Below are 56,361 nucleotides of genomic sequence, written 5' to 3'. Positions count from 1 at the left end.
ACGGCGTTTTTCATCACTGCAATCCGCTTAAACGGTATGCAGATACCAGTTGTACTCGAGGTCGGAGATGGAGTGTTCGAACTCCTCCAGCTCGCTCTCTTTGCAGGCGACGAAGATATCGATGTATTTCGGATCGATGTACTTGGCCATCACCTCGCTGTCGTCCAGCTCGCGCAGGGCATCGCGCAAGTTGTTCGGCAGGCTTTGCTCGTTCTGCTCGTAAGAGTTGCCTTCGGTCGGGGCCGGCGGCTCGATCTTGTTGGTCAGGCCGTGATGCACACCCGCCAGCACCGAAGCCATCAGCAGGTACGGGTTGGCATCGGCGCCCGCCACGCGGTGCTCCAGACGTACCGCGTCGGCGGCGCCGGTTGGAACGCGCAGCGCCACAGTGCGGTTGTCCAGGCCCCAGCTCGGCGAGTTCGGCACGTAGAACTGTGCGCCGAAACGGCGGTAGGAGTTGACGTTCGGGCAGAGGAAAGCCATCTGCGCCGGCAGGGTCTCGAGCACACCGCCGATCGCGTGACGCAGCGCGGCGTTCTGCTCGGGATCCTCGCTGGCAAAAATGTTTTTGCCATCTTTGTCGAGTACCGAAATGTGAACGTGCAGACCGTTGCCCGCCTGGCCTGGGTAAGGCTTGGCCATGAAGGTGGTGTCCATTTCATGGTCGTAGGCGATGTTCTTGATCAGACGCTTGAGCAGGACCGCGTAGTCGCACGCCTTGATCGGGTCGGCGACGTGGTGCAGGTTCACTTCGAACTGCGCCGGGGCACTTTCCTTGACGATGGCGTCGGCCGGGATGCCTTGCTCTTTGGCACCTTCCAGGATGTCCTGGAGGCAATCGACGTATTCGTCGAGGTCATCGATCAGGTAGACCTGAGTAGAATGCGGGCGTTTGCCGGAGATCGGCGAGCGTGGCGGCTGCGGACGGCCGTTCACGTTTTCCTGGTCGATCAGGTAGAACTCCAGTTCGAACGCGGCGCAGATGGTCAGGCCGAGCTCGTCAAACTTTGCAACAACTTGACGGAGCACTTCGCGCGGATCGGCGAAGAAAGGGTCACCTTCGAGTTCGTGCATGGTCATCAACAGTTGCGCGGTCGGGCGCTTCTGCCATGGCTCGTTGCACAGGGTATCGGGGATTGGATAGCAGATACGATCGGCGTCGCCGATGTCCAGGCCCAGGCCGGTGCTTTCCACCGTGGAGCCGTTGATATCCAGAGCAAATAGAGAGGCCGGCAGGTTGATGCCTTTCTCGTAAACCTTGTGGAGGCTGGTGCGTTCGATGCGCTTGCCGCGCACCACACCATTCATATCCGCAATCAGAAGGTCAACGTACAGAACCTCAGGATGTTCCTTAAGGAACGCGTTCGCTTCGTTAAGCTGAACGGCACGCGGGGGTACCGACATGATGCAACACCTTTTTTGTTAAAAATATCAATCATTGATCTTTTCAGGTTTCAGTCAACCCGAACGGCCTGCCGAAGTCAAGCGAGGCCTTTTTTGCCCTAAAAAAGCGCCACGGGGGCATTAATGGGGCAATTTTTGGCATTTTTTTGTCCACGGGACTTACGCCACCCGCAGGCTTGAGCAGGCCGTGTTGTATTTTTTACGGGGGTGTTGTGTAAAAAAATGAACAAGGCTAAGCTCGGGTCAAACCCATAACAGCAATAATACCGGGGTGCTTCATGTATCGCCTGCCGATAATCGGCGTCACCGACTGCTCGCAACAGTCCGGCCTGCATGCTCATCACATCAGTGGCGACACGTCCGTCAATACCACAGCCCGCAAGACTCGCGGCCTGTCGAGTGGACGCCTGTCCATGGCGGGAAAAACGTCAGCGTCCGATATTCTGGACGCACGAGATGGCACCCTCTTTACTGCTTCTCCTTCCAATATAGATCGCTTTCATTCCTCCAGCCTGTGCCGTGCCGGACGTCGTGTCCAGTGCGTTGCTCACGATTCTGCACGCCCGGGATTTGCACAGGAAATGCAACGCCAGCGTAAAGGGCAGGTAAGCTCCCCCTTCATTGTCTATGCGCGGTGCCAGGCGTAAGCCGGCACTGCGCGCGAGCAAGCCCCCCTAACGCGACGCCCAGTGCGTCAAACATTGCCTGACACGCGTCAGGAGACTCAGCCCAGAGGCATTTATGAGCACCAACCTCGACCAGCTCACCGATTGGTTGAAAGACCGCAAGATCACAGAAGTCGAATGCATGATCAGCGACTTGACCGGCATTACCCGGGGCAAGATTTCGCCGACCAACAAGTTCATCGCCGAGAAAGGCATGCGCCTGCCGGAAAGCGTTCTGTTGCAGACTGTGACCGGCGACTACGTCGAAGACGACATCTATTACGAACTGCTCGACCCGGCCGACATCGACATGGTCTGCCGTCCCGACCAGAACGCGGTGTACCTGGTGCCGTGGGCCATCGAGCCGACCGCCCAGGTGATCCACGACACCTACGACAAGCAAGGCAACCCGATCGAGCTGTCGCCGCGCAACGTGCTCAAGAAAGTCCTGAAACTCTACGCCGACAAGGGCTGGCAGCCGATCGTGGCGCCGGAAATGGAGTTCTACCTGACCAAGCGCAGCGACGACCCCGACTATCCGCTGCAGCCGCCGATCGGCCGCTCCGGGCGTCCGGAAATCGGTCGTCAGTCGTTCTCCATCGAAGCGGCCAACGAATTCGACCCGCTGTTCGAAGACGTCTACGACTGGTGCGAATTGCAGGATCTGGATCTCGACACACTGATCCACGAGGACGGCACCGCGCAGATGGAAATCAACTTCCGTCACGGCGATGCGTTGTCCCTGGCTGACCAGATTCTGGTGTTCAAGCGCACCATGCGCGAAGCCGCGCTCAAGCATGACGTGGCCGCGACGTTCATGGCCAAGCCGATGACCGGCGAGCCGGGCAGTGCCATGCACCTGCACCAGAGCATCATCGACATCGAGACCGGCAAGAACATCTTCTCCAACGAAGACGGGACCATGAGTCAGTTGTTCCTGCACCACATCGGTGGCCTGCAGAAACTGATCCCCGAGGCGTTGCCGCTGTTTGCCCCGAACGTCAACTCGTTCCGCCGCTTCCTGCCGGACACCTCGGCGCCGGTGAACGTGGAGTGGGGCGAAGAAAACCGCACCGTGGGCCTGCGCGTACCGGATGCCGGGCCGCAGAACCGCCGGGTGGAAAACCGCCTGCCGGGCGCCGACGCCAACCCTTACCTGGCGATCGCCGCGAGCCTGCTCTGCGGCTACATCGGCATGGTCGAGGGCATCAACCCGAGCGCGCCCGTCGTTGGCCGTGGTTATGAGCGACGCAACCTGCGCCTGCCGCTGACCATCGAGGACGCCCTGGAGCGCATGGAAAAGAGCGCGACCATCGAGAAGTACCTGGGCAAGAACTTCATCACCGGCTACGTCGCGGTCAAGCGGGCCGAGCATGAGAACTTCAAGCGCGTCATCAGTTCGTGGGAGCGCGAATACCTGCTGTTCGCCGTCTGATGCGCCCGGCGCGGCCGTCACACGCCGCGCCTTCACCGATAACAAGGAGAATTGGCATGACCAGCAACAACCCGCAAACCCGTGAGTGGCAAGCGCTCAGCAGCGAGCACCACCTGGCCCCGTTCAGCGATTTCAAGCAGTTGAAGGAGAAGGGTCCACGGATCATCACCAATGCCAAGGGCGTGTACCTCTGGGACAGCGAAGGCAACAAGATCCTCGACGGCATGGCCGGCCTGTGGTGCGTGGCGATCGGTTACGGTCGCGATGAACTGGCCGACGCCGCCGCGAAACAGATGCGCGAGCTGCCTTATTACAACCTGTTCTTCCAGACCGCCCACCCGCCGGCGCTGGAACTGGCCAAGGCGATCGCCGACGTGGCGCCGCAAGGCATGAACCACGTGTTTTTCACCGGCTCCGGCTCCGAAGGCAACGACACCATGCTGCGCATGGTTCGCCACTATTGGGCGATCAAGGGCCAGCCGAACAAGAAAGTCATCATCAGCCGCAAGAACGGCTACCACGGCTCCACCGTGGCCGGCGCGAGCCTGGGCGGCATGACCTACATGCACGAGCAGGGCGACTTGCCGATTCCGGGCATCGTCCACATTGCCCAGCCGTACTGGTTCGCCGAGGGCGGCGACATGACCCCGGACGAGTTCGGGATCTGGGCGGCCAACCAGCTGGAAGAGAAGATTCTCGAAGTCGGCGTCGACAATGTCGGTGCGTTCATTGCCGAGCCGATCCAGGGCGCCGGCGGTGTGATCATTCCACCCGATACCTACTGGCCGCGCATCAAGGAAATCCTCGCCAAGTACGACATCCTGTTCGTCGCCGATGAAGTGATCTGCGGTTTCGGCCGTACCGGCGAGTGGTTCGGCAGCGATTTCTACGACCTCAAGCCGCACATGATGACCATCGCCAAGGGCCTGACCTCCGGCTACATCCCGATGGGTGGCCTGATCGTCCGTGACGAAGTGGTGGCGGTGCTCAACGAGGGCGGTGATTTCAACCACGGCTTCACCTACTCCGGGCATCCGGTGGCGGCGGCGGTGGGGCTGGAAAACATCCGCATCCTGCGTGAAGAAAAAGTTATCGAGCACGCTCACAACGAAACGGCACCGTATTTGCAGAAACGTCTGCGCGAACTCAACGATCACCCGTTGGTGGGGGAAGTGCGCGGCGTCGGTCTGCTGGGGGCCATCGAACTGGTGCAGGACAAGGCCACGCGCAAGCGTTACGAAGGCAAGGGTGTCGGCATGATCTGCCGTCAGTTCTGCTTCGACAACGGCCTGATCATGCGCGCCGTGGGCGACACCATGATCATTGCGCCGCCGCTGGTGATCAGCAAGGCGGAGATCGATGAGCTGGTTACAAAGGCACGCAAGTGTCTGGATCTGACCCTCAGTGCATTGCAAGGCTAAGTGCTAGGCTCTGAGCGACGGCGTTGTAGCGCTGTCGCTCAGAGCAGTCAGAAAGGTTGGCCTTTTGTTGAAAGACCGCCTCGGATCTTGCCAGACTAGCCGCGGTTCCAGTTGTCCGGGTTCGGCCGCTGAACAAAGTGGTTCAAAAAAGAAAAATTTGGAGCATGACGCATGAAGGCATTAGGTAAAAAACTTGCTGGCAAGACTCTTCTCGCCCTGTCCGTGGCGGGCATGATGGCGGGTGCGGTTCACGCGGACGACAAGGTATTGCACGTCTACAACTGGTCCGACTACATCGCTCCGGACACCATCGCGAACTTCGAGAAGGAGTCCGGGATCAAGGTTGTCTACGACGTATTCGACAGCAACGAAACCCTGGAAGCCAAACTGCTGGCAGGCAAGTCCGGCTATGACGTGGTCGTACCGTCGAACAACTTCCTGGCCAAGCAGATCAAGGCTGGTGTGTACCAGGAGCTGGACACCTCCAAGCTGCCTAACTGGAAAAACCTCAACCAGGACCTGCTCAAGGCCGTATCGGTCAGCGACCCGGGCAACAAGCACGCCTTCCCGTACATGTGGGGCTCGATCGGCATCGGCTACAACCCGGAGAAGGTCAAGGCTGCGCTGGGCGTCGACACCATCGACTCCTGGGACGTGCTGCTCAAGCCGGAAAACATCGCCAAGCTCAAGGGTTGCGGCGTGAGCTTCCTCGATTCGCCGACCGAAATGCTCCCGGTCGCCCTGCATTACCTGGGTCTGCCTACCGACAGCCAGAAGAAAGACGACATCAAGAAAGCCGAGGAACTGTTCCTCAAGATTCGTCCTTCGATCACCTACTTCCACTCCTCCAAGTACATCTCGGACCTGGCCAACGGCAACATCTGCGTAGCGGTCGGCTACTCGGGTGACGTGCAGCAGGCCAAGTCCCGTGCCGCCGAGGCCGGTGACAAGGTGAAAGTCAGCTACGCCATTCCGAAGGAAGGCGCGGGCAGCTTCTTTGACATGGTCGCCATTCCGAAGGATGCCGAGAACGTCGAAGGCGCCTACAAGTTCATGACCTTCCTGCAGAAGCCTGAAGTGATGGCCGGCATCACCAACGCCGTGCGTTTCCCGAACGGTAACGCCGCTGCAACGCCACTGGTGGAAAAAGACATCACCAGCGATCCAGGCATCTACCCGCCAGCCGACGTGCAGGCCAAGTTGTATGCCATCGCCGATCTGCCGGCGGCGACCCAGCGTGAGTTGACTCGCAGCTGGACCAAGATCAAATCCGGTAAATAAGCCGGTTTGAAGCAACAACCGCTGGCCATCGTCACCGCGAGGACGGCCAGCGGGACAATTAAATGACAGAAAGTTTTGCTGGAACGGTTTTTCGAGGGTAAGTTGCGCGCCGGTTTTGTTGCCGGGCAGCCATGGCTGTCATGCAGCGCGGGGCAACTTGGGCCCAACTAAATTAGAGGACCTCCACTTGCCTACTTTTTCTTCTTTGCGCAATGCCCTGCTGGCCGCTGCCGGCCTGACGTTCGCTGTCGGTGCCCAAGCCGCCGGTACTGTGCATATTTATAACTGGTCGGACTACATCGGCGAGACCACCCTGGCCGATTTCCAGAAAGAGACCGGCATCAAACCGGTCTACGACGTCTTCGACTCCAACGAAACCCTGGAAGGCAAGCTGCTGGCCGGGCGCACCGGCTACGACGTGGTCGTGCCGTCGAACCACTTCCTCGGCAAGCAGATCAAGGCCGGCGCGTTCCAGAAACTGGACAAGGCGCAGCTGACCAACTATTCGAATCTCGATCCGGTGCTGCTCAAGCGCCTGGAGCAGAACGACCCGGGCAACCTGTACGCCGTGCCGTATCTGTGGGGCACCAACGGCATCGGTTACAACGTCGACAAGGTCAAGGCGGTGCTGGGCATCGACAAGATCGACTCCTGGAGCGTGCTGTTCGAACCGGAGAACATCAAGAAGCTGCACAGCTGCGGCGTGGCGTTCCTCGATTCGGCCGATGAAATGATGCCGACCGTGCTCAACTACATGGGCCTGAACGCCAACAGCACCGATCCGAAGGACTACGCCAAAGCGACCGACAAGTTGCTGGCGGTGCGTCCCTACGTGACGTACTTCCACTCCTCCAAATACATCGGCGACCTGGCCAACGGTGATATTTGCGTGGCCATCGGTTTCTCTGGCGACATCTTCCAGGCCAAGCACCGCGCCGAGGAAGCCAAGAAAGGCGTGAACATCGCCTACTCGATCCCGAAAGAGGGCGGCGCGCTGTGGTTCGACATGCTGGCGATTCCGAAGGACTCGGCCAACGTCAAGGAAGCCCACGCGTTCATCAACTATTTGCTGAAACCTGAGGTGATCGCCCAGGTCAGTGATTATGTCGGTTACGCCAACCCTAACCCTGGGTCGGACAAGCTGATGGAACAGTCCATCCGCACCGACGAGGCGGTTTACCCACCGCAGGCCGTACTCGACAAGACCTATGTGTCGATCGAGTTGCCACCGAACATTCAGCGTTTGATGACCCGCAGCTGGACCAAGGTCAAGTCGGGCAAATAAGGCACAAACTATCCTGGGTTCGTCCGCGTAGGGCGAACTGCACTCTTTTTTTCTGGGAGTTTCGCAAATGGCAGTTGCCTCCGGCGCCTATAAGAAAGCCCTCGAGGGCGACCAGACACCTAAGCAGGTGCTGGTCAAAATCGACCGGGTCACGAAGAAGTTCGACGAGACGGTTGCCGTGGACGATGTGTCCCTGGAAATCAAGAAAGGCGAAATCTTCGCCCTGCTCGGCGGTTCGGGATCGGGCAAATCCACCCTGCTGCGTATGCTCGCCGGGTTCGAACGGCCCACGGAGGGGCGCATTTTCCTCGACGGCGTCGACATCACCGACATGCCGCCGTACGAGCGACCGATCAACATGATGTTCCAGTCCTACGCCTTGTTCCCGCACATGACCGTGGCGCAGAACATCGCCTTCGGCCTGCAACAGGACAAGATTCCCAAGGCCGAGATCGACGCCCGCGTGGCCGAGATGCTCAAGCTGGTGCAGATGAGCCAGTACGCCAAGCGCAAGCCGCATCAACTGTCCGGCGGCCAGCGTCAGCGTGTGGCGCTGGCCCGCTCGCTGGCCAAGCGGCCGAAGCTGTTGCTGCTCGACGAGCCGATGGGCGCACTGGACAAGAAACTGCGTTCGCAGATGCAGCTTGAGCTGGTGGAAATCATCGAACGCGTCGGCGTGACCTGCGTGATGGTGACCCACGACCAGGAAGAGGCCATGACCATGGCCGAGCGCATCGCGATCATGCACCTGGGCTGGATCGCCCAGATCGGCAGCCCGATCGATATCTACGAAACCCCGACCAGCCGCCTGGTCTGCGAATTCATCGGCAACGTGAACATCTTCGAAGGCGAAGTGATCGACGACGCCGAAGGTCATGCGACCATCACCTGCAAGGACCTCGACCGGCAGATCTACGTCGGCCACGGCATCAGCACTTCGGTGCAGGACAAGTCCGTGACTTACGCGATCCGTCCGGAAAAATTGCTGGTCACCGCCGACATGCCGACCTGCGAATACAACTGGTCGAGCGGCAAGGTGCATGACATCGCCTACCTCGGCGGCCATTCGGTGTTCTACGTCGAATTGCCGAGCGGCAAACTGGTGCAGTCCTTCGTGGCCAACGCCGAACGCCGTGGCGCACGCCCGACCTGGGGCGATCAGGTCTACGTGTGGTGGGAAGACGACAGCGGCGTGGTACTTCGCTCATGAACATGCGCAAATTCAAACGCCGCCTCAATCGAATAATTCCCGGTGGCCGCCAACTGGTCATCGGGGTTCCGTTCATCTGGCTGTTCCTGTTCTTCATGTTGCCGTTCTTCATCGTGTTGAAGATCAGCTTCGCCGAAGCCGATGTGGCCATCCCGCCGTACACCGAGATCTACAGCTACGCCGAGCAGAAGCTGCAACTGCTGCTGAACCTGGGCAACTACGCGATGCTCGGCGACGACGAGCTCTACATCGCCGCGTATCTCGGCTCGTTGAAGATGGCGTTGTTCAGCACCATCCTCTGCCTGCTGATCGGCTATCCGATGGCCTACGCCATCGCCAGCGCCCGCAAGGAAGTGCAGACGGTGCTGGTGCTGCTGATCATGATGCCGACCTGGACCGCGATCCTGATCCGCGTCTATGCGTGGATGGGCATCCTCAGCAACAACGGCCTGCTCAACGGTTTCCTGATGAGCATGGGCTTGATCGATGAGCCGCTGCAGATCCTCAACACCAACCTGGCGGTGTACATCGGCGTCGTCTATTCGTACCTGCCGTTCATGATCCTGCCGCTGTACGCCAACCTCGTTAAGCACGACCACAGTCTGCTGGAGGCGGCTTCGGACCTGGGTTCGAGTACCTTCAACAGCTTCTGGAAAATCACCATTCCGCTGTCCAAGAACGGCATCATCGCCGGCTGCATGCTGGTGTTCATTCCGGTGGTGGGCGAGTTCGTGATCCCGGAACTGCTCGGCGGCCCGGAAACCCTGATGATCGGTAAAGTGCTCTGGCAAGAGTTCTTCAACAACCGTGACTGGCCGGTGGCGTCCGCCCTGGCGGTGGTGATGCTGGCGATCCTGATCGTGCCGATCATCCTGTTCAACCGCAGTCAGGCCAAGGAAATGGAGGGTAAAGAATGAAGCGCTTCCGTTTCTCCAGCCTGATGCTGGTGCTCGGCCTGTTGTTCATCTACCTGCCGATGCTGATTCTGGTGATCTACTCGTTCAACGCCTCGAAACTGGTGACGGTGTGGGGCGGCTGGTCGGTGAAGTGGTACGTCGGCCTGCTCGACAACACGCAACTGATGGGCTCGGTGGTGCGTTCGCTGGAGATCGCCTGCTACACCGCCGTCGCGGCGGTGGCGCTGGGCACGCTGGCGGCGTTCGTGCTGACCCGCATCACCCGCTTCAAGGGCCGCACGCTGTTCGGTGGTCTGGTCACTGCGCCGCTGGTGATGCCGGAAGTGATCACCGGTCTGTCGCTGTTGCTGCTGTTCGTGGCGATGGCGCAGATGATCGGCTGGCCGCAGGAACGTGGCATCGTCACCATCTGGATCGCCCACACCACGTTCTGTGCCGCGTATGTGGCGGTGGTGGTGTCGGCTCGTCTGCGTGAGCTGGACCTGTCGATCGAAGAGGCGGCGATGGATCTGGGTGCGCGGCCGTGGAAGGTGTTCATCCTGATCACCATTCCGATGATCGCGCCGTCGCTGGCGGCGGGCGGCATGATGTCGTTCGCCCTGTCGCTGGACGACCTGGTGCTGGCGAGTTTCGTTTCCGGGCCGGGGTCGACGACCCTGCCGATGGAAGTGTTCTCGGCGGTGCGCCTGGGCGTGAAGCCTGAGATCAACGCCGTGGCCAGCCTGATTCTGCTGGCGGTGTCGCTGGTGACGTTCCTGGTCTGGTTCTTCAGCCGTCGCGCCGAAGAAGCCCGCCGCAAGGCGATCCAGCAGGCCATCGAAGAAAGCGCTGCCGACTCGTGGAAGCAACCGGACGTGCGCCGGGCGCCGACGCCGGAAGCGGCTTAAGCCTCCCGCTACAAAAAACCTCGCGACCGGTTACGGCCGCGAGGTTTTTTTATGCCCGATCAGGAAACCCACGGCGATTGGCGGATGACCTCGACGAAGTTCATCGGCTTGAATCCCGTCTCCTGATCTTTCAGCACATCGGTCTTCACATTGCCGAAGGTCGTCTGCGGGCGATGGCGCAAACCGTCGGCGAACGCGCAGATGATGCACTCCTTGAATCCCTCGCCCCGTGGATGCGCATGCACCACCGCTTCGCGCTGCACGGTGCTGAACGCCGCGTAATCCATGCCCAGCACATCCATCTCGACGCCCGCCGTCACCAGCGCCACGGTCGGACGCAAATGCTTTGGCACCCCTGGCGTGGTGTGCAGGGCAATCGACAGCCAGACCTGTTCGATGTCGTCATCGCTCAAGCCATAAGGCTTGAGAAACGCTGCCGCTGCGTTGGCGCCATCCACTTCGAAACGTTCGTCGGCGCTGCGGTGACCTTCGACCAGACCGAGGTCGTGGAACATCGCGCCGACGTACAGCAACTCCGGGTCGTAGGTCAGTTGCTGGCGTTCACCGCTCAGCGCACCAAACAGGAATACCCGGCGCGAGTGGTGGTAGAGCAGGTCGGACTCGATGTCGCGGATGTACTCGGTGGTGGCCCGGGCCAGCGCGCTGTCGGGGATTTTGATGCCGGCAATGGTGGTGCTCATGGGGGCTTTCCTCGTCGAAAGCGCCGTCGTGGCGCTGCTGGGGAAAGTCTGTTCCCGAGGGTTGAACCGGACAATCGGGCCATGGCTGCGATCCTTGCCAATCAGTCTGCAAATCGTGCCAGTTGGCTTCCGGCCGTGTGTTTCGCTAGGGTTGAGCGCCACAGGTGCCCAGGAGACCTTAACCGCCATGCACAGAACCGTCGCGATCGTGGTGTTTCCCGGCGTGCAATCGCTGGATGTCAGCGGCCCTCTGGATGTGTTCGCCGAGGCCAATCGCTTCCTCGCGCCAGAGGATCATTACCGGCTCGAAGTGATCGGGGTCGAACACGGGCCGATGCCTTGCTCCAACGGCTTGACGCTGAACGCCCATCGGCATTTCAGCGCAGCGCTGGAGGCCTATGACTTGCTGTTGGTGGCGGGCGGCCCGCAGTTGCCGTTCATGGACTTCGGTCAGGCGTTCAATCGTTGGCTGCGGGATGCCTGCACGGCGGCGCAACGCTTCGGGTCGATCTGCAACGGCGCCTTCATGCTCGCCCGCGCCGGGCTGCTGGACGGGCGCACGGTCACCACTCACTGGAACGATGCCGATGCGCTGGCGCAGTTGTGCCCGTCGAGCCGGGTCGATGCGGATCGCTTGTACGTCGAGGATGGCGCGCTCTACACCTCGGCGGGGGTGACGGCGGGGATCGATCTGTCGCTGTACCTGCTGGCCCGCGATCACGGCGCCGAAGTGGCGCTGAGCGTGGCCAAGCGGCTGGTGGTGTTCACTCAGCGTTCCGGCGGGCAGTCGCAATTCAGCCCCTTCCTCACACCCCATGCCGAACCCACCTCGGCGGTGGCGCTGGTGCAGTTGTACGTGCTGGCCAATCTCACGGGCGATCTGACCATTGCCGACCTGGCGAAAGCCGCCAACATGAGTGCGCGCAATTTCTCCCGGGTGTTCGCCCGCGAAGCGAAGGTCACCCCGGCGGAGTTCGTCGAGCGGGCGCGGGTGGACGCGGCACGGGTGATGCTGGAAAGCACCACGGCGCCGTTGAAGACCGTGGCGTATCAGTGCGGGTTTCGTGATGCGCAACATATGCGCAGTGTGTTCAACCGTCGGTTGGGGGTGACGCCGCAGCAGTTCCGGACGAATTTCGCGGCGATGGTTTGACCCTCACCCCGGCCCTCTCCCCGAGGGAGAGGGGGCCGATACGGGAGTATTGAAGAGATGCAGCGACCTGCACGGGCTTCATTGAATCCATAATCGACACAAACCTTTCAGGTCGACGTATGACGCAAGACAACTCGGTCGGCTCCCTCTCCCGCCGGGAGAGGGCTGGGGTGAGGGGGCTTTCAAGGCTCGGTCCGCTTTGGCAGTAATTTCAGGGTGCTGCGCGTATTCGCCGTCACCTCTTCATCGTTGAAGTGCGCCTGCACATACATCCCGTCCACATACGCTTCGGCCTGATCGTCATAGTGGCTGTCGAACGGCACGCCGCTCTGGCCGACCGGGTTGATGGTCAGACTGTGGGCGGGGTCGGCGAAGTCGATCAGGCGTCGGGTCGAGGGGCCATAAGTCACCGGCCACGGCGCCGGGCCGATCTTCGCCGAGAGGTTGTTCGGCACTTCATGGGAGCCGGGCGCCGCAAACGGGCCGACGTTGAAAATGCGATCCAGCGGCTTCTGCTGGCCCATCGGATGACCGTGGGTCAGGGTGTGCGCCTTGCCCCACTGCCAGCCGGAGACGTCGTCGCCGAGGGTCTGTTTCAGGTGCGCCATGCTCGCCTGCCACGCGGCACGCACCGTGTCGGAGCGGGTCTCTTTGGCCGGCGTGTTGCGGTTGTCCCACCACGGTGAGTCAGCGTTGGCGGCCAGGCGCGGCAGGGCCGCGTCGATCACTCGGGTCGACAGCAGCGTGTCGAAGAAATCATTGCCCAGCTCGTCGCGCATCGCGGCGTCGGCCAGGTCGTAGAGAAACTGGTTGAACAGCGTTGCGCTGACCGAATCCAGCGGATAGTCGCCTGGCCAGCGGGCCAGTTGTTCGACCAGTTTTTGCTCCGCCGGATTGCCGACGACCTCGCGCAGCACCGGCAGCAGCGGCGCCAGCAGACGCGGGCCGTAGGCGGTGCTGGTGCCCAATTGCAGCTTCTGGTTGGCCTCGTTGGTCCACTTCACGCTTTTGTCCGAGAGCTGGCGGTTGAGCTGCTGACCACGGTCGGCGAGGTTGTAGTAGCCGGGAATCTCCATGCCGGTCGGCGATACCGGCTGGAAGTTGGCCGAGACGATATAGCCGCGCGCCGGATTCTCCTCTTGCGGGTTGGCGCTGAACGGGAAGTAACCGTCCTTGTCCGCCTGATTGCCGCTGCCGTCGAGAATGAAACCCGGCTTCACTCCGGTCGGGCGTTTGGGCAGCAGCGCCGAAGCCCACCAGGCGATATCGCCCTTGGCGTTGGCGTAGACAATATTCAGCCCCGGTGCCTGCACCTTGGCCGCTGCGGCGCGGGCCTTGGCCAGGGTGTCGGCGCGGTTGAGCTGGTAGAAGCCGTCGAGGATCGGGTTCGGCGTCTCGAGGAACGCCCACCACATCGCAATCGGCGTTTTGCCGGCGGCGCTGCCGAGGGCATCGTTGACGATCGGCCCGTGGGGCGACTGACGCAGGGTGATGGTCACCGGCGCCTGGCCCTTCACCGCGATCTGCTGCTGGGTGCTGATCAGGTCGGTCCACTGGCCGCGATACCAGACCTGATTCGGGTTGTCCGGATTGACCTTCTCGGCGATCAGGTCCAGGTCATCGTTCTGGAACATTGTCAGGCTCCAGCCGAAATCCAGGTTGTGGCCAAGGAACGCGAACGGCACCAGCGCCTGATGATGGCCGTACAACTCGAATCCCGGCGCCGACAGCTGCGCCTCGTACCACACCGACGGCACCGAGAAGCGGATGTGCGGGTCACCGGCCAGCAGCGGTTTGCCGCTCTGGCTGCGGTTGCCGGCAATCACCCAGGCGTTGCTGCCTTCGAACTGCGGCAGGCCGTTTTCGATCAGCGTCTGTTCACTGAGGCGGGCGAGGGCGGTGAGGTCTTTCCAGTCGCTGGCGGCGAGCGCCAGCGTCGAGCTGTTCGATTTTTTCGCGAGCACGCCCTTGGGCTGCCAGTCGAGGTCGAAGACGTTGAGGTAATCGGCACCCAGTTGATCGCGCACATAGGTCAGCAGCGGCTCGGTACGGAACGCGGCGGCGAAGCTGTAGGCCATGTACCCGGCGACACTGATGCTGTCCTCGGCGGTGAACGGCCGCTTGGGGATGCCCAGCACGTCGAACTCCACGGGCGCGGGGTGACTGTCCTGATACTGGTTGATGCCGTCCAGATAGGCTTGCAGGGCCTTCCACGCGGGCGACTGCTTGTCGAGGCCGGCGACATAACTGGCGGCGCGCTCGCGGATGCGCAGGCTGCGGAACAGTTTGTCGGTGTCGAGCAGCTTCGGCCCGAGCACTTCGGCCAGTTCGCCACGGGCCAGACGGCGCATGGCTTCCATCTGGAACAGCCGATCCTGGGCATGCACATAGCCGAGGGCGCGATACAGATCGGCCTCATTCTCGGCGCGGATATGCGGCACCCCGCGCTCGTCATAGCGCACCGTCACCGAACCTTGCAGATTACGCAGCTCCACCTGGCCCTGACGCGTGGGTTGCTTGCTGTACATATACCCGCCGCCTGCGACGAGCAGGGCAACGATGAGCAAGGCCAGAACGGTGAACACGCGCTTCATGTTGACTCCTTGTACATGCGGGATGCCGCCCGTGCGGGCTGCAAACAATTAGCACAGACCCTGTGTGCCGCGCATCGCCGTCCTCGAAATGTCCGGAATGCCTTACTTCGTGTCCACGGGCCAAGGGCAATAGCAACCCACCGCCAGCGTATGCGTGGCATTCACCGGTCGATCCTCACTCAATGCATGCAGGATCGGTTCGATAAAACTGTTGCTGGAATTACAGGTCAGGCCCTCGCTGTAGGGGCCGAAGTACGCGAGTTTGCCGCTGCGGTCCCAGATTGCCACAGCGGGGCTGGCGGGGACTTGTTCGGCACCGGGCAGGATCGCGATGGTCTTGAGCGTGCCGAGGGTGGCGGGGAGTTGGCCGTGGCTGCCGGGTTTCTGTACGGCGAAGAACTCCACCCCTTTGGGGCCGAACTGCTCGACCATTTCGCTCAGGTGCTGTTGATTGCCGACGTTGCACGGACAGGCCGGGTCCCAGAAATGCACCAGACGGATGTTGCCGGGGCCGGCGAGGTCGTCGGGCAGGCGCAACGGATCGCCGGAAAACACCGCCGTGTGTTCGCTGAACGCCCGCAGATAACGGCCCTGGAACCAGTCGTATGCCGCCCACAGCACGCCGACGCACACGATGGCGAGCAGGCTGGCGAACAGCGCGGTGCGGTAGGGCGGACGCATGGTTTTCGATCCTCGAGAGCGCGCTAGCTTGCCATGCTTGCCGCGACAGATGAATATCGCAGGCCGATAAAGTCTGTTCACCGTTCTGGAAATGCCCATGTCCGCCACTTTCGATCCCGATCATTTACGCGCCAGCCTCAAGCCTTTGGCCGAGTGGCAGCCGTTGTCGGACGAGGCGAAGGCGTATCAGCGCTTTTACCAGACTGACTTTCCCGGCCGGGACATGTGGCGTGGCATGGGCCGTTTCGAGGTCGACGGTTATGAGCTGGTCAGCCACTGCTGGTGGCCGGAAACGGTCAAGGCGACGCTGTTTCTGTTGCATGGTTTCTATGACCACACCGGGCTCTATCGGCATGTGATCGAGTGGGCGCTGGATCAGGGGTTTGCGGTGATTGCCTGTGACTTGCCGGGGCATGGTCTGTCGAGTGGCGAGCGGGCAAGCATCCGCGACTTCTCCGAGTACCAGGACACCTTGCAGGCGCTGTTTGCCGAAGCGCGCTCGATTGCCCTGCCACAACCGTGGCACCTGTGTGGGCAAAGCACGGGCGGGGCGATCGTGGTCGATCATGTGCTCAACCATGGCGAGAACAGCCCGGCCCAGGGGCAACTGATCCTCTTCGCGCCACTGGTGCGTCCGCGCGCCTGGGGCTGGTCGCAGTTGAGCTATTACCTGCTGCGGCCCTTCGTCCGGGGCATCGCCCGGCGCTTCAGCGAAAACTCCAATGACCCGGACTTCCTGCCGTTCCTGCAGGCCGATCCGTTGCAGCCGCAGCGTTTGCCGACGCGCTGGGTCGGGGCGTTGAGTCGCTGGATCATCCGGGTGGAACATGCGAAAAAAAGTCCGCGACGGCCCCTGGTGATTCAGGGGCAGGCGGACATGACGGTGGACTGGCAGCACAACCTGCAGGTGTTGAAGTGGAAGTTCGACCGACCGCAAATCCTGTTGTTGGCGGACGCGCGGCATCATCTGGCGAATGAGACGGCGGATATGCGCCGGGAGTATTTCGAGTTTCTGACCAAGCGGATCAAAGGGCGGAATGTGTAGGGTTTGCGAGCCGGCCCAAGCCATTACTGGCTGAGGTTCGAGGTGCTTTGCCCCACCGCCAGTCCCGCCCGGATCGCCGCCAAGGCGGCTTGATAGTAGGCCTTGCCTTCGGTGGACTCGGCGAAGGTCGCGAACTCTTCCAGCTCTTCATCCGACAGATCGCGATAGACGTAAAGCAGTGTGTTGTTCAGGTCGGCGCCGATCTGATCCATCAGGCGCTGGCGTTGCCCATTCAACATGCCCTGGGCCTGACCGCCGCCGAGCAGGCCGGGGATCATCGAGCTCAGGCTGTCCGCCGCCACTCCGGCAATCGCCAGGCTGACCTCGGCGCCGGCTTCGCGGGCGGGCAGGGCCTGGGCGAGGTGACCGATAATCAGCAGGCGACTGTCGCTGGCCGGCATCTTCGGCAGGCCCTTGGCGTTTTTCGCCAGTTGATCGCGACGGGTCGCCAGCAATTCGGCGGCGACGATTTTCTTGCCCAGCGGGGTCTGGAAAAAGGACAGGGCCGGTTTCGGGTCGGCGAGGTTCTTGCGCAGTTGCGCTTCGGCGCGCTGGTCCATGGCCTGTGGGGCGAAGCGCTGGTTGCTGTTGCTCACCAGGGCCTGGAACACCGCTGGCGGCAGACTGCTCTGGTAGCGCTGCTGAGCGGCGGTCAGGGCGTCGTTGAAATGCGCGCGTTGTTCTGGCCAACCGGCGACCTTGTACAACTGGTCGTGGTTGTCCGCCCAGGCGGGCAAAACACAGAACATCAGCAGTGAAAAAAGCAAACGGCGCATAGGGACTCCTGTCAGCAGCGGACTATTCTCCGTGCGGTGCCAGGACTTGTCGAGAATTCGTATCAAGCCGCCGCGTGGCTCTGTCGGATTTCTTGCCGCAGGCATACTATGCGCGCCATGCAAATATCCTCAGATCACCCGCTGCTGTTACGTATCGTCGACGACCTGGCCGAGCGCGGCTGGTCGCAGCAGAACATTTTCCTGCCTGCGGATTTGACCCGCGCGCTGGCGGCCGAGTGCCGCAAACGTTCGGCCGAAGGCGGACTGGCACCGGCGGCGGTCGGGCGCGGGCCGGCCTCGGAGATTCGCGAGGGGATTCGGGGTGACCATATCCAGTGGATCGAACCGGGCGAATCCGCAGCCAGTGACCGCTACCTGGGCCTGATGGACGGCTTGCGCGAGGCCCTCAATCGCGGGTTGTTTCTCGGGCTGGAAGACTTCGAATGCCATTTCGCCCTGTACCCGCCGGGGGCGTTCTATCGGCGGCACGTCGACCGTTTCCGCGACGATGACCGGCGCATGGTGTCGGCGGTGATCTACCTCAACGACGGCTGGTTGCCGGAGGATGGCGGTCAGTTGCGCATGTACCTCGACGAGGATCGGGCCTATGACGTGCAGCCTACCGGGGGTTGTCTGGTGGTGTTCCTCTCCGGCGAAGTGCCTCACGAAGTCCTGCCGGCCAATCGTGAGCGCCTGTCGCTGACCGGCTGGTTCCGCCGTCGTGGCAACGAGCCGTTCTGAGATGGAAAAGATCCTCGTCAGCCGCTGCCTGCTGGGCCATCGCGTGCGTTACGACGGTGGCGCCAGCGGGCCGTTCGATCGGCTGGAACAGTGGATCAGCGAAGGCCGGGTAGTGCCGCTGTGTCCGGAGGTTGCCGGCGGCCTGCCGACGCCACGGGCGGCAGCAGAGATTCCCGGCGGGCAGGGCGGGGAAGTGCTTGATGGCCTGGCGTCGGTGATGACCACCGAGGGCGAAGATGTCAGTGCGCAGTTTCTGGACGGTGCGCGGCAGGCGCTGGCGCTGGTGCAAAAGCACGGGATTCGGGTGGCGGTGCTCAAGGCCAACAGCCCTTCGTGCGGGAATCTGTTGACCTATGACGGGACGTTCAGTGGGGTAAAGGTGAGTGGCGAGGGCGTTACCGCCGCGTTGCTCAAGCGCCATGGCGTGCAGGTTTTCAGCGAGCTTGAGTTGGCTGAGGCTGCGGTGGCTCTGGAAATGTTGCACTGATCCGGAATCTTCACCCTTACCCCAGCCCTCTCCCTCCGGGAGAGCGAGCGTCTAAGGTTTCAACCACTTCTTCGACAACGCCTCCAATCGCCCATCCGCCTTGATCCGCTGCAGCGCGTTCTCCAGGCTGGCGTGAAACGCCGGATTGCCCTTCTGGAACGGAATCGCCAGTTCCACCGGCGGCCCCTCCTTGGGTTTTTCTTCGGTCAGCGCCTGTACCAGCACCAGCGGCCGTGGCTGCTCATCCTTTTTTGCCAGCCATTGCGCATCGACGTGGCTGTAGGGCTCGCTGAAGTCGAAACGATCCTTGAGTTCCGGTGTCAGTGCTATGTGGTTGAGCGCGACGTCGTACTTGCCGCTTTCAACGCCCTGGAGCAGATCACTGGCGTCGGTGACGATAAAGTCGGCGCGCACATCCAGCTCCTGGGCCAACAGCTGACCCAGCTCGACCTCGAACCCCGTGAGCGTGTCGCCTTCCTTGAAATTGAAGGGCGGTGTATTAGCCTCAAGGGCTATGCGCAACTCGCCACGGTCGTTGACGTCATCAATCAGTTCGGCATGAGCCAGCGGGCTCAGAAGGGGAAGCAGGCAGATCAGGCCAGGCAGAAAACGCATGGTCACTCCTTTGAAATCATTGTCGCGGCCTGCTGTTCAGGCTCGCTTTGCTATGGTTGTCGAGTGCCTTCGACAACGAATGGTCATGAAGTTGTCATGACCGTGCGGATTTTACGGAAAAACTGGAGAAGAAAATGAAAAGCTTTATGTCACGTGCAGCGTTGGCTGGTGTGCTGATGGGTGTTTCGGTGCTGGCGAGTGCGGCAACCCCGGCGCCGAAAGGTGCAGAAGTGTTCATCGTTTCTCCCGAGGACGGGGCGACCGTTTCGCAGACGTTCACCGTCAAGTTCGGTGTCAAGGACATCGCGCTGGCCCCGGCCGGTGATGTCACCAAGAACACCGGTCACCATCACCTGCTGATCGATGCCAAGGACATCGTCCCGGCCGGCTCGGTCGTCCCGACCGACGCTAACCACATGCACTTCGGCAAGGCACAGACCCAGGCTGAGATCAAACTGGCCCCGGGCAAGCACACCCTGCAACTGGAACTGGGTGACAGCGGCCACATGGCGTTCGATCCGCCGATCGTTTCGAAGAAGATCACCGTCAACGTGGAATGACTTTTCCACAGGCATGAAAAAGGGAGCCCGAAGGCTCCCTTTTTTTGCAGCTCAGGACGCGATCAGAACAACACGCGGCTACGGATGGTGCCGTTGACGTGTTGCAGCTTCTCTTGCGCCAGCTCCGAGTATTCGGCGTCGACGTCGATCACGACGTAGCCGACTTTATCGTTGGTCTGCAGGAACTGACCGGAAATGTTGATGCCGTTTTCGGCGAAGACCTTGTTGATCTCGCTCATCACACCCGGGATGTTCTCGTGGATGTGCAACAGGCGGTGCTTGCCAGGGTGAGCCGGCAGGGCCACTTCGGGGAAGTTCACGGACGATACCGATGTACCGTTGTCGCTGTACTTGACCAGTTTTTCCGCCACTTCCAGACCGATGTTGGCTTGCGCTTCGGCGGTCGAGCCACCGATGTGCGGGGTCAGGATGACGTTGTCCAGGCCACGCAGCGGGCTTTCGAACTCTTCGTCGTTGGAGCGTGGCTCCACCGGGAACACGTCGATGGCGGCGCCGATCAGGTGCTTGTCCTTGATCGCGGCGGCCAGGTGATCCAGCTCGACCACGGTGCCGCGCGCGGCGTTGATCAGGATACCGCCCTTCTTGATGGCGCGGATTTCCTTCTCGCCGATCATCCACTGGGTCGCGGCGGTTTCAGGAACGTGCAGGGTGACGATGTCGGACATGCCCAGCAGTTCGTGCAGGTTGCCGACCTGGGTCGCGTTGCCCAGCGGCAGCTTGGTCACGGTGTCGTAGAAGAACACCTGCATGCCCAGGCCTTCGGCCAGGACCGACAGTTGGGTGCCGATCGAGCCGTAGCCGACGATGCCCAGCTTCTTGCCACGGATCTCGAAGGAGTTCGCCGCGCTCTTGATCCAGCCGCCACGGTGGCAGGAAGCGTTTTTCTCGGGGATGCCGCGCAGCAGCAGGATCGCTTCGGCCAGTACCAGCTCCGCCACGGAGCGGGTGTTGGAGTACGGCGCGTTGAACACGGCGATGCCGCGCTCGCGGGCCGCTTCCAGGTCAACCTGGTTGGTGCCGATGCAGAAACAGCCGACAGCTACCAGCTTCTTCGCGTGATCGAAGATCTCTTCGGTCAGTTGGGTGCGCGAACGAATGCCGATGAAGTGAGCGTCAGCGATCTTTTCCTTGAGCTGGGCTTCCGGCAGGGAACCTGTGAGGTACTCGATGCTGGTGTAGCCCGCCGCCTTGAGGACGTCGACAGCCGATTGGTGGACGCCTTCGAGAAGAAGGAACTTGATCTTGCTCTTATCGAGAGAAGTCTTGCTCATCTGCGTAAACCTGTATCCCGGAGAAAAATGGCAGGGAAGGGCGCAGCCCGGAGCTGACCCGCACGGCAGGAAAGCCGTCGCCGCAGATCAGGCCTTGGGCACTGTCCTGCGGGGTCGGTATGCTAGCATAGCCACCCCGCTAAACACTCATTCCTGCGACGTGAAGCGTCTTCAGGATGACCATGAATTGTTCGAGAGTTCTGTCGATGACCAGTCCTGCCCTGATTGATGAACTGAAGACCCTGGTTGAGCCTGGCAAAGTATTGACCGATGCCGACTCCCTGAATGCGTACGGCAAGGACTGGACCAAGCACTTCGCCCCGGCGCCGAGCGCCATCGTGTTCCCCAAGAGCATCGAGCAGGTGCAGGCTATTGTGCGCTGGGCCAACACGCACAAGGTCGCGCTGGTGCCGTCCGGCGGGCGCACCGGGTTGTCAGCCGCCGCGGTGGCGGCCAATGGTGAAGTGGTGGTGTCGTTCGACTACATGAACCAGATTCTCGACGTGAACCTCACCGACCGCACTGCCGTCTGTCAGCCGGGCGTGGTCACCGAACAATTGCAGAATGCCGCCGAAGAACATGACCTCTACTATCCGGTGGACTTCGCTTCGGCCGGCTCCAGTCAGATTGGCGGCAATATCGGCACCAATGCCGGCGGGATCAAGGTCATTCGCTACGGCATGACCCGCAACTGGGTCGCGGGCATGAAGGTCGTCACCGGCAAGGGTGATGTGCTGGAGCTGAACAAGGACCTGATCAAGAACGCCACCGGTTATGACCTGCGCCAGCTGTTCATCGGCGCCGAGGGCACCCTGGGTTTTGTGGTCGAGGCCACCATGCGCCTGGACCGTGCGCCGAAAAACCTTACGGCGATGGTGCTCGGCACCCAGGATTTCGACTCGATCATGCCGGTGCTGCACGCCTTCCAGGGCCGGCTCGACCTGACCGCTTTTGAATTCTTCTCCGACAAGGCCCTGGCCAAGGTGCTGGGTCGTGGTGACGTGCCGGCGCCATTCGAAACCGATTGCCCGTTCTACGCGTTGCTGGAGTTCGAAGCGACCACCGAAGAGGTGGCCAACAGCGCCCTCGAGACGTTCGAGCATTGTGTCGAACAGGGCTGGGTGCTGGACGGCGTGATGAGCCAGAGCGAAACCCAGTTGCAGAACCTGTGGAAGCTGCGCGAATACATCTCCGAAACCATCTCCCACTGGACGCCGTACAAGAACGACATTTCGGTCACCATCTCGAAAGTCCCGGCGTTCCTCCAGGAAATCGACGCGATCGTCGGCAAACACTACCCGGATTTCGAAATTGTCTGGTTCGGCCACATCGGCGACGGCAACCTGCACCTGAACATCCTCAAGCCGGACAACCTGAGCAAGGACGAGTTTTTCGCCAAGTGCGCCACCGTCAACAAGTGGGTGTTCGAAACCGTCGAGAAGTACAACGGTTCGATCTCCGCCGAACATGGCGTGGGCATGACCAAGCGCGATTACTTGACCTACAGCCGCTCGCCGGTGGAAATCGAGTACATGAAAGCCGTAAAGGCGGTGTTCGACCCGAACGGCATCATGAACCCGGGCAAAATCTTCGCGGTTTGATCTGCAATCCCTGATGAATCAATGAAGGCAGGAGTCGGTAAATGAGCTATCAGCACCAGTATGTCGACGGCACGCGAATTCACTTTCCGCTGGGGAAAGTGGTGTGCATCGGGCGCAATTACGCCGAACACGCGAAGGAACTGGACAACCCGGTCCCTACCGAGCCGCTGCTGTTCATCAAGCCCGGCAGTTGCGTGGTGCCGCTGGAAGGCGGTTTCAGCATTCCGACCGAGCGCGGTTCGGTGCATTACGAGGCGGAAATCGCCGTGTTGATCGGCAAGCCGCTGTCGACCAGGCCAAGCGTCGAAGAAGTGCTGGACGCCATCTCCGGTTTCGCCCCGGCGCTGGACCTGACCCTTCGCGACAAGCAGGCCGAGCTCAAGTCCAAGGGCTTGCCGTGGGAAATCGCCAAGTCCTTCGACGGCGCAGCGGTCATCGCACCGTTCGTGGCCGCCAGCACCTTTGCCGACCTGACTGACATCGGCATTCGCCTGACCATCAACGGCGAAGTGCGCCAGGACGGCAACAGCAGCGCGATGCTCAACCCGATCGTGCCGATGATCCAGCACATGGCCGGCTGCTTCTCGCTGCAGGCCGGCGACGTGATCCTCACCGGCACGCCGGTGGGCGTCGGTCCGCTGAATGTAGGTGATGACCTCGTGCTGGAACTGCCGGGCGCCAGCCGCTTCACCAGCAGCGTGCGCTAAGCGCAACACGGCAAACTGTGGGAGCGGGCTTGCTCGCTCCCAATTTGGTTGTTGGCAACACACGGCAATCCCGCCATTTGCCGTTTTTTTCACATCCTGTCTGGATAATTTCCGCAATTCTGGCGTCTGAGCCGGCCTCTTTGTGCTATTACCCATAGCCTGAATTTTCGGAACGCGTCCCTTGATGTCATCTCAAACTCAGCTCAAAACCTCCCGTCGTTCGCGCTTCGCCATGCGCTGGTATTCCTGGCTGTTGCTGGTGGCCGCTGCTGTGTATGGCCTGGCGTTCGTCATGCATTGGGATGACCGTGGCGTGCTGTGGGTGCTGGAGCGCTTCGAAAGCCCCGCCGAGCGCAGCGAAAGTGTCTGGCTGCCGGATTATCGGGCCGTGATCGACGCCAAGCTGCTGCCGGGCATGGAAAAGGACGAGGCCTCGGACCTGTCCTATAACCCGCAGACCAAAACCCTGTTCTCGGTGATGGGCAAGAATCCGTTCCTGGTCGAACTGACCCTGCAGGGCGATGTGCTGCGCAAGATGCCGCTGGTGGGCTGGAGCAATCCGGAAGGCGTGACGGTGATGGAAAACGGCCTGATGGCGATCGTCGATGAGCGTGAGCACCTGCTGACGATCGTCAAGGTTGACGCCAATACCCGTGAACTGAACGTCGCCGACTTCCCGAAATACGACCTCGGCCCGTCGAAAAACCAGAACAAGGCCTTTGAGGCGGTCGCCTGGGACAAGCGCAATCAGCAACTGCTGTTGGGTGAGGAGCGTCCGCCCGCGTTGTTCACCTGGAAAAGCGATGGCAGCCAGACCCTCGCCGGCGACAAGCGCAAACTCGACAGCGACGAACTGGACATCCGCAACCTCTCGGCCCTGGCGATCGATCCGCGCACCGGCCACACCCTGGTGCTGTCCGCCGATTCCCACCTGTTGCTGGAGCTGGACGAGAAGGGCGAGCAAGTCAGCTTCATGACCCTGCTCGGCGGTTTCAACGGTCTGAAGAGCACCATCCCCCGTGCCGAAGGCGTGACCATGGATGAAGCCGGCACGCTGTACATGGTCAGTGAGCCGAACCTGTTCTACCGCTTCGAAAAGCAGCGCTGATCGCTCCTGCAACCCTTACGCAATTGTGCAGTTGTAGATCGCGGCAAGTGGCCATTAAGCTTCAGTTCAGACAGGCGTGATATTTCATCCGCCTGTTTTGATGCCGAGCCTGCCTGAATGCGCCGATTTACCCGCCCCAAACCCTTGTTTGTCATCCTTTCGGTGATTGCCCTGATCGCGTTGATCGCGATCGGCCAATACCTGCGCCTGTTCGAGCGCGCCTGGTTCAATCTGCATACCCTGTGGCAGCCGCTGAGCAGCGAGGCCATTGGCCTGGACCAGTATCGGGTGGAGATCGAGGCGCATGGGATCGACGGGCTGGATGATGATGTTTCGGCGCTGACCTACGATCCGGTGCGCAAAAGCCTGTTCACCGTGACCAACAAGAATGCCGAGCTGATTGAGCTTTCTCTTGAAGGCAAGATCCTGCGCCGGATCGCGCTGATCGGCTTCGGTGATCCGGAGGCGGTGGAGTTCATCAGCGCCGACACCTACGTGATCACCGACGAGCGCCAGCAGCGCTTGATCAAAATCCATGTGGAGGCCGACACCAGGTTCCTCGATGCGGCGGATGCCGAGCAAATGACCCTCGGTGTACACATGAGCGGCAACAAGGGTTTCGAGGGGCTGGCGTATGACTCGGTGGGCAAGCGTCTGTTTGTCGCCAAGGAGCGTGACCCGATGCTGATCTACGAGGTGCATGGATTTCCGCACTTCAATCCGGAAAAGTCCTACGCGGTGCATGTGATCAATAATCCCAAGCGCGACGCCGGGATGTTCGTGCGTGATCTGTCGAGCCTGCAATACGACGAGCGCAGCGGCCACCTGCTGGCGCTGTCCGACGAGTCACGGCTGATTCTGGAACTGGATGTGGACGGGCGCCCGTTGAGCACCATGTCCCTGAGCGGTGGCCGGCAGGGCCTGAAGAAAACCGTACCGCAGGCGGAAGGCATTGCGATGGATGACGAGGGCGCGCTGTATCTGGTGAGCGAGCCGAACCTGTTCTACGTCTTCCGCAAGCCGGTGCAGAACTGACCAACACCACTAAAACCTGTGTGGGAGCGGGCTTGCCCGCTCCCACCGGTCGTTTTGCTTATTCGGCAGTCAGGGTCTTCACGCCTTCAGGGGTGCCGAGCAGCAGCAGATCCGCCGGGCGCGCGGCGAACAGGCCGTTGGTGACCACGCCGACGATGGCGTTGATCTGCGCTTCCAGCTCCACTGGATTGGTGATCTGCAGGTTGTGTACGTCGAGGATGATGTTGCCGTTGTCGGTCAGCACGCCTTCGCGGTAGACCGGGTCGCCGCCGAGTTTGACCAGCTGGCGGGCAACATGGCTGCGGGCCATCGGGATCACTTCCACCGGCAGCGGGAACGCGCCCAGCACCGGCACCAGTTTGCTGGCGTCGGCGATGCAGATGAAGGTTTCGGCCACGGCTGCCACGATCTTCTCGCGGGTCAGGGCCGCGCCGCCGCCCTTGATCAGGTTCAGGTGCTCGTCGCTTTCATCGGCGCCGTCGACGTAGAACTCCAGGTTGCTCACGGTGTTCAGCTCGTAAACCGGAATGCCGTGGCCCTTGAGGCGCGCGGCCGTGGCTTCGGAACTGGCGACCGCGCCGTCGAACGCGCCCTTGTGCTGGGCCAGAGCGTCGATGAAGCAGTTGGCGGTGGAGCCGGTGCCGACGCCGACGATGCTCTTGTCGTCGAGTTTCGGCAGGATGAAGTCCACGGCGGCCTGGGCCACGGCCTGTTTGAGTTGATCCTGGGTCATGCGGGCTCCGGAAGCGGGCAAGGTGAGAACGGAAAGGCCGGCATTATAGCCTCAAGCGTCGCTAAAACCTCTGGAATCGTGTGGTCGTCCGGACAAAAGCCGGGTTAGACTCCTTGGCCCTGCCCAACCCGCTCAGTGATGCTTTCCGATGCTCGAACAGTACGTCAAGAAGATCCTCACCTCGCGCGTTTATGACGTTGCCGTAGAAACCCCGCTGCAGAACGCTCGCCAGCTCTCCGAGCGGCTGGGCAACGATATCTGGCTCAAGCGCGAAGACTTGCAGCCAGTTTTCTCGTTCAAGATTCGCGGCGCCTACAACAAGCTGACCCAGTTGAGCGACGAAGAGCGCGCCCGTGGCGTGGTCACCGCGTCGGCGGGCAACCATGCGCAGGGCCTGGCCCTGGCGGCGAAAGTGCTGGGCGTGAAAGCGACCATCGTGATGCCCAAGACCACCCCGGAGATCAAGGTCGAAGGCGTGCGCTCCCGTGGCGGCAAAGTGGTGCTGCACGGCGATTCGTTCCCCGAGGCGCTGGCTTATTCGCTGAAACTGGTCGACGAAAAGGGCTACGTCTACATTCACCCTTACGATGATCCGCACACCATTGCCGGGCAGGGCACGGTGGCAATGGAGATTCTGCGCCAGCACCCGCAGCCGCTGGACGCGATCTTCGTTCCGGTCGGCGGCGGCGGTTTGATCGCCGGCATCGCGGCCTACGTCAAATACCTGCGCCCGGACATCAAGGTCATCGGCGTCGAGCCGGACGACTCCAACTGCCTGCAAGCGGCGATGGCGGCGGGCCAGCGCGTGGTGCTGCCGACCGTGGGCATCTTCGCCGACGGCGTGGCCGTGGCGCAGATCGGCCAGCACACCTTCGACATCTGCAAGGATTACGTCGACGAGGTGATTACCGTCAGCACCGATGAAATCTGCGCGGCGATCAAGGACATCTACGACGATACCCGCTCGATCACCGAACCTGCCGGTGCGCTGGGCGTGGCCGGGATCAAGAAGTACGTCGAGCAGCGCGGCGTCAGCGGCCAGACCTTGGTCGCCATCGACTCCGGGGCCAACGTCAACTTCGACCGCTTGCGCCACGTCGCCGAACGCGCCGAGCTGGGCGAGGGTCGCGAGGCGATCATCGCTGTGACCATCCCCGAGCAGGCCGGCAGCTTCAAGGCGTTCTGCGAGGCCATCGGCAAGCGTCAGATCACCGAATTCAACTACCGCTACAACACCGGCAGCGAAGCGCACATCTTCGTTGGCGTACAGACTCACCCGGACAACGACCCGCGCAGCGCGCTGCTGGCGAGCCTGACCGAGCAGGGTTTTCCGGTGCTCGACCTGACCGACAACGAACTGGCCAAGCTGCACATCCGCCATATGGTGGGCGGGCGCGCGGCGCAGGTGGTCGATGAAGTGGTGCTGCGCTTCGAGTTCCCGGAGCGGCCGGGCGCGCTGTTCAACTTCCTCAACAAGCTCGGCGGACGCTGGAACATCTCGATGTTCCACTACCGCAACCACGGCGCGGCGGATGGCCGGGTCGTGGCGGGCCTGCAAGTACCTCACGACGAGCGCCATCTGGTGCCGGCGGCGCTTGAGGAAATCGGCTACCCGTACTGGGACGAAAGCGACAACCCGGCCTATCAGCTGTTTCTTGGCTGAGCGGCTACGCTGATGGGCAGGCCCTAAGGAAGACGCGCGATGGAAACGTTAACTGCCCTGAAAGTGGCGCATGTGGTGGCAACCGTGGTGTTGCTGGTCGGTGCGCTGGGCCTGGGATTCTGGGTCTGGCGCGCGAGGCGCAACGGTGATGCCACGGCGGGCAGCCGCACCTTGCAACGGCCGCGGGTGTTCGTCTGGCTGCTGATGGCGCTGGCACTGCTGAGCATGCCGTTCACCGGCTGGTGGATGGTGCATCTGGTGGGCTGGCCGTTGGGGCAGACGTGGATTCTCGCCTCCAGCGTGCTTTACACCGTGGCGGCGCTGGCGTGGTTCTGGTTGCTGGTGCGCTTGAACCGGTTGCGCAAGGCGCCGGGTGGCGTGGGCCGGTTCAGCCTGGCGCTGGCGCTGTTCGGCCTGGTCTGCTTTGTGGCGATTGCCGGGTTGATGGGGGCCAAGCCTGTATAAGGCTTGATACCGGGTCGACCGCTTCGCGGGCAAGCGCTCCCACAGGAGAATGCATTCCACGGTGGGAGCGGGCTTGCCCGCGAGGGTTATCTCAGCCGCGCAGGCTGATCACCGGCCAGCCGCGTTTTTCGGCCTCGGCCAGCAGGTTCGGATCAGGATCCACCGCCACCGGGTTCGCCACCTGCTCCAGCAGCGGCAGATCATTCATCGAGTCGCTGTAGAAATAGCTGTCGTCCAGCGAATACCCGGTTTCTTCCAGCCAGCGATTCAGCCGCGTCACCTTGCCCTCACGGAAGCACGGCACGTCGGTGCTGCGCCCGGTGTAGCGCCCGTCGACCATCTCGCATTCGGTGGCGATCAGCGTTTCGACGCCCAGGCGCACGGCGATCGGCGCGGTGACGAAGCGGTTGGTGGCGGTGATGATCACCAGTTTGTCGCCGGCATCACGATGCTTTTTCAGCAGTTCAAGCGCCTTGGGCAGCATGATCGGCTCGATGCAGTCGCGCATGTAATCGTTGTGCCATTGCTTGAGCACGGCCATTTCGGTGCGACCCAGGATCTCCAGACAGAAGTTCAGGTACGCGGCGTTATCCAGCTTGCCGGCCAGGTAGTCCTGATAGAACTCGTCGTTGCGCGCCTTGTAGGCGACCGGGTCGAGGAAGCCGCGTTCGCACAGGTAGTCGCCCCAGGCGTGATCGCTGTCGCCGCCCAGAAGGGTGTTGTCCAAATCGAATAGAGCCAGGCGCATTGCAGTTACCCGCTGATAAGTCTGTAAAAAGGCGACAAGAATACGGTCTTTTCACAAGAGTGCACATAAGCTAGGAACCGCGTTGCTGCCTTCGCAATCTTTGTGGAACAATGCGGCGACATGCGTTTGCGAGGTTGTTGCCGTGATCGACCCCGATGGTTTCCGCCCTAATGTCGGGATCATTCTGACGAATGACGCCGGCCAGGTGCTATGGGCTCGCCGTATCAATCAGGATGCCTGGCAGTTTCCGCAGGGGGGAATCAACCCCGAAGAGACCCCGGAAGACGCCTTGTACCGCGAGCTGAACGAAGAAGTGGGCCTGGAACGCGAAGATGTTGAAATTCTCGCCTGTACCCGGGGCTGGTTGCGCTATCGTTTGCCGCAACGTCTGGTGCGTACCCACAGCCAACCGCTGTGCATCGGCCAGAAACAGAAATGGTTTCTCCTGCGCCTGATCTCCAACGAGCAGCGGGTGCGGATGGATTTGACCGGTAAACCGGAGTTCGATGGCTGGCGCTGGGTCAGCTATTGGTATCCGTTGGGCCAGGTGGTGACATTCAAGCGCGAAGTGTATCGCCGCGCTCTCAAAGAGCTTGCCCCGCGCCTTTTAGCGCGCGACTGACGACGGAGTTCGACCCCGAGCCATGCTCAATACGCTGCGCAAGATCGTCCAGGAAGTTAACTCCGCCAAGGATCTCAAGGCGGCGTTGGGGATTATTGTGTTGCGCGTCAAAGAGGCCATGGGCAGCCAGGTCTGCTCGGTCTATCTGCTTGATCCCGAGACCAATCGCTTCGTGCTGATGGCCACCGAGGGCTTGAACAAGCGCTCGATCGGCAAGGTCAGCATGGCACCCAACGAAGGTCTGGTCGGCCTGGTCGGCACGCGTGAAGAACCCCTGAACCTCGAAAACGCCGCGGATCACCCGCGCTACCGCTACTTCGCCGAAACCGGCGAGGAGCGCTACGCCTCGTTCCTCGGCGCGCCGATCATTCACCACCGCCGCGTCGTCGGCGTGCTGGTCATCCAGCAGAAAGAACGCCGTCAGTTCGACGAAGGCGAAGAAGCCTTCCTCGTGACCATGAGCGCGCAGCTCGCCGGCGTTATTGCCCACGCCGAGGCCACCGGTTCGATCCGAGGCCTGGGCCGGCAGGGCAAGGGCATCCAGGAAGCCAAGTTCGTCGGCGTGCCGGGTTCGCCGGGCGCGGCGGTCGGTACGGCGGTGGTCATGCTGCCGCCGGCGGATCTGGACGTGGTGCCGGACAAGACCATCATCGACATCGACGCCGAACTGGCGCTGTTCAAGACCGCCATCGAAGGCGTGCGCGCCGACATGCGTACCTTGTCCGCCAAGCTGGCGACCCAGTTGCGCCCGGAAGAGCGCGCGCTGTTCGATGTCTACCTGATGATGCTCGACGATGCCTCGCTGGGCAGCGAAATCACCGACGTGATCAAGACCGGCCAATGGGCGCAGGGCGCGTTGCGCCAAGTGGTCACCGAGCACGTCAACCGTTTTGAACTGATGGACGATGCGTATCTGCGTGAGCGGGCATCGGACGTCAAGGATCTGGGCCGGCGTCTGCTCGCTTACCTGCAGGAAGAGCGCAAGCAGAACCTGGTCTATCCGGAAAAAACCATTCTGGTCAGCGAGGAGCTGACGCCGGGGATGCTCGGCGAGGTGCCGGAAGGCACCCTGGTCGGTCTGGTGTCGGTACTCGGCTCGGGCAACTCCCACGTCGCGATCCTGGCCCGGGCCATGGGCATCCCGACGGTGATGGGCCTGGTCGATCTGCCGTATGCCAAGGTCGACGGCATCGAGCTGATCGTCGACGGTAATCGTGGCGAGGTGATTACCAACCCCAGCGAAGTGTTGCGCAAGCAGTACGCCGAGGTGGTCGAAGAAGAGAAACAACTGGCGCTGGGCCTCGATTCCCTGCGCGACCTGCCTTGCGTGACCCTCGATGGTCACCGCATGCCGCTGTGGGTCAACACCGGCCTGCTGGCGGACGTGGCGCGGGCGCAGAAGCGCGGTGCCGAAGGTGTGGGCCTGTACCGCACCGAAGTGCCGTTCATGATCAACGAGCGTTTCCCGAGCGAGAAGGAACAACTGGCGATCTACCGCGAGCAGCTCGCCGCGTTCCACCCGCAACCGGTGACCATGCGTACCCTGGACATCGGCGGTGACAAGGCGCTGTCGTACTTCCCGATCAAGGAAGACAACCCGTTCCTCGGCTGGCGCGGGATTCGCGTCACCCTCGACCACCCGGAAATCTTCCTGGTGCAGACCCGCGCGATGCTCAAGGCCAGCGAAGGCCTGAACAACCTGCGGATTCTGCTGCCGATGATTTCCGGCATCCATGAACTCGAAGAAGCGCTGCACCTGATCCACCGTGCCTGGGGCGAAGTGCGCGACGAAGGCACCGACGTGCCGATGCCACCGGTCGGGGTGATGATCGAGATTCCGGCGGCGGTGTACCAGACCAAAGAACTGGCGCGGCAGGTCGACTTCCTGTCGGTCGGTTCCAACGACCTGACCCAGTATCTGCTGGCGGTGGATCGCAACAACCCGCGTGTGGCCGACCTCTATGACTACCTGCATCCGGCCGTGCTGCAAGCCCTGCAGACCGTGGTGCGCGACGCCCATGCCGAAGGCAAGCCGGTGAGCATCTGCGGAGAAATGGCCGGCGATCCGGCGGCGGCGGTGCTGTTGATGGCGATGGGTTTCGACAGCCTGTCGATGAACGCCACCAACCTGCCGAAGGTGAAATGGATGCTGCGTCAGATCAACCTGAGCAAGGCCAAGGATCTGCTGGCGGAATTGATGGGTATCGACAACCCGCAGGTTATCCATAGCTCGCTGCAACTGGCGCTGAAGAACCTCGGGTTGGCGCGGATGGTCAATCCGGCGTCGGTCAAGCCTGCCTAGATTTTCAGCGGTTTCGAAAGTCACCCCTCACCCCAACCCTCTCCCCAGAGGGGAGAGGGGGGAAAGGGAGCCGATCTTCGTAGTTTTCAAATCTGAGTTCGACTCGGTCTTTCAGGTCGACGCATAGCGTAAAACAACTCGGTCGGCTTCCTCTCCCACCGGGAGAGGGCGGGGTGTGAGGGAAGGGTTAAATGCAAATCTCCACTTCCCCGAGATGCCCCCCGTAAGGCCCGAAACTGCGCTCCACCATCCGCCGCGTCCCGTCCGCCTGGACAATCAGCGCCGTACTCGCCCGCGTTCCGTAGCTCTGGCTGGCAATGAACACGCTCGACAGCAACGACTCGGTCGTTCGTCCCACCCCGGTATCCGGCAGCTCGGCATCCGGCGCCGTCTGCGCATCGCTCAACAATTCCAGCAAGCGCTCGGGCTGCGGATCATCCAGTACCGCGCTCAGCGCCGCCTTGGCCTTGAGCAGTTTCGGCCACGGGGTATCCAGCCCGGCGTTGGATACCCCGTAGATCCCCGTCTGCAACATCACCGGCTCCGACGCCCGAGCATTGAAATGCCACAACTCGTTGGCGTTACCCAGCAACAGGTTGAACCCGGCATATTCCGGCGCTCGGTCGACAACGTCGGACAAGTAATCGTCAATCGACAGATTTGCGGTAAGAAACCCCGCCACCAGTTCGCCTCGGGAGCGTCGCGACGCCGGTTGCCCGGGATCGCGGATGTTGGTCAGCGCGGCGAAGCGCCCGTTGGCGCCGAGGCCAAGCCAGGTGCCGCCCGCCTCCAGATCACGGCCCGCATGCACATGCGGCGCTTCCGGCCACTGGGCCAGCGGCAGGCTGGGCCGGGCGTAGAACTCGTCACGGTTGGCCGCGACGATCAGCGGCTGGGCATGCCCCGGTCGCCAGGCGAAAACGATCAGGCACATAAGGTGGTCCTTGTGTGTTTTTTGCCCACTCTACGCAGACATCGGCCACGCATCCATCGCCAGTGGAGCCGAAGGCCATGCATCCGTTACCATGCCGCTCCGGTTTGGGGGATGCGCCTTGGGAGGCGGTCATGGAATTTCTGCTCTATCTGGCGCTGGGTGCCTGTGCGGGCGTGCTGGCCGGGCTGTTCGGGGTTGGCGGCGGGATTATCATCGTCCCGGTGCTGGTGTTCAGTTTCACCTTGCAGGGCTTCGATCCGTCGATCCTGACCCACCTGGCGGTCGGCACGTCGCTGGCGACGATCATCTTTACTTCGGTCAACGCCGTGCGCGAACACCATCGGCGAGGCGCGGTGCGTTGGCCGATCTTTGTCTGGATGACCGTTGGCATCCTGATCGGCGCGGGTTTCGGCGCGCTGACGGCCGAAGCGATTTCCGGCCCCAACCTGCAAAAAATCATTGGCGTGTTTGCCCTGGTGATCGCCGTGCAACTGGCGCTGGACTTCAAACCCAAGGCCAGCCGAACGGTGCCGGGAAAACTCGGTCTGACCGTGGCCGGCAGCGTGATCGGCTGGGCCTCGGCGATTTTCGGCATCGGTGGCGGTTCGCTGACCGTACCGTTCCTGACTTGGCGCAGCGTGCCGATGCAGCAGGCGGTGGCGACGTCGTCGGCCTGCGGCTTGCCGATTGCTTTGGCAAGTGCATTAAGTTTCATGATTCTGGGCTGGCATGATCCGTTGCTGCCGGCCCATAGTCTCGGTTTTGTGTATTTGCCGGCGCTGTTGGGCATTGCCCTGACCAGCATGGTCTTCGCCCGTCTCGGCGCGCGATTGGCCCACAAGTTGTCGCCGAAGTTGCTGAAACGGCTGTTCGCCGCTTTGCTGTTCTGCGTCGGCCTGAATTTTCTGCTCTGACTTTGGTTCCGGGCAGTCCGCAATCCTGGCTTAATCCTGAGGTGGCAGCGTCCCCCGGGAATTTCGCTTTCAACTCTAACGAGGAGTCGCAATGCTGCCTTACCCGCAGATCGACCCGGTGGCTTTGGCCATCGGTCCGCTGAAAATCCACTGGTACGGCCTGATGTACCTCGTCGGCATCGGCGGCGCGTGGCTGCTGGCATCGCGCCGGCTCAACCGTTTCGACCCGACCTGGACCAAGGAAAAACTCTCCGACCTGGTGTTCTGGCTGTCGATGGGGGTGATTGTCGGCGGGCGCCTGGGTTACGTGCTGTTCTACGATCTGAGCGCCTACCTGGCCAACCCGACGCTGATTTTCGAAGTGTGGAAGGGCGGCATGTCGTTCCACGGTGGTTTCATCGGCGTGATGCTGGCGGCGGTGTGGTTCGGCAAGCGCAACAACAAGTCGTTCTTCCAGCTGATGGACTTTGTGGCGCCGATGGTGCCGATCGGCCTGGGCGCCGGACGCATCGGCAACTTCATCAACGCCGAGTTGTGGGGCAAGGCGACCGACGTACCGTGGGCCATGGTCTTCCCGCCGTTCAGCGATCCGGCGCAGTTGCCGCGTCATCCGTCGCAGCTGTATCAGTTCGCGCTCGAAGGTGTGGCATTGTTCCTGATCCTCTGGATTTTCTCGCGCAAGCCGCGTCCGACCATGGCGGTCTCGGGCATGTTCGCGCTGTTCTATGGCATCTTCCGTTTCATCGTCGAATTCGTCCGCGTGCCGGACGCGCAACTGGGCTACCTGGCCTGGAACTGGCTGACCATGGGTCAGGTACTCTGCGTACCGATGATCATCGGCGGGCTGTTCCTGATCTGGCTGGCCTACCGCCGTGCCCCGACGGCACCGGTTGCACCGACGGCTTAAATATTCGAACCCCGGCGCGGTTGGCCGGGGCTCAAGGACACAGGTAACTCATGAAGCAATATCTCGATCTGGTGTCGCACGTCATCACCAACGGCACCAAGCAGGCCAACCGTACCGGCGTGAACACCATCAGTTTTCCGGGCGCCATGTTGCGCTTCGATCTGCAGGAAGGTTTCCCGGCGATCACCACCCGCAAGATGGCTTTCAAATCCGCCATCGGCGAGATGTGCGGCTTTCTGCGGGGCGTGAACAACGCCGCTGAATTCCGGGCGCTGGGCTGCAAGGTCTGGGATCAGAACGCCAACGAAAACGCCCAGTGGCTGGCCAACCCGTTCCGTCAGGGCGACGACGACCTCGGCGAAATCTACGGCGTGCAATGGCGCAAATGGCCGGCGTACAAACAGATTCCGCTGAGCAACACGGCGGCCATCGAGCAGACCTTGAGCAACGGCTACAAGCAGATTGCCCAGGGCGAAGAGGACGGCCAGGCCTACGTGGTGCTGTACAAGGCCATCGACCAGGTGCGCCAGTGTGTCGACACGATCATCAAGGATCCGGGCAGCCGCCGTATCCTGTTCCACGGCTGGAACTGCGCCCAGCTCGACGAAATGGCCCTGCCGCCGTGCCATCTGCTGTACCAGTTCCACCCGAATGTCGAGACCAAAGAGATCTCTCTGACCCTCTACATCCGCTCCAACGACCTGGGTCTGGGCACGCCGTTCAACCTCACCGAAGGCGCCGCGCTGCTCAGCCTGATCGGTCGCCTGACCGGTTACACGCCGCGCTGGTTCACCTATTTCATCGGCGACGCGCACGTCTATGAAAACCACCTGGACATGCTCAACGAACAGCTCAAGCGCGAGCCGTTCGCCATGCCGAAACTGAAAATCTCCGACCGCGTACCGGAATTCGCCAAGACCGGCGTGTACCAGCCGGAATGGCTGGAGCTTGTAGAGCCAGGCGATTTCTCGCTGGAAGGCTACGAGCACCATGCGCCGATGACCGCGCCGATGGCGGTTTGATCCAGCCGGTTCTGCGAGCGTTGTTTGATTGCGAAACGATCTAACAGACTGTCAACTCTGACAGGTGGCGGGTGAATGAAAGGGTGTTTGACTGATCAAGAGCCATTCGGCCGAGGTCAGTCAAACACCCTTTTCTTATTTGCGGAGCCCGCTATGTCAACGATTACAGGTGATCCAACCCACGGATTCTCGGAGCAGGCCATCGATTATCTCGCTCCGCGCCCGCGCGCCATACCCTACGCGCCGCTTGCAGGTTGCCGAACGGGCTCTGGAGTGATTGATCATTTCGAATCCATCTGGCCTTGGGGAAGTGTATTGGCGACTGAAGTGCTCAACGGAGCACCCATTTTCAGGGATTCGGTTTTTTTCGAAGTCATAGTCAATTTTCTCGATCATCAGATCGGCGATGAAATACGCGTGCAAGGGCAAGCAGTCGAGGGTGGAGGGGGTGGTTTCCTGTTGCCGCCTCAAACGGTTACCGATCTCACCACTCACCTGCGATTTTCCATTTCAGATGCTGAAGCCTTGAGGTTTGTGGGCAGCAAGGTCGAAGTCATTGCGGTCATTACAAGAGGCGGGAGCGTCATACCTTCGGCTTCATTGATGCTGACTGTTGCACCGGCGCTGGAGCAAACGGGTCCGATAGATATCCCAGGCGTTGTGAATGGCCAGTTGGAGATCGATAAGTTTCCAGATGGGGTGGTGCTGAAGATTCCAAGAGTCGCCAATCTTCGGACGAATAATGCCATCGAGGTCAACTGGCGCAGTGATACTCAGCCCGGCCCCAACCCGCGTAACTGGAGAGACCATCAACGCCTGTTGGCGGTGACCCCTGACGAACCTTTTCACATACACATCCAGCCCTCGGTCTATCAGGACTTTCGTGGAGAATGGGCTCAGGTCTTCTGCAGTTATTATTTAGGCGCGGGAATGTCTTCGGTGACCAAGTACGGTATGGGATCTCAGGGCACCCTCGCGTTCCAACTGGTCTAGCCCGACAAGTCGTGGCGAACTCAATGGCCGTGACTACGGCCCACGTGCGAATGCTCAACCTCCGCCGCCACCACCCCGCCACTGACTTCCAGGCGCTGCAAGATCCCGCACTGATCCGCTTCCGGTCCCTCGCCACAACGCTGTCGCAGGTCGAGCAGTTGCGTCTGCAGCGCCAGCAGCCCGTCGATCCGCGCCTTGACGTGCAGGATATGTTCGTCGATCAGAGCGTTGACGCTTTCGCACTGGTCCTGCGGGCTGTCACGCAGGGTCAGCAGGGCGCGGATTTCCTCCAGGGTCATGTCGAGGGTGCGGCAGTTGCGAATGAAGGTCAGGCGCTCGGCGTGGGCCTGGGTGTAGACGCGGTAGTTGCCGTCGCTGCGGGCCGGCTCCGGCAGCAGGTTTTCGCGTTCGTAGTAGCGGATGGTTTCCACAGCGCAATCGGTCTGTTTCGCCAGTTCTCCGATCTTCATGACGGCAATCTCCAAAAGGGTGCTTGACCCTATAGTGGCTACAGGGTCTTTACTTGGCAACAGGCACCTTCATGGACGCGACCAATGAGCGATTCCCTGCACACCCACAAGCCCGGCGACGGGCACGATCACCCGCATGGCCACGATCACAATCATGATCACAGCGCCAAATTGCAGCCTGTCCACAAGCATTCCCACGGCGGCGACTCCTGCTGTTCGTCGAAAGCCGCCGCGCCTTCGCTGATTCAGTTGAGCGCCGCGCCGAGCGCCGACGCGCGGCTGAGCAGTTTCCGCATCGAAGCGATGGACTGCCCGACCGAGCAGACGCTGATCCAGAACAAGCTGGGCAAGCTGGCCGGCATCCAGCAGCTGGAATTCAACCTGATCAACCGCGTGCTCGGGGTGACCCACAACCTGGCGGACACCGCGCCGATCATCGACGCGATCAAGTCCATCGGCATGCAGGCCGAACCGCTGGAGGCCGGCGTTGAAGCCCCGGCTCAGGCTTCGGTGAAAAAACCCTGGTGGCCGCTGGCGGTGTCCGGTGTCGGTGCGCTGGCCGCTGAAGTCATCCATTTCACCAGCGCCGCGCCGAGCTGGGTGGTGGCGATCATCGCGCTGATCTCGATTCTCAGCGGCGGCCTCGGCACTTACAAAAAGGGCTGGATCGCCCTGAAGAACCGCAATCTCAACATCAACGCGCTGATGAGCATCGCCGTGACCGGCGCCGTGCTGATCGGCCAGTGGCCGGAAGCGGCGATGGTGATGTTCCTGTTCACCGTGGCCGAGCTGATTGAAGCGCGCTCGCTGGATCGCGCACGCAACGCCATCAGCGGTTTGATGCAGATGACGCCGGAGCAGGCGACGGTGTTGCAGGCTGACGGCAACTGGGTCGAACTGGAGGTGAAAAGCATCGATCTCGGCGCCCGCGTGCGGGTCAGGCCCGGCGAGCGCATCGCGCTGGACGGTGAAGTCGTCAGCGGCAGTTCGACCATCGATCAGGCGCCGATCACCGGAGAAAGCCTGCCGGTGGAGAAAACCGTTGGCGACAAGGTTTTCGCCGGCACCATCAACCAGGCCGGTTCGCTGGAATACGCGGTGACGGCAGCGGCCAACAACTCGACCCTGGCGCGGATCATCCACGCTGTAGAGCAGGCTCAGGGTGCCCGGGCACCGACCCAGCGTTTCGTCGATCAATTCTCGAAAATCTACACCCCCGCGGTGTTCATCTTTGCCTTGGGCGTGGCGCTGATTCCGCCGCTGTTCATGGGCGCGGCGTGGTTCGACTGGATCTACCGCGCGCTGGTGCTGCTGGTGGTGGCCTGCCCGTGTGCGCTGGTGATTTCCACGCCGGTGACCATCGTCAGCGGTCTTGCTGCAGCGGCGCGCAAAGGCATTCTGGTCAAGGGCGGCGTGTACCTGGAGGGCGGTTTCAAGCTCGACTATCTGGCGCTCGACAAGACCGGCACCCTCACCCACGGCAAACCGGTACAGACCGATTACCTGTCACTCGATCCGACCGCCGACGCCAGCGCGCCAGCGATTGCCGCAGCCCTGGCCGGGCGCTCCGATCACCCGGTCTCGCTGGCCATCGCCAACGCGGCTGTGGATAAAAACTATCCGGCGCTGATTGTGGATAACTTCGAGGCGCTGGGCGGTCGTGGCGTAAAAGGCGAAATCGGCGGCCAGGCCTACCACTTGGGCAACCATCGGCTGGTCGAAGAGCTGGGCCTGTGTTCCCCGGCGCTGGAAGAAAAACTGTTCGCCCTGGAGAAACAGGGCAAGTCCGTGGTGCTGCTGCTCGACAAGTCCGGCCCGCTGGCGCTGTTCGCCGTGGCCGACACCGTCAAGGACAGCAGCCGCGAAGCGATCCGTCAGCTGCATGAGCTGGGGGTGAAAACCCTGATGCTCACGGGCGACAACGTGCATACCGCGCAGGCGATCGCGGCGCAGGTCGGGATCGATCAGGCCAAGGGCGATTTGCTGCCGACCGACAAGCTGCAAGCCATCGAAGACTTGTATGCCCAGGGCCGCCGGGTCGGCATGGTCGGTGACGGGATCAACGACGCCCCGGCGCTGGCGCGGGCCGAGATCGGTTTCGCCATGGCCGCCGCCGGCACCGATACCGCCATCGAAACCGCCGATGTCGCCCTGATGGACGACGATCTGCGCAAGATTCCGGCCTTCATCAGTCTGTCGCGCAACACCGCCAGCATCCTGAAACAGAACATCGCGCTGGCATTGGTGATCAAGGCTATCTTTCTTGGGATAACCTTCGCCGGTCTCGCCACCATGTGGATGGCGGTGTTCGCCGACATGGGCGTGAGCCTGTTGGTGGTGTTCAACGGCTTGCGCCTGCTGCGCAAATAATATGAGGGGCGGTTGTGCTGAGTGCCGAGCTGAAGGCGTTTTATATGGTGGCCCGCCTGGGCAGCATCACCCTGGCGGCGAAGAAGCTCGGCCTCAGCCAACCGACCGTGACCACCCAGATCCGCAACCTGGAAAGCCAGTATTCGGTGGAGCTGTTCTACCGGGGCGGCCGGCGCCTGAGCGTCAGCGAGGAGGGCGCGCGACTGCTGCCGATGGTCAAGACGCTGTTGCAGCAGGAGGCCGATATCGAGTTCTTCCTGCGTAACAGCGGCCAGGTCCAGGGCACGTTGCGCATCGCTGCCACTGCGCCGTATTACATCCTCGATCTGGTGAAGACCTTTCGCGAGCGTCTGCCCCAGGTGGAGGTTTCGGTGGAGATCGGCAACTCGCAGCAAGTGCTCGAAGCGCTGGAGGATTACCGGGTGGATGTCGCCGCGTCGTCGCAGTTGCTCGAGGATGCGCGGTTGATTCGCCGGGTGCTGGGCAGCGATCCGCTGGTGCTGGCGGTGCATCGCAATCACCCGCTGGCGGCGCATGAGCATGTGGCGTTGAGCGCGCTGGCCGGGCATACCCTGCTGATGCGCGAATCCGGTTCGACCACTCGGCGCCTGACCGAAGAGCTGCTGGCGAGCGCCGGCGTGAGCTTCGGCCCGTTGCTGGAGATCGGCAGCCGCGAGTCGATCCGCGAGGCGGTGCTGCGCAATATCGGCATCAGCATCATTGCCCGCCAGGAAGTGCCCCACGATCCGCAGTTGCGGGTGCTGACCCTGGAGAATGCGCCGCAGATTCCCGAGTACCTGTACTGCCTCAAGGAGCGCAAGAGCGCCCGGTTGCCAGCGGCGTTTCTTGGGCTGGCGCAGGAAATGTCTCCGGCCTGAAGCCCTCGGCGTCAGATCAGGTCACACATGACATGAAAACCGAACCAAAATCCCCGAATACCACTATCGGCCGTTTTTGCCTCGTTGCCATATGACGGACGCATTACAGTCCTAGGATGGCCCTCATCTGCTTGATGAGGTCTGCCCATGAATCCCGCAATCGCAACTGCCCTGACCAACCCCGGCGCGCCAATGAAGGTGCGCAACGTGCAGAAGCGCTTCGGCGCCTTCACCGCGCTGGATAACGTCTCCCTCGACGTCGCGGCCGGTGAGCTGGTGTGCCTGCTCGGCCCGTCGGGTTGCGGCAAGACCACGCTGTTGCGCTGCATCGCCGGGCTGGAAAAGCAGGACAGCGGCGAGTTGTACCTGGGCGAGCGCGACGTGTCCCACCTCGCACCGCAGGCGCGGGATTACGGGATTCTGTTCCAGTCCTACGCACTGTTCCCCAATCTGACCGTGGAAGCGAACATTGCCTACGGCCTTGCCGGCAGCGGTCGCGACGAAGTGCGCCGTCGGGTCGGTCAGATGCTGGAGCTGGTCGGCCTCGGCGGCAGTGAGAAAAAGTACCCCGGCCAGTTGTCCGGCGGCCAACAGCAGCGGGTCGCCCTGGCTCGCGCCCTGGCACCGGCACCTTCGCTGTTGCTGCTCGACGAACCGATGTCGGCTCTCGACGCCCGGGTGCGCGAGCATCTGTGTACCGAGCTGCGCCAACTGCAACGCAACCTCGGCATCACCACCCTGATGGTCACTCACAATCAGGACGAAGCCATGTTGATGGCCGACCGCATCGCCGTGATGAATAACGGCCGGGTCGAGCAGTACGCCACCCCGCAGGAAATCTACAACCGCCCGGCCACACCGTTCGTTGCCGAGTTCGTCGGTCAGGGCAACTGGCTGCCATTCCAGCGCAGCAGCGACAGCCATGCGCGGGTCGGCGGGATGAACCTGCGCCTGGCCGATGGCAGTGTGCAAAGTCCTTCGGGCCGGTTGTTCTGCCGCCCGGAAGCGATCAACGTCAACCCGCTGGTGCATGAGGAGAACCTGTTTCCGGCCAAGGTTCGCGAGATCACTTTCCTCGGCAATCGCTGCCGCATGAGTTTCGAACTCGATCAACTGCCCGGCCACGCCCTGCTCGCCGAACTGGCCCCGGAAGCCATGCCGCGCCTCGGCGCCCAACAGATCATGGTCGCCCTGCCACCGCGCAGTCTGCAGGTGTTCGCCTGATGAACCGCAACCTTGCACTGCCGCTGGCGCAAAAGCAGGCGCGGCGGGTGTCCGGGGCCGAATTCGGCGACCGGGTCTTCGTCCTTGGCGGCAAACTCGTGCTGCTGGTTTTGCTCGGGGTGGCGGTGCTGTTGCCGTTGCTGGCGATCTTCTGGCGCGGCTTCAGCAGTGAGGCCGGTCAGGGCGGTGGCTGGCTCGCGGCGAAGGATCTGGTGACCAGCGACAACTTCCACTGGTTGCTCGGCAACAGCCTGAAGGTTTCCCTCAGCGTCGCGGCCATCGTCGTACCGCTGGCCTACCTGTTTGCCTACGGCTTGCAGCGCACGTTGATTCCGGCCAAGGGCCTGTGGCGGGGGATTTCCCTGCTGCCATTGATGGCGCCGTCGATGCTGCCGGGGATTGCCCTGGTGTATCTGTTCGGTAATCAGGGCATGTTGCGCGGCCTGCTGTCGGACAACATCTACGGTTTCTGGGGGATTGTGCTGGGCGAGGTGATCTACACCTTCCCACACGCCCTGATGATTCTGCTGTCAGCCCTTTCCCTGGCGGATGCGCGATTGTTCGATGCGGCGTCGAGCATGGGCGCCAGTCCGGCCAAAGCGTTTCGCAGCATCACCTGGCCGGCGACGCGGCAGGCGGTGTTCGCCGCGTTCTGTCTGGTGTTCACCCTGACCATCACCGATTTCGGCGTGCCGGTGGTGGTCGGTGGCGATTATCAGGTGCTGGCGCTGGAAGCCTACAAAGCGGTGGTCGGCCAGCAACAGTTCGGTCGCGGCGCGTTGATCGGCATGGTGCTGTTGCTGCCGGCACTGTTCAGTTTCGGCGTCGATGCCTGGTTGCGTCGGCGTCATGGCGACTCCATGAGCGGTCGCGCCCAGGTGTTCAAGCCCACAGCGTCGAAGCGCCGTGATGGCTGTTACCTGGCGATCGTGCTGTTGATCAGCGCCGCGCTGCTGCTGGTGTTCGGCATGGCGGTGTTCTCGTCGCTGGTGAAGTTCTGGCCGTACAACCTGTCGCTGTCGCTCAACCATTATCAGTTCAACGAAACCGCCGGCGGCGGCTGGCTGGCCTACGGCAACAGCCTGAAGATGGCCCTGGGCACCGCGCTGATCGGCAGCGTGCTGATCTTCACCGGCGCCTACCTGATGGAAAAGACCCGCACCCAGCGCGGACTCAATCTGACCCTGCGCATGCTCAGTTTCGTACCGATGGCGGTGCCGGGCCTGGTGCTCGGCCTGGGTTACGTTTTCTTCTTCAACCTGACCGGCAACCCGCTGCATGTGCTGTACGGGACGATGACCCTGCTGATCGTCTGCACCATCGCCCACTACCTGACCACCGCGCAGATGACCGCCACCACCGCGCTGCGTCAGCTCGACGCCGAGTTCGAAGCCGCCGCGCTGTCGCTGAAGGCGCCGTTGTACCGGCATTACCTGCGCGTCACGGTGCCGATCTGCCTGCCGGCGTTGCTGGACATCGTGCGCTACCTGTTCGTCTCGGCGATGACCACCGTCTCGGCGGCGATCTTCCTCTACAGCCCCGACACCATCCTTGCGGCGGTGGCGGTGCTGAACATGGATGACGCCGGCAACGTCGGCGGCGCGGCGGCGATGTCGACCCTGATTCTGTTCACCTCGGCGGGCGTGTCCCTGCTGCTGGCCGGGGCTTCGCGCGGCTTGCTGCGCCGTTCCCAGGCCTGGCGGCAGACCGCGCCCGGCCATTGATTTCACCCTCGACCCAACCCCTCAATCCGAGATAGGAAAACGATCATGTTCAAGCCTATGGCCCTGGCCGCTGCGGTGCTCGCTACTTTCAGCCTGAACGCCTTTGCGGCAAAAACCGAGTTGACGGTGTACACCGCCCTCGAAGCCGAACAGCTGACTGCCTACAAGGCTGCGTTCGAAAAAGCCAACCCGGACGTCGAGATCAAGTGGGTGCGCGATTCCACCGGGATCATCACCGCCAAGTTGCTGGCCGAAAAGGCCCGCCCGCAGGCTGACGCGGTGTGGGGCCTGGCGGCGTCGAGCCTGGCGATTCTCGACCAGCAAGGCATGCTGCAAAGCTACGCGCCGAAGGACCTGGGCAAGATCGGCGCGAACTACCGCGACGCTGCGAACCCGCCAGCCTGGGTCGGCATGGACGTGTGGGCCGCGACCATTTGCTTCAACACCGTCGAGGCCGAGAAGCAGGGCCTGAGCAAACCGGTGAGCTGGCAGGACCTGACCAAGCCTGAGTACAAGGGCAAGATCGTCATGCCCAACCCGGCGTCGTCCGGCACCGGTTTCCTCGATGTCAGCGCCTGGCTGCAAACCTTCGGCGAGAAACAGGGCTGGGCCTACATGGACGGTCTGCACCAGAACATCGGCCAGTACGTTCACTCCGGTTCCAAGCCGTGCAAGCTGGCGGCGGCGGGCGAGTTCCCGATTGGCATCTCCTTCGAATACCCGGCCGTGCAACTCAAACGCCAGGGCGCGCCGCTGGACATCATCCTGCCGAAGGAAGGCCTGGGCTGGGAGATCGAAGCGACCGCCGTGATCAAGGGCACCCCGCATGAAGACGCGGCGAAGAAACTTGCCGACTTCTCCGCCAGCGCCGAGGCGATGGACCTGTACAAGGAAAACTTCGCCGTCCTCGCCCAACCCGGCATCGCCAAGCCGCAGACCGAATTGCCGGCGGACTACGAGCAGCGCCTGATCAAGAACGACTTTGCCTGGGCCTCGAAGAATCGCGACGAGATCCTGACCGAGTGGCGCAAGCGCTATGACGGCAAGTCCGAGAAAGTCGCGGCCAAGTAAGACCTTTATCGACTGACAGGGCCTCTTCGCGGGCAGCCCGCTCCCACAGGTTGGGTGGTGTACACCAGATCCTTGTGGGAGCGGGTTCGCCCGCTAAAGCGGTCTTTCATTCAGGACATCATTCAGATGACACAACACAACGACCTGCTGATCGTCGGCGCCGGCATTCTTGGCCTGTCCCATGCCTATGCCGCCGCCCGGCGCGGTCTCAAGGTCACGGTTTTCGAACGTACCGCCACGCCGCTCGGCGCCTCGGTGCGCAACTTCGGCCAGGCGCTGGTCACCGGCCAGCCGCCGGGGCCGATGCTCGAACTGGCCAAGGCCAGCCGTGAGATCTGGGGGCAGTGGGCGCAGCTCGCCGGCCTGCAACTCAAGCGCAACGGCTCGTACCTGTTCGCCCGCAACGATGCCGAAGAGCATCTACTCGAAGCCTTCTGCGCAGGGCGCGCCGTGGAGCACGGCTATCGCGTGGAACTGCTGCGCGGTGCGGCGTTGCGGGATCTGTATCGCGGTCAGTTCAGCCATCACCGCGCGGCGTTGCACGGGATGGACGATCAGCAGCTGTATTCCCGGGAAGCGATCCCGGCGCTGATCGATTACCTGCGTCGCGAACTGAACGTCGAGTTTCACTTCTCGACCCTGGTCCGCGATGTCGAACCGGGGCGTCTGCACAGCACCGCCGGCACGTTCACCGCCGGGCAGATCATCGTCTGTTCCGGCCATGATTATCAGACCCTGCTGGCCGCGCCGATTGCCGCGCTCGATCCGCAAGTCTGCCGCCTGCAAATGCTCCGCGTCCGGCCGAAGATCGACCTCAATCTGCAACACGCGGTGCTCACCGGCCTCAGTTGCGTTCACTACGGCGCGTTCGCCGATCTGCCGGAAGCGGCGGCGGTGCAGGCGCGGATCCGGCGCGACGAGCCGCATTTGCAGGAGCACGGCATTCACCTGCTCATCAGCCCGACGCCCTATGGCGAGCTGATCATTGGCGATTCGCACCACTACGGCAGCGACCCGTCGCCGTTTAACGCCGAGCAGGTGGACAACTGGATGATCGAACTGGCCGAACAGACCCTCGATTGCAAAGTAGACGTGATCGAGCGCTGGCAAGGCGTCTGCGGCTCCCGTGGGCCTGGGCCGTTTTCGTTCCTGCAACCGGCACCGGGGCTGGGTGTGGCGCTGATGCACACCGGGGTCGGCATGAGCGTCGGTCCGGCCATGGCCGAGCGCAATATCGCGCAATTGCTCGGGGAGGTTTGACGGTGAGTCACGAGCAAATCATCGACCGGGTGTTCGGGCTGTACGAGCGCTTTGGCGCCAGCGACTACATCGGCGAGCCGGTGTCGCAGATCGAGCACATGTCCCAGGCAGCGGAACGGGCGATGGCTGAAGGCTTCGACGATGAAGTGGTGCTGGCGGCGTTTTTCCACGACATCGGCCATCTGTGCGCCGAGGGTGCCGAGAACATGGGCGGCTATGGCGTGGTCAGTCATGAGCGTCTCGGCGCGGACTATCTGCGCGAGGCCGGATTCAGCGAGCGCATGGCGTGGCTGGTGGAGTATCACGTACAGGCCAAGCGTTATCTGACCTTGAAGGAGCCTGGCTACTACGAGCGCTTGAGTGAAGCCAGTCGGCGGACGCTGGCGTATCAGGGTGGGGTGATGACGGCGGCCGAGGCGCAAGTCTTCGAGCAGGATCCGTTGTGTGCGGTGAGCCTGCGCATGCGTCAGTGGGACGAATTGGCGAAGGAAACGGCCGTGCCGCTGATCGATCTGCAGTTGCTCAGGCGCAAGGCCTTCGGCGTGCTATCCGGCCAAGTCTGCTGACGCTTCTTACGGCAAACCGCGAAAGGGCGCATGGCGTGCGCTCCCGGTAGAACGCCAGACTGGGCTTTTGCCGAAGGAGCGCACGGATGCGTTATCTACAAGTGATTGCTCAGGATCGATGGGGCACGGGGGCCGGAAACACGGTTCAACTGCGATTTCATGAAGGCGAGCGCGGGTTGCGCGAACCCACCGAGCGCGAGCGGGTGCAATTGCGCAGCTTTGTCAGGACCTACCTCAAATGTGCCTGGTTCAACGAAGGTGAGGGGCAGGCGCGGCACCTGCGGATTTTCGCCCTGAACCCACGGGGCGATGGCACACCGGAGTCGGTCAGGCTGCACTTTCATCAAGGTGAAACCATCGCCTACAAAGCCGCCGTCCATGACCTGGACAATGATGGCGGCTTCGAGGTGGTGCTCTGTTCCGATGTCGACAACGATGGCCGTGCCAACCGCACGGATCGCAGTCGCGTGACGGCACTGGTCAAACAGTTTCTCAAGCTAGGCTGGTTTTAGGCTTCGAGCACCTTGTCCACCAGACCGTCGATCTGTTCCTGGCGCTGGGCCTGGCTCAGTTTCGGATGCGGGTTGAGCGACGACCATTGCGGATGCGCCCGGGCGATGTTCAGCGCTTCGGGCAGCTTGCCTTCGCGCCAGGTCTTGTCCTGCGGGGTGGCGAGCTGAATGCTGTCCAGCGCCGCGTGCCCGCGGGCGTTCAACGCTTGCAGCAGTTGCCGTTGTCGCAAAGCGAGCAGGCGCAACACATTGTCGTCGACGGTGAGTTCGCGCTGGCCCTTGAGTTTGCCGAGCAGGCGATTGCCATAGCTGCGAGCGGTTTGCAGCGCCCCTCCGGCAATCGCCCCGGCCAGTGCTGCCGCGCCAAGGGTGATACCGCCCACCAGCAGATCCACCCCGGCTCCGGCCGCCGCGCCGGCAGCGATGCCACCGCCGACCCGCACGCCGAGTTGCTTGAGGGTTTCCGGGTTGAACAGGTCATCGCCCCAACGGCCGTCGAGCAACGGCAGGTCACTGGCGGCGGCGTCCTGCGGACGGAAGGCGTAGAGCGTGAGCAGCGCTTCGACGCAACGCTGCTCACGCTGACGCACGGCTTTGCGCAGCTCGCTGATGGCGTGCTGTTCCTGTTCGGCGGCACTGACCACGCTGCGTCGGCACGCCGCGCAATCGATCAGCAGCTCGGCAATCAACCGCGCTGCGCTTTGCTGGCGGGCCTCGCGTTGCGCCAGTTGATCGGCGATCAGGCGCTCCAGTTGCGGGCGGGCATTTTCCAGCAGCAACGCGAGGCTTTCGTACAGCCGCCGTTCGCCATCCTCCGGCGGGGCGACGCTGTCGAAGCGCACCAGCGCATGCAGGCCGAGACGAGCCAGGGCTTCACGCCAGTCCGGCTCGCGGTGGTTGGCGCTGCTGACGAAGTTCAGCACCGGCAGCAGCGGCTTGCCGCAACTGGCGAGCACTTGCAGTTCATCGCGGTACTTGGCGAGCACCGGTTCGCGGGCGTCGATCACATACAGGCCGGCATCGGAGTCGAGCAGTTGGCGCAGCACCTTGGCTTCCTGTTCGAAACGCTGGCGGGCTTCGCTGCCATCGAGAAACCGCGCCAGCCGCGCCGGGCCATCGAGGCGTTCACCGGGACGCTCCAGGCGTTCGAGAAAATCCAGCAGGGCGATGGCGTCTTCCAGGCCCGGGGTGTCGTAGAGGTCGAGCAGCGGCTCGCCATCCACCGACAGCCGCGCGCCTTCGACGTGCCGGGTGGTGCTCGGCCGGTGGGAGACTTCACCGAAGCCGACATCGCGAGTGAGGGTTCGCAGCAGCGACGTCTTGCCGACGTTGGTGTGGCCGACCACCGCCAGTTTCAGCGGCGCTTTCCAGGCATCAGTCATGACCGCTCTCCAGCCAGTTCAACGGCGCGCAATCGGCGAACGGCAGCTCCAGTTGCTGCAGCGCCACATGCCAGTCACCCAGCCGTTCGGCATCCAGTGCCTGCCCCGGCGGCGCCTGCAGCAGCCAGACGCGGGTGGCGGCGGCATTACGCGCCAGCTCGGCGATCAGCGCCAGGCTGCCGCGATCCGGCGAGCGTCGGGGATCACAGGCGATTGCCAGGCGCGCCGGCGGGAAGCGGCTCAGTTGTTCGAGCAGTTTGTGCCGGGATTCGCGGCTGTCGAGGATGCCGGCGTCACTGACATTTTTCGCCAGGGTCGGCGGCCATGGGCGCTGATCGTCGAGTTCGATGGCGACCAGCAGCGCGCCCTCGCTGGTGAGTTCGCTGACGCCGCTTTCGACCCGATGCAATTGTTCGGGTGCGGCGTCGTTGATGCCCAGGCGTTCGCTGGTCGGCATCAGGCGTTCGCGCAATTGCGCATAGCCGGGCAGATTCAAGTCCAGGCGCAGCGCGGCTTTGCCGCTGTTCCAGCGCCAGAAGCACAACAACGCCAACAGCAGGCGCGGCAGCACGCCGTAGACCACCAGCACCCCCACCAGCCAGGTGGCCCAGGCCTGACGGGCGCTTTCGATGTTCAACGCGCCGTCGCCGCTGGCGCGGATCATCGCCTCGGTCGGCACGTTGAAACCGAGCAGCGCCGGCAGGGCGCCTAAGGCCTGGGTCATGCTGATAAAGGTGTCGTCGCTGAGAATCGTGGTTTCCCAGACGAAGCCATAGCGCCGGGTCGCCATCAGCGTCAGCAGCAGCACGAGGGCGCTGAGCATCGCCAGCAGCCACAGGCCGTTGACCAGCGTGCCGAGCGCCCAGCGGTTGAGTTTTTGTCTTTGCAGCAGGAGTAACAGCGCCGGTGCCAGTTGCGCGGCCTTGGCATCGCGGGCGAGTTTTTCGCTGAGCCACAGCCACAAACGGCCGAGCGTCGCGCCGTGCTCGCCGGCAAACAGCAGTCCGAATGCCCAACTGATCAGCAGGATCAGATTCAACCCGAGCAGGCTGCCCAAGGCCCAGAACACATTGACCGGTGTCTGGCCCAGGGCCGCGAACGCCAGACCTGCGCCGCTCAACACTGCCAGGATCGTCAGCAGCACCAGTGCCAGCCGCGCGCCTTGCAGCCAGTGCCGCAACGCGGTGCCGAGGCCGTCGCGCTCGGCCAGCCACACCGCCCGGCGCTGGATGCGGCCCGGCAGATCACCACCGGCCGCGCGGGCCAGGCGATTGGCTTCCAGATCCTCCAGCGGCCCGGCGTGTTCCTCGCGCAGGCGGATGGTTTCGGTGAGCCAGAGGTTTTGCAGTGGAGTCAGTTCAGTCACGCGGCTTCCCGTCGCTTAATCGAGCCGTGAGCATAACCGCTGTGGCGCTTATCGGGTCAAGCGAGGCTCTGGTATCCTCGCCGGCATGACTAAATCACTCCCCCTCAGCCTGATCGCAGCCCTCGGTGAAAACCGCGTGATCGGCGTCGACAACAGCATGCCCTGGCACCTGCCGGGGGACTTCAAATACTTCAAGGCCACGACCCTCGGCAAGCCGATCATCATGGGCCGCAAGACCTGGGATTCCCTCGGCCGGCCGCTGCCGGGCCGTTTGAACATCGTGGTCAGCCGTCAGGCCGGTCTGGTGCTGGAGGGCGCAGAAGTCTATCCGTCGCTGGAAGCTGCGGTGGTTCGCGCCGAAGCCTGGGCCAAAGAACAAGGCGTCGATGAGCTGATGCTGATTGGCGGCGCGCAGTTGTATGCGCAGGGGCTGGCGCAGGCCGATCGTCTGTATCTGACCCGTGTGGCGCTGAGCCCGGAAGGGGATGCGTGGTTTCCGGAGTTTGATCCGGCGCAGTGGAAGCTGGTTTCCAACGTCGAGAATCCGCCCGAGGGCGACAAACCGGCTTACAACTTTGAAGTCTGGGAAAAAGCCTGACAGCTTCATGAGTAAACCCGCCCCCACATTGGAAAGCCTTTCCCTGTGGGAGCGGGCCTGCTCGCGAAAAGACCCGCTCAGACGCTGAAAAACTTAAGCCTGCGCCAGTTCCGCATGCTCATCGGCCTCCAGCAGCGCCTTGTCGGTCTGCTGCATCACCTGGCTGGTGATCGCCCCGGCGGTGATCGAACCGCTCACGTTCAACGCCGTACGGCCCATGTCGATCAGCGGCTCGACCGAAATCAGCAACGCCACCAGCGATACCGGCAAGCCCATCGCCGGCAGCACGATCAGCGCGGCGAACGTCGCACCGCCACCCACGCCCGCGACACCGGCCGAACTCAGGGTCACAATCGCCACCAGCGTCGCGATCCACAGTGGGTCCAGCGGGTTGATGCCGACCGTCGGTGCAACCATCACCGCCAGCATGGCCGGGTACAGACCGGCGCAACCGTTCTGGCCGATGGTCGCGCCGAACGAGGCGGCGAAACTGGCGACCGATTGCGGAATCCCCAGGCGACGGGTCTGCGCTTCGATGCTCAGCGGAATGCTCGCGGCGCTGGAGCGGCTGGTGAACGCGAAGGTCAGCACCGGCCAGATCTTGCGGAAGAAACGCAGCGGATTGATCCCGGCGGCCGAGACCAGCACGCCGTGTACCACGAACATCAGGCCCAGGCCGAGGTACGACACCACCACAAAACTGCCGAGCTTGATGATGTCTTGCAGGTTGGAACCGGCGACGACTTTGGTCATCAGCGCCAGTACGCCGTACGGGGTCAGTTTCATCACCAGACGTACCAGGCGCATCACCCAGGCTTGCAGGGTGTCGATGGCGTTGATCACTTTCTGACCTTTCTCGACGTCATCCTTGAGCAGTTGCAGCGCGGCAACGCCCATGAACGCGGCGAAGATCACCACGCTGATGATCGAGGTCGGTTTGGCCCGCGCCAGATCGGCGAACGGGTTCTGCGGGATGAACGACAGCAGCAGTTGCGGCACATTCAGGTCGGCGACCTTGCCGGCGTAATCGGTCTGGATGGTTTGCAGGCGCGCCATTTCCTGGGTGCCGGCCACCAGGCCTTCGGCGGTGAGGCCGAACAGGTTGGTCAGGCCGATACCGATCAGCGCAGCAATGGCCGTGGTGAACAGCAGTGTGCCGATGGTCAGGAAGCTGATCTTGCCCAGCGACGAGGCGTTGTGCAGACGGGCCACGGCACTGAGGATCGAGGCGAACACCAGCGGGATCACGATCATTTGCAGCAGTTGCACGTAACCGTTGCCGACCAGATCGAACCAGCCGATCGAGGCTTTCAGCACCGGGTTGCCGGCGCCGTAAATGGTGTGCAGCACCACACCGAACAACACGCCCAGCACCAGCGCGAGCAAGACTTTTTTCGCCAGGCTCCAGGAGGTATGGCGGGTTTGCGCCAGACCGAAGAGCAGGGCGAGGAACACCAGCAGATTGAGGATCAGCGGCAGATTCATGGGATCTCCAGGAAAGACTTTGCCAACAGCCTTCCGGGGCTGTTGCGAACCGGCAAGCCTAACAGTTTGATTTGCAATGAATTAATACCGAAATCGCAGGGCGTCCGTCGTTTTTGGAATAAGCGCGTGTCGCTGTCGGAGATGCAACTGGCGTGAAAGGGACGTGGGCGGTCGCTGACAGACGAGAACTGTCACACGGATTTGTTAGCGTCGATCTCTTTGAACCTGTCTCTTTCAACAAGGGGAATGCCGATGAAGTTCGCACCGAAATTTCTGGCTGTCGCACTCTGCCTGGGCCTGGCCGGCCAGGCTTTTGCCACCGACCTGAAACACTGGCCGGCGGATCAGGCCAAGGCACTGGACGCGATGATCGCTGCCAACGCCAACAAAGGTAACTACGCGGTGTTCGACATGGACAACACCAGCTATCGCTACGATCTTGAAGAGTCGTTGCTGCCGTTCATGGAGAACAAGGGCCTGATCACCCGCGACAAACTCGACCCTTCCCTGAAACTGATGCCGTTCAAGGACACCGCCGACCACAAGGAAAGCCTGTTCAGTTACTACTACCGCCTCTGCGAAGTCGACGACATGGTCTGCTACCCGTGGGTGGCGCAGGTGTTCTCCGGCTTCACCCTCAAGGAACTCAAGGGCTACGTCGATGAGCTGATGGCCTCGGGCAAACCGGTGCCGGCGACCTATTACGAAGGCGATGTGGTGAAGAACCTCGATGTTCAGCCGCCGAAAATCTTCACTGGGCAAAAAGAGCTGTACAACAAGCTGATGGAGAACGGCATCGAGGTCTACGTGATGACCGCCGCTTCCGAAGAGCTGGTGCGGATGGTCGCGGCCGATCCGAAGTATGGCTACAACGTCAAACCGCAGAACGTCATCGGTGTGACCACTCTGCTGAAAAACCGCGAAACCGGCGAACTGACCACGGCGCGCAAGCAGATCACCGCCGGCAAGTATGACGAGAAAGCCAACCTCGGCCTCGAACTGACCCCGTACCTGTGGACGCCGGCCACCTGGATGGCCGGCAAGCACGCGGCGATCCTGACCTACATCGACGAGTGGAAAAAACCGGTGCTGGTGGGCGGCGACACCCCGAGCAGCGACGGCTACATGCTGTTCCACGATGTCGACGTGGCCAAGGGCGGCATCCACTTGTGGGTCAACCGCAAGGACAAGTACATGACCCAGCTCAACGGCATGATGGCCAAGCACGCGGCGGCCCAGGCCAAGGAAGGGTTGCCGGTCACGGCGGACAAGAACTGGGTGATCGTCAAGCCGGAAGAGATTCAGTAAGCACCCTGAATTCTGTGGGAGCGGGCTTGCTCGCGAAGGGGTCGTATCAGTCTGCAGACAGGTTGGCTGACCCTCCGCTTTCGTGAGCAATCCCCCTCCCGCAGTTTTGATTTCCGTCTGAGGGATTTGGGTCAGACACAAAAATGCCCCGCACTTGGCGGGGCATTTTTGTGTTCAACGGTTAAGCATTACAGCCCGTCGAGCATCGCCTTGTTACGCACCGCACCCTTGTCGGCGCTGGTCGCCAGCAGGGCGTAGGCCTTGAGGGCGGTGGTGACTTTGCGTGGACGCTTCTCGACCGGTTTCCAGCCTTTCTTGTCCTGCTCGACCCGGCGCGCGGCCAGTTCTTCGTCGCTGATCAACAGGTTGATCGAGCGGTTCGGGATGTCGATCAACACCTTGTCACCGTCCTGCACCAGACCAATCGCACCGCCGGCTGCGGCTTCTGGCGAAGCGTGGCCGATGGACAGACCGGAAGTACCGCCGGAGAAACGGCCGTCGGTGAGCAGGGCACAGGCTTTGCCCAGGCCTTTGGACTTCAGGTACGAGGTCGGGTAGAGCATTTCCTGCATGCCCGGGCCGCCTTTCGGGCCTTCGTAGCGAATGATGACGATGTCGCCTTCCTTCACTTCATCGGCGAGGATGCCGCGCACGGCGCTGTCCTGGCTTTCGAAGATCTTCGCGTTGCCTTCGAACACATGGATCGATTCGTCGACACCGGCGGTTTTCACCACGCAGCCATCGAGGGCGATGTTGCCGTACAGCACGGCCAGGCCGCCCTCTTTCGAGTAGGCGTGTTCGAAACTGCGGATGCAGCCGTTTTCACGGTCGTCGTCCAGGGTTTCCCAACGGGTCGACTGGCTGAACGCGGTCTGGGTCGGAATGCCCGCCGGGCCGGCCTTGAAGAAGTGATGCACGGCTTCATCGCTGGTCTGGGTGATGTCCCACTTGGCGATGGCTTCTTCCATGCTGCGGCTGTGTACGGTCGGCAGGTCGGTGTGCAGCAGACCGCCACGGGCCAGCGAGCCGAGGATGCTGAAAATGCCACCGGCGCGGTGCACGTCTTCCATGTGGTACTTCTGGATGTTCGGCGCAACCTTGCACAGTTGAGGCACCTGGCGCGACAGACGATCGATGTCACGCAGGTCGAAAGCGATCTCGGCTTCCTGGGCGGCGGCCAGCAAGTGCAGGATGGTGTTGGTCGAGCCGCCCATGGCGATGTCGAGCATCATCGCGTTCTCGAACGCCTTGAAGTTGGCGATGTTGCGCGGCAATACCGACTCGTCGTTCTCGCCGTAGTAACGCTTGCACAGCTCGACGATGGTGCGGCCGGCCTGCAGGAACAACTGCTCGCGGTCGCTGTGGGTGGCGAGGGTCGAACCGTTGCCCGGCAGGGCGAGGCCCAGGGCTTCGGTCAGGCAGTTCATCGAGTTGGCGGTGAACATGCCGGAGCACGAACCGCAGGTCGGGCAGGCGCTGCGCTCGTACTCGGCAACCTTCTCGTCAGAAGCGCTGGAGTCGGCGGCGATCACCATGGCGTCGACGAGGTCGAGACCGTGGCTGGCCAGTTTGGTCTTGCCGGCTTCCATCGGGCCGCCGGACACGAAGATCACCGGAATGTTCAGGCGCAGGGCGGCCATGAGCATGCCCGGGGTGATCTTGTCGCAGTTGGAGATACACACGATGGCGTCGGCGCAGTGGGCGTTGACCATGTACTCGACGGAGTCGGCGATGATCTCGCGGCTCGGCAGCGAATACAGCATGCCGTCGTGACCCATGGCGATGCCGTCATCCACGGCGATGGTGTTGAATTCTTTCGCGACGCCACCGGCGCGTTCGATTTCGCGGGCCACCAGTTGGCCCAGGTCCTTCAGGTGCACATGGCCCGGTACGAACTGGGTGAAGGAGTTGGCAATCGCGATGATCGGCTTCTTGAAGTCGTCATCTTTCATCCCGGTGGCGCGCCACAGTGCGCGGGCGCCGGCCATGTTGCGGCCGTGGGTGGATGTTTTCGAGCGGTAATCTGGCATGGAGCACTCCGGGCGGCTAATCAGGTACTAAAGGGGAGTGAGCTTCTATTGACGTCTGGAGCACGCGGAAAAATGGCCGTGTGTCCGTCAGTTGCCGATGACGTTGCGGGATCGCCGCTAGCCTCAGCCCGAGCTCATAAACCCGCCGGGGGATGAATGGCGATGAATCTGGCGATTCTACACCGCTGGCGTCTGGAGGGAATGGCGCAAAGCGTTGTTCCAGTGCTGACGAAGCGTGCGAAATGACGACCGGCAGGATCAGTCACTCTCCGGCTCTACCGTGGCGATGGCTTGAAGCACTCTGGTGCGATGGCTGATCCGGCTGTTCAAGGCCAGCGCCACGCCGGCAAGCGAGACAAAACTGTAACCCAGCGTGGTTTGCAGGTTGGCCGGACTCAGGCTGATCAACGCGCTGATGAGGCCGCCGCAGATGAAGATGATCGTGCTGCCGGCCGAAGCCGAGGTTCCGGCATTCTCGGGAAACAGGCTCATGGCCCGGGATGTGGCGGCCGGTCGGGTAATGGTGGTGCCGGCGGTGCAGATCAGCATCGGGATCAGCACCGTGGCCGGGGCCAGTGCATGATTCGCGGCCAGGTACAGCATCACCAGCCCCGACAGCAGGATAAGGCCCAGGCCGACGACGATTTGCCGGCCGGTGCTGACTCTTCGGCTCAGCAGCGTGGCGACGATGCCGCCGACCACATAAGCGGCGCCATATACCAGCAGGATCAACGAGAAGTCGTAGGCCGACAGTTGCAGGCGATCCATGAAGATCAGCGGTGAAATGACGATGAACGAGAAGTGGCAGGCAAACGCGAACGCCGAAATCAGCCAGTAACCGACGAAGTCGAAATTCCCCAGCACCCGTCGATAGGCCTCATGGAAACCGAGGGGTGTGCCGCTGGCGGCGGGGCGGCTGCTCTCCAGAAACAGCCAGGCCTTGAACATCACCACGCCCGCCAGCGCGGTGAATACCCAGAAGCTGCCGCGCCAGCCCAGGGTGGCTTGCAGGAAGGTGCCGGCCAGGGGCGATACCGAGATGAAAATCCCGCTGGCGGTGACCATCAGGATGCGCAGGCGATCGCGCTCCTCACCGTCGAACAGGTCCTGCACCAGCGCCTGGGACAGGACGAAGCAGCCGCAGCCCAATGCCTGGACGATGCGGAATATCAGGAACAGCGTGTAGTCACTGGTGATCACGCAACCCAGGGCG

The 56,361-nt window shown here is 62.2% G+C and carries 51 protein-coding genes (1 of these 51 cut by a window edge); 35 read left to right on the top strand and 16 right to left on the bottom strand.

Translation table 11 applies throughout. The features are described 5' to 3' along the window. Nucleotides 1-27: 27 nt before the first annotated feature. Nucleotides 28-1,404 (bottom strand): glutamine synthetase family protein, encoded by a 1,377-nt coding sequence (locus N8H74_RS01530; RefSeq protein WP_217829346.1) that lies wholly within the window; start codon nucleotides 1,402-1,404, stop codon nucleotides 28-30. 278 nt (nucleotides 1,405-1,682) lie between these two features. Between N8H74_RS01530 and N8H74_RS01525 the strand changes: the two genes are divergently transcribed. The 8 genes from N8H74_RS01525 (at nucleotide 1,683) to N8H74_RS01490 (ending at nucleotide 10,505) form a co-directional block, all read left to right on the top strand. Beyond that, a complete protein-coding gene (locus tag N8H74_RS01525; protein WP_262145947.1) occupies nucleotides 1,683-2,051 on the top strand; it encodes a glutamine amidotransferase in 369 nt (122 codons plus the stop codon). Between the two features lie 94 nt (nucleotides 2,052-2,145). Next, nucleotides 2,146-3,504 carry a glutamine synthetase family protein gene (locus N8H74_RS01520; protein WP_217829348.1) on the top strand — a complete coding sequence of 453 codons (1,359 nt, stop codon included), beginning with the start codon at nucleotides 2,146-2,148 and terminating at the stop codon, nucleotides 3,502-3,504. A 56-nt stretch (nucleotides 3,505-3,560) separates the two neighbouring features. Continuing rightward, the gene (locus tag N8H74_RS01515; protein ID WP_217829349.1) at nucleotides 3,561-4,925 is read left to right on the top strand and encodes an aspartate aminotransferase family protein; all 1,365 of its coding nucleotides are present in this window, start codon (nucleotides 3,561-3,563) and stop codon (nucleotides 4,923-4,925) included. A gap of 171 nt (nucleotides 4,926-5,096) precedes the next feature. Then, a complete protein-coding gene (locus tag N8H74_RS01510) occupies nucleotides 5,097-6,206 on the top strand; it encodes a polyamine ABC transporter substrate-binding protein (protein ID WP_262145946.1) in 1,110 nt (369 codons plus the stop codon). A 187-nt stretch (nucleotides 6,207-6,393) separates the two neighbouring features. Beyond that, nucleotides 6,394-7,491 (top strand): polyamine ABC transporter substrate-binding protein, encoded by a 1,098-nt coding sequence (locus N8H74_RS01505; RefSeq protein WP_279309234.1) that lies wholly within the window; start codon nucleotides 6,394-6,396, stop codon nucleotides 7,489-7,491. Between the two features lie 67 nt (nucleotides 7,492-7,558). Beyond that, nucleotides 7,559-8,701, top strand: coding sequence for a polyamine ABC transporter ATP-binding protein (gene potA / locus N8H74_RS01500; protein ID WP_217829352.1), 1,143 nt, complete (start codon nucleotides 7,559-7,561; stop codon nucleotides 8,699-8,701). A gap of 35 nt (nucleotides 8,702-8,736) precedes the next feature. Beyond that, on the top strand, nucleotides 8,737-9,618 hold the full coding sequence (locus tag N8H74_RS01495; protein WP_217829635.1) for an ABC transporter permease subunit: 882 nt from the start codon (nucleotides 8,737-8,739) through the stop codon (nucleotides 9,616-9,618). After that, nucleotides 9,615-10,505 (top strand): ABC transporter permease subunit, encoded by an 891-nt coding sequence (locus tag N8H74_RS01490; RefSeq protein ID WP_217829353.1) that lies wholly within the window; start codon nucleotides 9,615-9,617, stop codon nucleotides 10,503-10,505. Before N8H74_RS01495 ends, N8H74_RS01490 begins: the two co-directional genes overlap by 4 nt. A gap of 59 nt (nucleotides 10,506-10,564) precedes the next feature. Here the strand turns inward: N8H74_RS01490 and N8H74_RS01485 are convergent, their stop codons facing one another. Next, entirely contained in the window at nucleotides 10,565-11,206 is a 642-nt protein-coding gene (locus tag N8H74_RS01485) for an HD domain-containing protein (RefSeq protein WP_262145945.1), read from the bottom strand. 187 nt (nucleotides 11,207-11,393) lie between these two features. Here N8H74_RS01485 and N8H74_RS01480 point away from each other — a divergent pair, with 187 nt between their 5' ends. Continuing rightward, nucleotides 11,394-12,359, top strand: coding sequence for a GlxA family transcriptional regulator (locus N8H74_RS01480; RefSeq protein WP_262145944.1), 966 nt, complete (start codon nucleotides 11,394-11,396; stop codon nucleotides 12,357-12,359). A gap of 182 nt (nucleotides 12,360-12,541) precedes the next feature. Here the strand turns inward: N8H74_RS01480 and N8H74_RS01475 are convergent, their stop codons facing one another. Together N8H74_RS01475 and N8H74_RS01470 are read right to left on the bottom strand one after the other, a co-directional pair. Beyond that, nucleotides 12,542-14,953 carry a penicillin acylase family protein gene (locus N8H74_RS01475; protein ID WP_262145943.1) on the bottom strand — a complete coding sequence of 804 codons (2,412 nt, stop codon included), beginning with the start codon at nucleotides 14,951-14,953 and terminating at the stop codon, nucleotides 12,542-12,544. Between the two features lie 102 nt (nucleotides 14,954-15,055). Then, complete coding sequence (locus tag N8H74_RS01470) at nucleotides 15,056-15,634, bottom strand: DUF6436 domain-containing protein (protein WP_217829357.1); 579 nt, start codon at nucleotides 15,632-15,634, stop codon at nucleotides 15,056-15,058. Nucleotides 15,635-15,731: 97 nt separating this feature from the next. On the opposite strand from N8H74_RS01470, the gene N8H74_RS01465 reads away from it, so the two are divergent. Then, the gene (locus N8H74_RS01465; protein WP_262145942.1) at nucleotides 15,732-16,679 is read left to right on the top strand and encodes an alpha/beta hydrolase; all 948 of its coding nucleotides are present in this window, start codon (nucleotides 15,732-15,734) and stop codon (nucleotides 16,677-16,679) included. Nucleotides 16,680-16,702: 23 nt separating this feature from the next. Here N8H74_RS01465 and N8H74_RS01460 read toward each other — a convergent pair whose 3' ends face one another. Continuing rightward, nucleotides 16,703-17,455, bottom strand: coding sequence for a DUF2059 domain-containing protein (locus N8H74_RS01460; RefSeq protein WP_262145941.1), 753 nt, complete (start codon nucleotides 17,453-17,455; stop codon nucleotides 16,703-16,705). Nucleotides 17,456-17,563: 108 nt separating this feature from the next. Between N8H74_RS01460 and N8H74_RS01455 the strand changes: the two genes are divergently transcribed. After that, nucleotides 17,564-18,196, top strand: a complete 633-nt coding sequence (locus N8H74_RS01455; protein ID WP_262145940.1) for a 2OG-Fe(II) oxygenase — start codon at nucleotides 17,564-17,566, stop codon at nucleotides 18,194-18,196. A 1-nt stretch (nucleotide 18,197) separates the two neighbouring features. Then, complete coding sequence (locus tag N8H74_RS01450) at nucleotides 18,198-18,683, top strand: DUF523 domain-containing protein (protein WP_217829361.1); 486 nt, start codon at nucleotides 18,198-18,200, stop codon at nucleotides 18,681-18,683. 51 nt (nucleotides 18,684-18,734) lie between these two features. Here N8H74_RS01450 and N8H74_RS01445 read toward each other — a convergent pair whose 3' ends face one another. Then, nucleotides 18,735-19,298, bottom strand: a complete 564-nt coding sequence (locus tag N8H74_RS01445) for a transporter substrate-binding domain-containing protein (protein WP_217829362.1) — start codon at nucleotides 19,296-19,298, stop codon at nucleotides 18,735-18,737. A 134-nt stretch (nucleotides 19,299-19,432) separates the two neighbouring features. On the opposite strand from N8H74_RS01445, the gene N8H74_RS01440 reads away from it, so the two are divergent. After that, the gene (locus tag N8H74_RS01440; RefSeq protein ID WP_217829363.1) at nucleotides 19,433-19,858 is read left to right on the top strand and encodes a DUF4399 domain-containing protein; all 426 of its coding nucleotides are present in this window, start codon (nucleotides 19,433-19,435) and stop codon (nucleotides 19,856-19,858) included. Between the two features lie 62 nt (nucleotides 19,859-19,920). Here N8H74_RS01440 and serA read toward each other — a convergent pair whose 3' ends face one another. After that, nucleotides 19,921-21,150, bottom strand: coding sequence for a phosphoglycerate dehydrogenase (serA, locus tag N8H74_RS01435; protein WP_217829364.1), 1,230 nt, complete (start codon nucleotides 21,148-21,150; stop codon nucleotides 19,921-19,923). 206 nt (nucleotides 21,151-21,356) lie between these two features. Here serA and N8H74_RS01430 point away from each other — a divergent pair, with 206 nt between their 5' ends. The 4 genes from N8H74_RS01430 to N8H74_RS01415 all read left to right on the top strand — a co-directional run bounded on the left by N8H74_RS01430 (nucleotide 21,357) and on the right by N8H74_RS01415 (nucleotide 25,601). Continuing rightward, nucleotides 21,357-22,751, top strand: coding sequence for an FAD-binding oxidoreductase (locus N8H74_RS01430; protein WP_217829365.1), 1,395 nt, complete (start codon nucleotides 21,357-21,359; stop codon nucleotides 22,749-22,751). A 41-nt stretch (nucleotides 22,752-22,792) separates the two neighbouring features. After that, nucleotides 22,793-23,458 (top strand): fumarylacetoacetate hydrolase family protein, encoded by a 666-nt coding sequence (locus N8H74_RS01425; RefSeq protein ID WP_262145938.1) that lies wholly within the window; start codon nucleotides 22,793-22,795, stop codon nucleotides 23,456-23,458. A 184-nt stretch (nucleotides 23,459-23,642) separates the two neighbouring features. Beyond that, the gene (locus N8H74_RS01420) at nucleotides 23,643-24,566 is read left to right on the top strand and encodes an SdiA-regulated domain-containing protein (protein WP_262145936.1); all 924 of its coding nucleotides are present in this window, start codon (nucleotides 23,643-23,645) and stop codon (nucleotides 24,564-24,566) included. Nucleotides 24,567-24,683: 117 nt separating this feature from the next. After that, the gene (locus N8H74_RS01415; protein WP_262145935.1) at nucleotides 24,684-25,601 is read left to right on the top strand and encodes an SdiA-regulated domain-containing protein; all 918 of its coding nucleotides are present in this window, start codon (nucleotides 24,684-24,686) and stop codon (nucleotides 25,599-25,601) included. Nucleotides 25,602-25,659: 58 nt separating this feature from the next. On the opposite strand, the gene rpiA is transcribed toward N8H74_RS01415, so the two are convergent. After that, nucleotides 25,660-26,334: a ribose-5-phosphate isomerase RpiA gene (gene rpiA / locus N8H74_RS01410; RefSeq protein ID WP_262145934.1), complete on the bottom strand. Its 675-nt coding sequence runs from the start codon at nucleotides 26,332-26,334 to the stop codon at nucleotides 25,660-25,662. A 148-nt stretch (nucleotides 26,335-26,482) separates the two neighbouring features. Here rpiA and ilvA point away from each other — a divergent pair, with 148 nt between their 5' ends. Together ilvA and N8H74_RS01400 are read left to right on the top strand one after the other, a co-directional pair. Then, nucleotides 26,483-27,997 carry a threonine ammonia-lyase, biosynthetic gene (gene ilvA, locus N8H74_RS01405; RefSeq protein ID WP_262145933.1) on the top strand — a complete coding sequence of 505 codons (1,515 nt, stop codon included), beginning with the start codon at nucleotides 26,483-26,485 and terminating at the stop codon, nucleotides 27,995-27,997. A 39-nt stretch (nucleotides 27,998-28,036) separates the two neighbouring features. Further along, nucleotides 28,037-28,462 (top strand): DUF2269 domain-containing protein, encoded by a 426-nt coding sequence (locus tag N8H74_RS01400; RefSeq protein ID WP_262145931.1) that lies wholly within the window; start codon nucleotides 28,037-28,039, stop codon nucleotides 28,460-28,462. Nucleotides 28,463-28,553: 91 nt separating this feature from the next. On the opposite strand, the gene N8H74_RS01395 is transcribed toward N8H74_RS01400, so the two are convergent. After that, a complete protein-coding gene (locus N8H74_RS01395) occupies nucleotides 28,554-29,210 on the bottom strand; it encodes an HAD family hydrolase (RefSeq protein ID WP_262145930.1) in 657 nt (218 codons plus the stop codon). A 142-nt stretch (nucleotides 29,211-29,352) separates the two neighbouring features. Between N8H74_RS01395 and N8H74_RS01390 the strand changes: the two genes are divergently transcribed. Further along, nucleotides 29,353-29,832 carry an RNA pyrophosphohydrolase gene (locus tag N8H74_RS01390; RefSeq protein WP_003229203.1) on the top strand — a complete coding sequence of 160 codons (480 nt, stop codon included), beginning with the start codon at nucleotides 29,353-29,355 and terminating at the stop codon, nucleotides 29,830-29,832. 22 nt (nucleotides 29,833-29,854) lie between these two features. Then, the gene (gene ptsP, locus N8H74_RS01385; protein ID WP_217829373.1) at nucleotides 29,855-32,134 is read left to right on the top strand and encodes a phosphoenolpyruvate--protein phosphotransferase; all 2,280 of its coding nucleotides are present in this window, start codon (nucleotides 29,855-29,857) and stop codon (nucleotides 32,132-32,134) included. A 187-nt stretch (nucleotides 32,135-32,321) separates the two neighbouring features. On the opposite strand, the gene N8H74_RS01380 is transcribed toward ptsP, so the two are convergent. Further along, nucleotides 32,322-33,068, bottom strand: a complete 747-nt coding sequence (locus tag N8H74_RS01380) for an NRDE family protein (RefSeq protein ID WP_262145929.1) — start codon at nucleotides 33,066-33,068, stop codon at nucleotides 32,322-32,324. Nucleotides 33,069-33,199: 131 nt separating this feature from the next. On the opposite strand from N8H74_RS01380, the gene N8H74_RS01375 reads away from it, so the two are divergent. From N8H74_RS01375 to N8H74_RS01360, 4 genes are all read left to right on the top strand, one after another. After that, entirely contained in the window at nucleotides 33,200-33,982 is a 783-nt protein-coding gene (locus N8H74_RS01375) for a sulfite exporter TauE/SafE family protein (protein WP_262145928.1), read from the top strand. Nucleotides 33,983-34,073: 91 nt separating this feature from the next. Next, nucleotides 34,074-34,889, top strand: a complete 816-nt coding sequence (lgt, locus tag N8H74_RS01370; RefSeq protein ID WP_217829376.1) for a prolipoprotein diacylglyceryl transferase — start codon at nucleotides 34,074-34,076, stop codon at nucleotides 34,887-34,889. A 50-nt stretch (nucleotides 34,890-34,939) separates the two neighbouring features. Further along, nucleotides 34,940-35,911, top strand: a complete 972-nt coding sequence (locus N8H74_RS01365) for a thymidylate synthase (protein ID WP_262145927.1) — start codon at nucleotides 34,940-34,942, stop codon at nucleotides 35,909-35,911. Between the two features lie 153 nt (nucleotides 35,912-36,064). Further along, nucleotides 36,065-36,904: a hypothetical protein gene (locus N8H74_RS01360; RefSeq protein ID WP_262145926.1), complete on the top strand. Its 840-nt coding sequence runs from the start codon at nucleotides 36,065-36,067 to the stop codon at nucleotides 36,902-36,904. Between the two features lie 20 nt (nucleotides 36,905-36,924). On the opposite strand, the gene cadR is transcribed toward N8H74_RS01360, so the two are convergent. After that, nucleotides 36,925-37,374: a Cd(II)/Pb(II)-responsive transcriptional regulator gene (gene cadR, locus N8H74_RS01355; protein WP_262145925.1), complete on the bottom strand. Its 450-nt coding sequence runs from the start codon at nucleotides 37,372-37,374 to the stop codon at nucleotides 36,925-36,927. Between the two features lie 84 nt (nucleotides 37,375-37,458). Between cadR and N8H74_RS01350 the strand changes: the two genes are divergently transcribed. From N8H74_RS01350 to N8H74_RS01315, 8 genes are all read left to right on the top strand, one after another. Continuing rightward, nucleotides 37,459-39,744 carry a heavy metal translocating P-type ATPase gene (locus tag N8H74_RS01350; RefSeq protein ID WP_262145924.1) on the top strand — a complete coding sequence of 762 codons (2,286 nt, stop codon included), beginning with the start codon at nucleotides 37,459-37,461 and terminating at the stop codon, nucleotides 39,742-39,744. Nucleotides 39,745-39,758: 14 nt separating this feature from the next. Next, nucleotides 39,759-40,622, top strand: a complete 864-nt coding sequence (locus N8H74_RS01345; RefSeq protein WP_262145923.1) for a LysR family transcriptional regulator — start codon at nucleotides 39,759-39,761, stop codon at nucleotides 40,620-40,622. 147 nt (nucleotides 40,623-40,769) lie between these two features. Then, nucleotides 40,770-41,846, top strand: a complete 1,077-nt coding sequence (locus N8H74_RS01340) for a putative 2-aminoethylphosphonate ABC transporter ATP-binding protein (RefSeq protein ID WP_262145922.1) — start codon at nucleotides 40,770-40,772, stop codon at nucleotides 41,844-41,846. Next, nucleotides 41,846-43,570, top strand: a complete 1,725-nt coding sequence (locus N8H74_RS01335) for a putative 2-aminoethylphosphonate ABC transporter permease subunit (RefSeq protein ID WP_262145921.1) — start codon at nucleotides 41,846-41,848, stop codon at nucleotides 43,568-43,570. Before N8H74_RS01340 ends, N8H74_RS01335 begins: the two co-directional genes overlap by 1 nt. Nucleotides 43,571-43,615: 45 nt before the next feature. Then, complete coding sequence (locus N8H74_RS01330; RefSeq protein WP_041063660.1) at nucleotides 43,616-44,641, top strand: putative 2-aminoethylphosphonate ABC transporter substrate-binding protein; 1,026 nt, start codon at nucleotides 43,616-43,618, stop codon at nucleotides 44,639-44,641. A gap of 126 nt (nucleotides 44,642-44,767) precedes the next feature. Then, complete coding sequence (locus N8H74_RS01325) at nucleotides 44,768-45,901, top strand: TIGR03364 family FAD-dependent oxidoreductase (protein WP_262145920.1); 1,134 nt, start codon at nucleotides 44,768-44,770, stop codon at nucleotides 45,899-45,901. A gap of 2 nt (nucleotides 45,902-45,903) precedes the next feature. Further along, nucleotides 45,904-46,467 (top strand): phosphonate degradation HD-domain oxygenase, encoded by a 564-nt coding sequence (locus tag N8H74_RS01320; protein WP_262145918.1) that lies wholly within the window; start codon nucleotides 45,904-45,906, stop codon nucleotides 46,465-46,467. An 86-nt stretch (nucleotides 46,468-46,553) separates the two neighbouring features. Further along, the gene (locus N8H74_RS01315) at nucleotides 46,554-46,979 is read left to right on the top strand and encodes a hypothetical protein (RefSeq protein WP_262145917.1); all 426 of its coding nucleotides are present in this window, start codon (nucleotides 46,554-46,556) and stop codon (nucleotides 46,977-46,979) included. Here N8H74_RS01315 and N8H74_RS01310 read toward each other — a convergent pair. After that, on the bottom strand, nucleotides 46,976-48,361 hold the full coding sequence (locus N8H74_RS01310; protein WP_262145916.1) for a GTPase/DUF3482 domain-containing protein: 1,386 nt from the start codon (nucleotides 48,359-48,361) through the stop codon (nucleotides 46,976-46,978). The genes N8H74_RS01315 and N8H74_RS01310 overlap by 4 nt on opposite strands. Continuing rightward, entirely contained in the window at nucleotides 48,354-49,727 is a 1,374-nt protein-coding gene (locus tag N8H74_RS01305; RefSeq protein ID WP_262145915.1) for a DUF2868 domain-containing protein, read from the bottom strand. Before N8H74_RS01305 ends, N8H74_RS01310 begins: the two co-directional genes overlap by 8 nt. A gap of 85 nt (nucleotides 49,728-49,812) precedes the next feature. On the opposite strand from N8H74_RS01305, the gene N8H74_RS01300 reads away from it, so the two are divergent. Further along, nucleotides 49,813-50,325 (top strand): dihydrofolate reductase, encoded by a 513-nt coding sequence (locus N8H74_RS01300; RefSeq protein ID WP_262145914.1) that lies wholly within the window; start codon nucleotides 49,813-49,815, stop codon nucleotides 50,323-50,325. A 93-nt stretch (nucleotides 50,326-50,418) separates the two neighbouring features. Here the strand turns inward: N8H74_RS01300 and N8H74_RS01295 are convergent, their stop codons facing one another. After that, nucleotides 50,419-51,810: an L-cystine transporter gene (locus tag N8H74_RS01295; protein ID WP_217829390.1), complete on the bottom strand. Its 1,392-nt coding sequence runs from the start codon at nucleotides 51,808-51,810 to the stop codon at nucleotides 50,419-50,421. A gap of 252 nt (nucleotides 51,811-52,062) precedes the next feature. On the opposite strand from N8H74_RS01295, the gene N8H74_RS01290 reads away from it, so the two are divergent. Next, nucleotides 52,063-53,118, top strand: a complete 1,056-nt coding sequence (locus tag N8H74_RS01290) for a haloacid dehalogenase-like hydrolase (protein WP_262145912.1) — start codon at nucleotides 52,063-52,065, stop codon at nucleotides 53,116-53,118. 188 nt (nucleotides 53,119-53,306) lie between these two features. Here N8H74_RS01290 and ilvD read toward each other — a convergent pair whose 3' ends face one another. Both ilvD and N8H74_RS01280 read right to left on the bottom strand, forming a co-directional pair. Beyond that, complete coding sequence (gene ilvD / locus N8H74_RS01285) at nucleotides 53,307-55,148, bottom strand: dihydroxy-acid dehydratase (RefSeq protein WP_217829392.1); 1,842 nt, start codon at nucleotides 55,146-55,148, stop codon at nucleotides 53,307-53,309. A 258-nt stretch (nucleotides 55,149-55,406) separates the two neighbouring features. After that, on the bottom strand, nucleotides 55,407-56,361 hold the 3' portion of the coding sequence (locus N8H74_RS01280) for an MFS transporter (protein ID WP_262145910.1). The gene runs 278 nt beyond the window's last position; only the last 955 of its 1,233 coding nucleotides appear in the window; its start codon lies off the right edge, out of view — the gene reads right to left on this strand; the stop codon is at nucleotides 55,407-55,409.

Source organism: Pseudomonas sp. B2M1-30, from assembly GCF_025447575.1.
In the GTDB taxonomy this organism is placed as follows: domain Bacteria; phylum Pseudomonadota; class Gammaproteobacteria; order Pseudomonadales; family Pseudomonadaceae; genus Aquipseudomonas; species Aquipseudomonas botevensis.
Note: the sequence above shows the minus strand (reverse complement) of the source record. Positions and strands in the feature narration are given on the sequence as shown.

Excerpts from the sequence above, each read along its gene's own strand:
- N8H74_RS01480 (WP_262145944.1), top strand. The coding sequence starts at position 11,394 with ATGCACAGAACCGTCGCGATCGTGGTGTTTCCCGGCGTGCAATCGCTG.
- N8H74_RS01485 (WP_262145945.1), bottom strand. The coding sequence starts at position 11,206 with ATGAGCACCACCATTGCCGGCATCAAAATCCCCGACAGCGCGCTGGCC.
- N8H74_RS01525 (WP_262145947.1), top strand. The coding sequence starts at position 1,683 with ATGTATCGCCTGCCGATAATCGGCGTCACCGACTGCTCGCAACAGTCC.
- N8H74_RS01360 (WP_262145926.1), top strand. The coding sequence starts at position 36,065 with ATGTCAACGATTACAGGTGATCCAACCCACGGATTCTCGGAGCAGGCC.
- N8H74_RS01440 (WP_217829363.1), top strand. The coding sequence starts at position 19,433 with ATGAAAAGCTTTATGTCACGTGCAGCGTTGGCTGGTGTGCTGATGGGT.
- N8H74_RS01475 (WP_262145943.1), bottom strand. The coding sequence starts at position 14,953 with ATGAAGCGCGTGTTCACCGTTCTGGCCTTGCTCATCGTTGCCCTGCTC.
- N8H74_RS01445 (WP_217829362.1), bottom strand. The coding sequence starts at position 19,298 with ATGCGTTTTCTGCCTGGCCTGATCTGCCTGCTTCCCCTTCTGAGCCCG.
- N8H74_RS01290 (WP_262145912.1), top strand. The coding sequence starts at position 52,063 with ATGAAGTTCGCACCGAAATTTCTGGCTGTCGCACTCTGCCTGGGCCTG.
- serA (WP_217829364.1), bottom strand. The coding sequence starts at position 21,150 with ATGAGCAAGACTTCTCTCGATAAGAGCAAGATCAAGTTCCTTCTTCTC.
- N8H74_RS01295 (WP_217829390.1), bottom strand. The coding sequence starts at position 51,810 with ATGAATCTGCCGCTGATCCTCAATCTGCTGGTGTTCCTCGCCCTGCTC.
- ilvD (WP_217829392.1), bottom strand. The coding sequence starts at position 55,148 with ATGCCAGATTACCGCTCGAAAACATCCACCCACGGCCGCAACATGGCC.
- N8H74_RS01490 (WP_217829353.1), top strand. The coding sequence starts at position 9,615 with ATGAAGCGCTTCCGTTTCTCCAGCCTGATGCTGGTGCTCGGCCTGTTG.
- N8H74_RS01340 (WP_262145922.1), top strand. The coding sequence starts at position 40,770 with ATGAATCCCGCAATCGCAACTGCCCTGACCAACCCCGGCGCGCCAATG.
- cadR (WP_262145925.1), bottom strand. The coding sequence starts at position 37,374 with ATGAAGATCGGAGAACTGGCGAAACAGACCGATTGCGCTGTGGAAACC.
- N8H74_RS01470 (WP_217829357.1), bottom strand. The coding sequence starts at position 15,634 with ATGCGTCCGCCCTACCGCACCGCGCTGTTCGCCAGCCTGCTCGCCATC.
- N8H74_RS01530 (WP_217829346.1), bottom strand. The coding sequence starts at position 1,404 with ATGTCGGTACCCCCGCGTGCCGTTCAGCTTAACGAAGCGAACGCGTTC.
- N8H74_RS01315 (WP_262145917.1), top strand. The coding sequence starts at position 46,554 with ATGCGTTATCTACAAGTGATTGCTCAGGATCGATGGGGCACGGGGGCC.
- N8H74_RS01420 (WP_262145936.1), top strand. The coding sequence starts at position 23,643 with ATGTCATCTCAAACTCAGCTCAAAACCTCCCGTCGTTCGCGCTTCGCC.
- N8H74_RS01455 (WP_262145940.1), top strand. The coding sequence starts at position 17,564 with ATGCGCGCCATGCAAATATCCTCAGATCACCCGCTGCTGTTACGTATC.
- N8H74_RS01520 (WP_217829348.1), top strand. The coding sequence starts at position 2,146 with ATGAGCACCAACCTCGACCAGCTCACCGATTGGTTGAAAGACCGCAAG.
- N8H74_RS01375 (WP_262145928.1), top strand. The coding sequence starts at position 33,200 with ATGGAATTTCTGCTCTATCTGGCGCTGGGTGCCTGTGCGGGCGTGCTG.
- N8H74_RS01450 (WP_217829361.1), top strand. The coding sequence starts at position 18,198 with ATGGAAAAGATCCTCGTCAGCCGCTGCCTGCTGGGCCATCGCGTGCGT.
- ptsP (WP_217829373.1), top strand. The coding sequence starts at position 29,855 with ATGCTCAATACGCTGCGCAAGATCGTCCAGGAAGTTAACTCCGCCAAG.
- N8H74_RS01300 (WP_262145914.1), top strand. The coding sequence starts at position 49,813 with ATGACTAAATCACTCCCCCTCAGCCTGATCGCAGCCCTCGGTGAAAAC.
- potA (WP_217829352.1), top strand. The coding sequence starts at position 7,559 with ATGGCAGTTGCCTCCGGCGCCTATAAGAAAGCCCTCGAGGGCGACCAG.
- N8H74_RS01430 (WP_217829365.1), top strand. The coding sequence starts at position 21,357 with ATGACCAGTCCTGCCCTGATTGATGAACTGAAGACCCTGGTTGAGCCT.
- N8H74_RS01415 (WP_262145935.1), top strand. The coding sequence starts at position 24,684 with ATGCGCCGATTTACCCGCCCCAAACCCTTGTTTGTCATCCTTTCGGTG.
- N8H74_RS01460 (WP_262145941.1), bottom strand. The coding sequence starts at position 17,455 with ATGCGCCGTTTGCTTTTTTCACTGCTGATGTTCTGTGTTTTGCCCGCC.
- lgt (WP_217829376.1), top strand. The coding sequence starts at position 34,074 with ATGCTGCCTTACCCGCAGATCGACCCGGTGGCTTTGGCCATCGGTCCG.
- N8H74_RS01465 (WP_262145942.1), top strand. The coding sequence starts at position 15,732 with ATGTCCGCCACTTTCGATCCCGATCATTTACGCGCCAGCCTCAAGCCT.
- rpiA (WP_262145934.1), bottom strand. The coding sequence starts at position 26,334 with ATGACCCAGGATCAACTCAAACAGGCCGTGGCCCAGGCCGCCGTGGAC.
- N8H74_RS01380 (WP_262145929.1), bottom strand. The coding sequence starts at position 33,068 with ATGTGCCTGATCGTTTTCGCCTGGCGACCGGGGCATGCCCAGCCGCTG.
- N8H74_RS01330 (WP_041063660.1), top strand. The coding sequence starts at position 43,616 with ATGTTCAAGCCTATGGCCCTGGCCGCTGCGGTGCTCGCTACTTTCAGC.
- N8H74_RS01310 (WP_262145916.1), bottom strand. The coding sequence starts at position 48,361 with ATGACTGATGCCTGGAAAGCGCCGCTGAAACTGGCGGTGGTCGGCCAC.
- N8H74_RS01510 (WP_262145946.1), top strand. The coding sequence starts at position 5,097 with ATGAAGGCATTAGGTAAAAAACTTGCTGGCAAGACTCTTCTCGCCCTG.
- N8H74_RS01325 (WP_262145920.1), top strand. The coding sequence starts at position 44,768 with ATGACACAACACAACGACCTGCTGATCGTCGGCGCCGGCATTCTTGGC.
- N8H74_RS01350 (WP_262145924.1), top strand. The coding sequence starts at position 37,459 with ATGAGCGATTCCCTGCACACCCACAAGCCCGGCGACGGGCACGATCAC.
- N8H74_RS01335 (WP_262145921.1), top strand. The coding sequence starts at position 41,846 with ATGAACCGCAACCTTGCACTGCCGCTGGCGCAAAAGCAGGCGCGGCGG.
- N8H74_RS01365 (WP_262145927.1), top strand. The coding sequence starts at position 34,940 with ATGAAGCAATATCTCGATCTGGTGTCGCACGTCATCACCAACGGCACC.
- N8H74_RS01515 (WP_217829349.1), top strand. The coding sequence starts at position 3,561 with ATGACCAGCAACAACCCGCAAACCCGTGAGTGGCAAGCGCTCAGCAGC.
- N8H74_RS01395 (WP_262145930.1), bottom strand. The coding sequence starts at position 29,210 with ATGCGCCTGGCTCTATTCGATTTGGACAACACCCTTCTGGGCGGCGAC.
- ilvA (WP_262145933.1), top strand. The coding sequence starts at position 26,483 with ATGCTCGAACAGTACGTCAAGAAGATCCTCACCTCGCGCGTTTATGAC.
- N8H74_RS01400 (WP_262145931.1), top strand. The coding sequence starts at position 28,037 with ATGGAAACGTTAACTGCCCTGAAAGTGGCGCATGTGGTGGCAACCGTG.
- N8H74_RS01425 (WP_262145938.1), top strand. The coding sequence starts at position 22,793 with ATGAGCTATCAGCACCAGTATGTCGACGGCACGCGAATTCACTTTCCG.